Consider the following 57,671-nt stretch of genomic DNA (forward strand, 5'->3'; position numbering starts at 1 on the left):
GCTGACCGACCTCGTCGAACCGGAGTGGCCGGTGTGGAACGACGCCGAGTGGGGCGGCTGGTCGCCGCTGCGCGGCGGGCTGATCCCGGGCACGGCGGTCTTCGTCTGCGACCGGGACTGATCCCGGGCCCCCGCGGCGCCCCTGGGAGACTGGGCGGGTGATGCGTGAAGCCGCCGCCCTGGAACTGCCCGTCCGTTCCGTCCTGCCACAGCTGGACGAGGCGCTGGACGCCCGGGGCGCGGCCGTCCTGTGCGCGCCGCCCGGCACCGGCAAGACCACCCTCGTTCCACTCGCCCTCGCCGGACTGACCGGCCCCGCGGGTGGCCGGGACCGGGGCAAGGTGGTCGTCGCCGAACCGCGCCGCATCGCCGCCCGGGCCGCCGCCCGCCGCATGGCCTGGCTGCTCGGCGAGGCCGTCGGCGGGACGGTCGGGTACCGGGTCCGCGGCGACCGCGCGGTCTCCTCCCGCACCCGCGTCGAGGTCGTGACGACCGGTGTCCTGCTGCAGCGCCTCCAGCGGGACCCGGAACTCGCGGGCGTGGACACGGTCGTCCTCGACGAGTGCCACGAGCGTCATCTGGACGCCGACACCGCCGCCGCGTTCCTGCTGGACGTGCGCGCGACCCTCCGCCCCGACCTGCGGCTGGTCGCCGCCTCCGCCACCACCGACGCCGAGGGCTGGGCGAGGCTCCTGGGCGGCGCCCCCGTGGTCGAGGCGCGAGGGACGGCCCATCCGGTCGAGACCGTGTGGGCTCCCCCGCCGCGCCCGGTGCGTCCGCCGCACGGCACGCGCGTCGATCCGGCACTGCTGTCCCACGTGGCCTCGGTGGTCCGCCGCGCCCTGGCGGAGAGGGACGGCGACGTCCTCTGCTTCCTGCCCGGGGTCGGCGAGATCGCCCGGGTCGCCGGGGCCCTCGACGGCCTCGCGGCGAGCGGGGTGGACGTGCTCCAGGTGCACGGCCGCGCCCCCGCCGCCGTGCAGGACGCGGTGCTCTCCCCCGGCGGACGCCGCCGGGTCGTGCTGGCCACCTCGGTGGCCGAGTCCTCGCTCACCGTCCCCGGCGTCCGGGTGGTGGTGGACTCCGGGCTGGCCCGCGAACCGCGCGTCGACCATGCCCGGGGGCTGGGTGCGCTGACCACCGTGCGCGCCTCCCGGGCCGCCGGCCGCCAGCGGGCGGGCCGGGCCGGGCGGGAGGCGCCGGGCGCCGTCTACCGCTGCTGGAGCGAGGCGGAGGACCTCCGGCTGCCCGCGTTCCCGGCACCGGAGATCGAGGTCGCCGATCTGACCGCCTTCGCCCTCCAGGCCGCCTGCTGGGGCGACCCGGACGCCTCCGGTCTCGCCCTGCTCGACCCTCCGCCCGCCGGTGCGATGGCCGCCGCCCGCTCGGTGCTGGCCGCCGTGGGCGCGGTCGGCGCGGACGGCCGGGCCACCGGGCGCGGTGTCCGCCTGGCCCGCCTGGGCCTGCACCCGCGGCTGGGCCGGGCGCTGCTGGACGCGGCGCCGCTGGCCGGCGCCGAGGCGGCCGCGGAGGTGGTCGCGCTGCTGAGCGAGGAGGTGCCGCGTTCCTACGGTGACGACCTCGCCGCCGCCTGGCGGAGCGCGCGCCGCGGCGGCGACGGCTACTCGGCCCGCTGGCGCGCGGAGGCACGCCGGCTGCGTTCCCTGGCCGGCGACGCCGCCGGGCGGGAGGCGGGGGCGGGAGCCGGGGACGGGGCCGGGGTGGGAGCCGGGACCGGGGCCGGGGACGGGGCCGGGGCGGGGTCCGCCCGGCCGCGCACCGACGACCAGGTGGCCGGCGCGGTGGCGGCGCTGGCCTTCCCGGAGCGGGTGGGCCGGGTGGAGGGCGGTTCCTGCCTGATGGTGGGCGGCACCCGTGCGGAGGTGCCCGAGGGCTCACCGCTGCGGGCCGGCGCGTGGCTGGCGGTGGCGGTGGCCGACCGGCCGGTGGGGCAGGGGCACGCCCGCATCCGGCTGGCCGCGGTGGTCGACGAGGAGGCCGCCCGCCGCGCGGCGGCGCCGCTGCACGCCGAGGGCGAGGAGGTCCGCTGGGCGGACGGCGACGTGGTGGCCCGCCGGGTGGAGCGCCTCGGCGCGGTGGAGCTGGCGGTCCGGCCGCTGCGGGACGCGGCCCCCGGCCGGATCCGCGCCGCGCTGCTGGACGGTCTGCGCCGGGAAGGGCTGGGGCTCCTGCGCTGGTCGCGGGAGGCCGGAACCCTCCGGCAGCGGCTGGCGTTCCTGCGCGCGCGGCTGGGCGATCCCTGGCCGGACGTGTCCGACGAGGCGTTGCTGGTGCGGGCGGAGGAGTGGCTGGAGCCGGAGCTGGGGCGGGCCCGGCGCCGGGCGGACCTGGGCCGGATCGACGCCGGGCAGGGGCTGACGCGGCTGCTGCCGTGGGCGTCCGGCGAGGCGGCGCGGCTCGAGGAGCTGGCGCCGGAGCGTCTGGAGGTGCCGTCCGGCTCGCGGATCAGGGTCGACTACGCCGACCCCGAGCGGCCGGTGCTGGCGGTGAAGCTCCAGGAGATGTTCGGGTCCGCCGGGTCGCCCTCGGTGGCGGGCGTGCCGGTGCTGGTGCACATGCTGTCACCGGCCGGACGGCCCGTCGCGGTCACCGCCGACCTGGCCTCGTTCTGGCGGGACGGCTACCGGGGCGTGCGGGCGGAGCTGCGGGGGCGGTATCCGCGGCATCCGTGGCCCGAGGATCCGGCGACGGCCGTGCCCACCCGGCACACCAACGCCCGGCTGCGGCGGGAGGGCCGCTGACGGGGCGGTCGCACGCGACCGGGGCCGGGTCCCCCGCGGGAGGCCCGGCCCCGGTGCGGCGGGCAGGCGCGGTCAGAGCGCGCCGACGACCTCGCCGATGATGCCGGCTCCGGTGGCCTCCACCGTCAGCTCCACGGTGAGAGTGCCCGCTCCCGGCGTGTCCACGAGCAGCAGGTAGGTGCCGGCCGTGTCGCCCGCGAACAGGGTGGGCAGGGTCAGCACGCCGTCGGCGTCGGCGGTGAGCCCGATGGTGCGCAGCGGCGCGCCGTCGGGGTTCTCGGGGTCCTCGAAGTACGGCCCCTTGTCGTTCTGGGCGGTGTCCTCGGCCGACCTGATCAGCGTGACGGTGGCGCCGACCTTCGCCGCGGGCGCGCCGTCGCGGGTGGCCTCGACGGTGATCTTCCCGGCGAACTCCCCGCCGACGGGGCACACCAGGGGCTCGCCCTCGGCGAGGGTCAGCTTGTCCGCGGTGCGGACGGTGACGACACCGTCCCACTCGGCCGCCGTGACATCACGGCCGACGACGGTGGCGCGGACCACGAAGGCGCCGGTCTTCTCCCCGGCCACCAGCGCGGGCGCCGTGGCGACACCGCTGCCGTCGGTCTGCACGGTGGCGACGGTCTCGCCGCCCTCGAAGGCCGTGCCGGTGCCGCCGACGACGGTGAACCGGATCCGCACCTTGGCGACGCCGGCCCCGCCGGAGGTCTCCGCGCGGACCGCGATCTCCTCGGCGAAGGACGTCCCGGCCGTCGCGCTGAGCGAGCCGCCCGCCGTGCGCTCCAGGCTCTGCACCGAGTCGGTGGGCGTCTGGCCCGCCGGAGGGTCGGTGGCGGGCGGCGGCGTCGTGCCGCCACCACCGGGCGTGTCGGACCCGCCGCCACCGCTGCCACTGCCGTTGCCGCTGCCCGCGCCCGGACCCGTGGAGGGCGGCGCCGAGGGCGAGGTGGGCGTGACGAGGTGGCCGTCGTTGCGGTGGACCGGCAGGGTGCCGGTGCCGTCGGGGATCTCCTGGACGCCGTTGCGGAAGGTCTCCATCCACCGCAGCACCGTGTTGAGGTAGTCGCGGGAGTTGTTGTAGCTGAGGATCGCCCGCTCGAGGTCCGCGCTTTCGGCGAGGTTCCAGTTGTAGCGGCACAGGTAGTGCCCGGCGGCCAGCGCGGCGTCGTAGACGTTGTTGGGGTCCCTGGCCCCGTCCCCGTTGCCGTCCTTGCCCGCCCACTCCCAGGTCGACGGGATGAACTGCATCGGACCCACGGCGCGGTCGTAGGTCGCGTCGCCGTCGAAGGCGCCGTTGTCGGTGTCGCGGATGTGCGCGAACCCCTCGCCGTTGAGGGCCGGGCCGACGATGGGCGAGGTGGTGTTGCCGGAGGCGTCGACGCGGCCGCCGCGGGCCTGACCGGACTCCACCTGCCCGATGGCGGCGAGGAGTTGCCACGGCAGGTTGCAGCCGGGCTTGGCCTGGTTCAGGGTCGCCTCGGCCTTCTTGTAGGCGTCGAGGACGGTCGCCGGTATGCCGGATTCGCCGCTGCCGTCACTGCCGCTGCCGCCGGCCGGCGAGTTCAGCGGCGGGAGGTCCGTGTAGTACGAGTCGTCACCCGGGCTCTCGGCGAGGTCGGGAATCGGCTGGGAATCGCCGGTCTCCGATCTGGGCCTCTCGGCCACTCCCGGCGCCTGCGAAGCGGTCAGCGCCGCGACTGCGATCGCGGCCACCGCCGTGGTCGCCGCTCCCCTGCGCAGATGCCTGCCGATATGCGCCGCCATCGAGCGTTCCCTCCCTGGACGACCGACTTCTGGTCCCTCGGTCCGCCTGGCGGACAGAGATTCGATACCGCAATCAGGTGACCCTACGACAACTTGCGTCGCACGCACACCTGTTGCTGTCCGATATCGGGCGATTGGCGGCGACTTCGGCGCGGACCCGCGTGCGGAATTCGGACGCGGTCCCCGGCGGGGAACCGGCGGGGAACCGGCGAGGCGGTCATCGGCGTCCCTTCCCACCGCGGGCGTGGTCCTGGCCGCGCCGTCGTGCGCGCCCGGGCGCCGTGCTCCGCCGCGGCACCGCGCTGCGCCGCACCGCGCTGCGCTGCGCTGCGCTGCGCCGTACTGCCGCCCGCACCGCCTTGCCGCCGTACCGTCGCACCGCCCTCGCACCGAACGCCGCGCCGTCGCCGTACCTCCGGCGCGGGCCGTTCCCTCCGGGACCAGGAGCCGTCCTTGCCGTTCACCCTCAGCCACGCCGTCGCCGTCCTGCCCGCGGTCCGCGCCGACGGCACCGGACGGGCCGCCCTGCTGGTGCCGTCGGTGCTGTTCGCCGGGTCGTTCGCCCCCGACATGACGTACTACGCGGCGAGCGCGCTGCCCGACGCCATGGCCTTCGGCGACGTCACCCATTCGTTCGCCGGCGTGCTGACGGTGGACGTGGCCATCGCCTGGCTGCTGGTGGGCGCCTGGCTGCTGCTGCGGGAGCCGCTGGTCGCGTTGCTGCCGCTGCGGATCCGCGGGCGGGCCGCGGCGCTGACCCGTTGCGGGACGCCCAGGGCCCGGGTCCGGCCCGGCCTGGTCGCCGCCTGGTACCTCTCGGCGGTGCTGGGGGCGCTCACCCATGTGGTGTGGGACGCCTTCACCCACCTGGACCGGTGGGGGATGCGGATCCTCCCGGTGCTGGGTGAGGAGATCGCGGGCTCGCCGCTGTACTGGTACCTCCAGTACGGGGGGTCGGCGGTCGCCGCGGTGGTCATCGTGTGGTTCCTGGCCCGTGCGCTGCGGCAGGCCCCCGACCGCGCGGGGCTCGGGCTGCCGGCGCTGTCACCTCGTGACCGCTGGGCTGCCTGGGCGCTGCTGGCGCTCTGCGCGGGGATCGCGGCGACGGTGCGGGTGATGCGCTGGTGGGCCTACTGGGGGCATGTCGCCCGGCCCTGGGAGATCGTCCCGACGCTCTGCTTCGGAGCCGGCGCGGGCCTCGCCGTCGGCCTGCTGCTCCACGGTGTCGCGGTCAGGGTGTGGCGGCGTCCGTCCCGGGATCCGCGTGCGGCGGCCGGTGAGCCGGGGACGCGGGAAGGGGCGGGAAACCGGGCAGCGGCATCACGGTGACCGCGATCCGCCGGGAGGCGCCCGGGCGGGTCAGCCGGAGCACCAGTGCCCAGGTGCGGCGGGCGGCCGCCTGCGTGGGGCCCACCGCCAGGGAGAGGAACACCAGGGGCCGGCGGCCGGCCACCGCCTCCCACAGTCGGCGCGCCCGCCGTCGCGCTCCGGCCGTCCAGCGGAGGTGACAACGGGCCGTGCTTGCGGTCGGAGCGACGGGGCGCACCGGCGGGCGCAGCGCGGATATGACCGCTTCCGCTCCCGCCGGAGACCGGCCGAGCATGCGTATATCCATGCCCCGCATCCTCACCCCGCCCTCGGCCCGCGTCGCCTCCATGGGGTCCGCCCGAGTGACGCGAGGCGCCCGCCGAAGAAGTCCCCGGGTGCCGCCGCCGTGCTGCCGCCGTGCCGCCGTCCGTCGGGGGTTCCGCGGTGGGCGTGCCGTGGCGGCGCGGCGGCGGTCGGGCGTGGGTGGGCCCGGGGGCAGAAGTGGCGCGGGCGCACGCGTCGGCCCGCGCGACGGGGCGCGCCGGTGGACCCGCACGACGAGGTGCGCCGGTCGGCACGGGCAACGGCACGAGCGGTACGGCCCCGCCCTGCACTCGCGCCGCGCCCCGCGGGCAACCGCGAGGCACCGGGGCAGCGCGGCGATACAGCCCGGCACCCGGCACCCGGCACCCGGCACCCGGCACCCGGCACCCGGCACCCGGCACCCGGCACCCGGCACCCGGCACCCGGCACCCGGCACCCGGCACCCGGCACCCGGCACCCGGCACCCGGCACCCGGCACCCGGCACCCGGCAGGCAACTCCGCGCCGTCCCGCAGGGCACGGCCTGGGCCGCGTCTCCCGCCGAGGGAGCGGCCACGCGCGGCACAGGCGCGGCGGCGCGCCGACGCACGGCGCGGGGCTGACCCCCCGGCCGGGGGCCAGACGGACGCCGCCGGCCCCGGCGCTCAGTGCGCCGCGGACTCCCAGTCCCGGCCCACGCCGACCGAGACGTCCAGCGGTGCCCGCAGCGTCACCGCACCGGCCATCTCCCGCCGGACCAGCTCCTCCACCGCGGCCCGCTCGCCGGGCGCGACCTCCAGCACGATTTCGTCGTGGACCTGCAGCAGTATCCGCGACCCCAGCTCCGCCTCCCGCAGCGCGGCGTCGACCTTCAGCATCGCGATCTTCACGATGTCCGCGGCGGTGCCCTGGATCGGCGCGTTGAGCGCCATCCGCTCGGCCGCCTCCCGCCGCTGACGGTTGTCGCTGTTCAGGTCCGGAAGGTAGCGGCGGCGGCCGAGGATGGTCTCGGTGTACCCGGTGGCCCGGGCCTCGTCGACGACCCGGCGCAGGTAGTCCCGCACCCCGCCGAACCGCTCGAAGTAGGTGTCCATCAGGGCCCGCGCCTCGCCGGCGTCGATGTTCAGCTGCTGCGACAGGCCGAACGCCGACAGCCCGTAGGCCAGGCCGTACGACATCGCCTTGATCTTCCGCCGCATCTCGGGGTCGACCTGGGACCGTTCCACCGAGAACACCTGGGAGGCGACCGTGGTGTGCAGGTCCTCGCCGGAGGTGAACGCCTCGATCAGGCCCTGGTCCTCCGACAGGTGGGCCATCACCCGCAGTTCGATCTGGCTGTAGTCGGCCGTCATCAGCGACTCGAAGCCCTCGCCGACCACGAAACCACGCCGGATCGCCCGGCCCTCGTCCGTGCGCACCGGGATGTTCTGGAGGTTCGGGTCCGTCGACGACAGCCGGCCCGTGGCCGCCACCGTCTGGTTGAAGGTGGTGTGGATCCGGCCGTCCGCGGAGACCGTCTTGATCAGGCCCTCCACGGTCGTCCGCAGCTTGGCCTGCTCGCGGTGCCGGAGCATGATCACCGGGAGCTCGTTCTCGGTCTGCTGGGCCAGCCAGGCCAGCGCGTCCGCGTCCGTGGTGTAGCCGGTCTTGGTCTTCTTGGTCTTCGGCAGACCCAGCTCGCCGAAGAGGACCTCCTGGAGCTGCTTCGGGGAGCCCAGGTTGAACTCGTGGCCCGCCGCCGCGTGCGCCTCCCGCACGGCCTGCTGGACCGCGCCCGCGAACATCTGCTCCATCTTCCCGAGGTGATCCCGGTCGGCGGCGATGCCGTGCCGCTCCATCCGCGCCAGCAGCGCCGACGTCGGCAGCTCCATGTCGCGCAGCAGCTCGGCGGCGCCCACCTCCGCCAGCCGGCCCTCGAACGCCGCCGCCAGGTCCAGCACGGCCAGCGCCTGCACCATCAGGGCCTCGGCCTCGGCGTCCTCGTCCGCGCCGAAGGCGAGCTGCCCGCCGGCGGCCGCGGCCGGGGCTAGCTCACGGCCCAGGTACTCCAGGGACAGGGCGTCCAGGTCGAAGGACCGGCGGCCCGGCTTGACCAGGTAGGCGGCCAGCGCGGTGTCCATCGTCACGCCGGCGACCGTCCAGCCGTGTTCGCCGAACAGCCGCATCGCGGCCTTCACGTTGTGGAAGACCTTCGGCCTGGCCCGATCGGCCAGCCATGCCGCCCAGGCCGTCCCGTCCGCCTCGTCGAGCTGCGCCGGGTCGAACCAGGCCGCCTGCCCGCCCTCCGCGGCGAGCGCGACCTCGGCCACCGAGCCCGCGCCCAGCGCCCAGGCGCCGACCGCCGCCACGCCCAGCGGGCCGTCCTGCGCGTGCTCCGCCAGCCAGGGCGCCAGCTCGCCGGTGGACAGCACCGAGCCGTCCAGCTCGACGCCGCTCTGCGCGGCGGGCGAGGGACCCGCCTCCTCCTCGGCGGCCGGGTCCACGGCGAACAGCCGCTCCCGCAGCGACGGGTTACGGATCTCCAGCGTGTCCAGGATCATCGCGACCGACTTGCGGTCGTAGGCCGCCCGCTCCAGCGCGGAGACCCCCACCGGCAGCTCGACGTCCCGGACCATCTCGGTCAGCCGGCGGTTCAGCTTCACCGACTCCAGGTGGTCGCGGAAGTTCTGCCCCGCCTTGCCCTTGACCTCCTCCGCCCGCTCGACCAGCTCGGCGAACGACCCGAACTGGTTGATCCACTTCGCGGCCGTCTTCTCGCCCACGCCCGGGATGCCCGGCAGGTTGTCCGACGGGTCGCCGCGCAGCGCCGCGAAGTCGGGGTACTGCGCCGGGGTCAGGCCGTACTTCTCGAAGACCTTCTCCGGCGTGAACCGGGTCAGCTCCGAGACGCCCTTGGTCGGGTACAGCACCGTGGTGTGCTCGGACACCAGCTGGAAGGAGTCGCGGTCGCCGGTGACGATGAGGACGTCGAAGCCCTCCGTCTCCGCCTGCGTCGCCAGGGTCGCGATGACGTCATCGGCCTCGAAGCCGTCCACCGCGAACCGGCGCACGGCCATCGCGTCCAGCAGCTCGCCGATCAGCTCCACCTGGCCACGGAACTCGTCCGGCGTCTTCGCCCGGTTCGCCTTGTACTCGGTGAACTCCTCGGCCCGCCACGTCTTGCGGGACACGTCGAAGGCCACCGCGAAGTGCGTGGGGGCCTCGTCGCGCAGCGTGTTGGCCAGCATCGAGGCGAAGCCGTAGATCGCGTTCGTCGGCTGGCCCTGCGCCGTCGTGAAGTTCTCCGCGGGCAGCGCGAAGAACGCGCGGTACGCGAGCGAGTGCCCGTCCATGAGCATCAGCCGCGGACGCTCACCGCCGGGGGTCGTGTCGGTCTTCTTCGATGCTGTATCCACCACGCCCTCGATCCTGCCACGCCCCACGGACAGCCCGCGCCCACCCACCGGCCGCCCCGGCTCCCCGCTCCGGCCCGGTCACCCGTGGCGGTGATCCGCCGGGCCGCTCCGCGAGGGTTCTCCACAGGTCTCGCGGAGCCTCCTCCACAGCTCTCCCGCAGGCCCGCACCCCCGTGCAAGGATCTTGGACGACAGCCGACCCGACAGCCGCACCACCGGTGCAGAAGAGGTGAGCGCCATGGCGAGCAAGCCCCCCGCCGCCGATCCCGTGCAGGACGCCCCCCGCGTCACCGAGCCCCGGCACGCAGCGGCCGGCCTGCCCGCCCTCGGTCACACCCTGCGCATCGCCCACCAGCAGATGGGTGTCCGCCGCACGGCCCTCACCCTCCTGCGGGTCAACCAGAAGGACGGCTTCGACTGTCCCGGCTGCGCCTGGCCCGAGGGCGACAAGCGGCACGCCGCGGAGTTCTGCGAGAACGGCGCCAAGGCCGTCGCCGAGGAGGCCACCCTCCGCCGGGTCACGCCGGACTTCTTCGCCGCCCACCCCGTCGCCGACCTCGCCGGCCGCAGCGGCTACTGGCTGGGCCAGCAGGGGCGCCTGACCCGTCCCATGTACCTGGCCGAGGGCGCCACCCACTACGAGCCCATCGGCTGGGACGAGGCCTTCGACGTGATCGCCGAGGAGATCGGCGCCCTCGACTCCCCCGACCAGGCGGTGTTCTACACCTCGGGCCGGACCAGCAACGAGGCCGCCTTCCTCTACCAGCTCTTCGCCCGCGAGCTGGGCACCAACAACCTGCCCGACTGCTCCAACATGTGCCACGAGTCCTCCGGCTCCGCCCTCACCGAGACCATCGGCATCGGCAAGGGCAGCGTCAGCCTCGAGGACCTCCACCAGGCCGACCTGATCATCGTCGCCGGGCAGAACCCGGGCACCAACCACCCGAGGATGCTCACCGCCCTGGAGAAGGCCAAGGCGGCCGGGGCCCGCGTCATCAGCGTCAACCCGCTGCCGGAGGCAGGGCTCGAACGGTTCAAGAACCCGCAGACCCCCAAGGGCCTCACCACCGGCACCGCCCTCACCGACCTGTTCCTCCAGATCCGCATCGGCGGCGACCAGGCCCTCTTCCGCCTCCTCAACAAGCTCGTCCTGGAGACCGAGGGCGCCGTGGACGAGGCGTTCGTCCGCGAGCACACCCACGGCTACGAGGAGTTCGCCGAGGCCGCCCGCGCCGCCGACTGGGCGGAGACCCTGGCCGCCACCGGCCTCACCCGCGAGGAGATCCACCAGGCCCTCGACATGGTGCTCGCCTCGAAGCGCACCATCGTCTGCTGGGCCATGGGTCTCACCCAGCACAAGCACTCGGTCCCCACCATCCGCGAGGTCGTCAACTTCCTGCTGCTGCGCGGCGACATCGGCCGTCCCGGAGCCGGCGTCTGTCCGGTGCGAGGGCACTCCAACGTCCAGGGCGACCGCACCATGGGCATCTTCGAACGCCCCGCGCCCGCCTTCCTCGACGCCCTGGAACGCGAATTCGCCTTCGCCCCGCCCCGGCACCACGGCCTCGACGTCGTCAACGCCATCCGCGCCCTGCGCGACGGCGCCGCCAAGGTCTTCTTCGCCATGGGCGGCAACTTCGTCGCCGCCACCCCGGACACCGACGTCACCGAGGACGCCATGAGGCGCGCCCGCCTCACCGTCCACGTCTCCACCAAGCTCAACCGCTCGCACGCCGTCACCGGCGCCCGCGCCCTGATCCTCCCCACCCTCGGCCGCACCGAGCGCGACCTCCAGGCCGGCGGCGAGCAGTTCGTCACGGTCGAGGACTCCATGGGCATGGTGCACGCCTCCCGCGGCCGCCTCGAGCCGGCGAGCCCGCACCTGCTGTCCGAACCGGCCATCGTGTGCCGCCTCGCGCGCCGCGTCCTCGGTCCAGGGAGCGCCACGCCGTGGGAGGAGTTCGAGAAGGACTACGCCACGGTCCGCGACCGCATCTCGCGGGTCGTCCCCGGCTTCGAGGACTTCAACGCCCGCATCGCCCACCCCGGCGGCTTCACCCTCCCGCACGCGCCGCGCGACGAGCGCCGCTTCCCCACCGCCACCGGCAAGGCGAACTTCACCGCCGCCCCCGTCGAGTACCCGGTGATCCCCGAGGGCCGCCTGCTGCTGCAGACCCTCCGCTCGCACGACCAGTACAACACCACGATCTACGGCCTCGACGACCGTTACCGGGGGATCCACGGCGGCCGCCGCGTCGTCCTCGTCCACCCGGAGGACGCCGCCGGACTCGGCGTCGCCGACGGCTCGTACGTCGACCTTGTCTCCGAGTGGAGCGACGGGACCGAGCGCCGGGCCCCCGGCTTCCGCGTGGTCCATTACCCCACGGCCCGGCGGTGCGCTGCCGCCTACTACCCGGAGACCAACGTCCTGGTGCCGCTCGACTCCACCGCGGACGTCAGCAACACCCCGGCCAGCAAGTCCGTGGTGATCCGTCTGGAACAATCCGCAGCGGACTGAGCGTTTGCTCAGCCGACGGCGCCGCAGCATCGCCGGCGGCACCACCGCCGGCATCACCACAGGCACCACCGCACCAGGTCTCCCCCGAAAGAATTGGAGCCGGCCCCATGGGCGAGCAGCACACCGTGAAGTTCCCGCAGGAAGTCCTCGACGAGTACGCGAGCCTCGGCCTCGACCTGCCCGCCCTCTTCTCCGCCGGCCACCTCGGCACCCGTATGGGCATCGAGGTCAAGGAGGCCTCGGCCGAGCGGGTCGTGGGCACCATGCCGGTCGAGGGCAACACCCAGCCCTACGGCCTGCTCCACGGCGGCGCCTCGGCCGTTCTCGCCGAGACGCTCGGTTCGGTCGGCTCCATGCTGCACGGCGGCCCTTCCAAGATCGCCGTCGGCGTCGACCTCAACTGCACCCACCACCGCGGCCTGAGCTCCGGCGTGGTCACCGGGGTCGCCACCCCGGTCCACCGCGGCCGCTCCACGGCCACCTACGAGATCGTCATCAGCGACGAGCAGGACCGCCGCGTCTGCAGCGCCCGCCTCACCTGTCTCCTGCGTGACGCCTGACGGCCCACCGCGCTCCCTCACGGGGCGCCCCGAGCGGCACCGCCGCCCGGGGCGCCCCTTTTTTCTTGAATTCTTCTTCCGCGAGTAACGCTGCGTAACACGATCGAAATACATGCATGATGCATTCATCGAACGAGTGACAACGCTGTCAGGTAATGAGTGAAAACCCGAGTGCTCCTGAACGCCGAAACGCTGCGTCCTGCACTTTCTCAACATGTGGACCGGCCGAATCCGCCGGAATTAACCTCTTCCACCCACTCCTTACCGCTCTGCATTACCTCGTGTCATAACAAGAGCGTCACATCATTGGTCAGGCACTCCTCCCTATAACCGCCTCGCGCCTAGAGTCACCGCCAGTCACCGCGCCGTGGGAACAGCAAATCCGCCCAGCGCCTCGACTCGGCCGCATTCCAGACCGGAACGGCCGTGCCAGGGAAAGGACACAACGTGCGTCAACGTCTCCTCGCACTGACCGCCGCGCTGGCGGCGGGAGCGCTCACCCTCACCGCCTGCGGCTCTCGCGACGAGGGCAACAAGGGCGGCGGCGGCTCCGGCGACGTCAAGGTCGTCATCGGCCTCGACGCCCCGCTCACCGGCGACCTGTCCGCACTGGGCCTCGGCATGAAGAACGCTGCCGACCTCGCGGCCAAGACGGCCAACAAGAAGAAGTTCGTCGACGGCGTCACCTTCGAGATCGACGCCCGCGACGACCAGGCCCAGCCCTCCGTGGGCGCGCAGAACGCGCAGGCCTTCATCAGCAACAAGGACGTCCTCGGCGTCGTCGGCCCGCTGAACTCCAGCGTCTCGCAGCAGATGCAGAAGCCGTTCAACGACGCCGGCCTCACCCAGGTCTCCCCGGCCAACACCGGCACCGAGCTCACCCAGGGCGACGGCTGGAAGGACGGCAACTCCGTCCGCCAGTTCGACACCTTCTTCCGCACCGCCACCACCGACGAGGTGCAGGGCGCGTTCGCCGCCGAGTACCTCTTCAACGAGGCGGGCCTCAAGAAGGTCTACCTGATCGACGACCAGAAGACCTACGGCGCCGGCCTCGCCGCCTCCTTCAAGGCCAACTTCACCAAGCTCGGCGGCAAGATCGTCGGCGACGACCACATCAACCCGGACGACCGCGACTTCAACGCCGTCGTCACCAAGATCAAGAAGACCGGCGCCGAAGCCCTCTACTACGGCGGCGAGTACCCGGCCGCCGCGCCCCTGAGCCAGGCCCTCAAGGACAGCGGCCAGGCCATCCCCCTCATGGGCGGCGACGGCATCTACTCCGGCGAGTTCCCCAAGCTCAACAAGAAGGCCGAGGGCGACCTCGCCACCTCCGTCGGTGAGCCGGTCGAGAAGCTCGACTCCGCCAAGGACTTCATCGCCAACTACCAGGCCGAGGGCTACGAGGACGCCTACGAGGCCTACGGCGGCCTCACCTACGACGCCACCTGGGCCGTGATCGAGGCCGTCAAGCTGGCGGTCGACGGCAACGACGGCAAGCTCCCGAGCGACGGCCGCAAGGCGGTCCTCGAGGCCATGAGCAAGATCAAGTTCCAGGGCGTCACCGGCGAGATCTCGTTCGACGAGTTCGGCGACACCACCAACAAGACCATGACCGCCTACAAGGTCAAGGACAACGCCTGGGCCCCCGAGTACAGCGGCTCCCCCAAGCTCGACTGATCACCCCGGTCGAGCGACCGGCACCACACATTGATTCAGGCCGCGCGGGCGCGCCCACCAGCGCTCCCGCGCGGCGCCATATCCGAACCACCCCAACGGAGGCCCTGCGGTGAACGAACTGCCGCAACAGCTGGCCAATGGACTCATCCTCGGCGCGATGTACGGACTCATCGCGATCGGCTACACGATGGTCTATGGAATCGTCCAGCTCATCAACTTCGCCCACGGCGAGATATTCATGGTCGGAGGCTTCGGGGCGCTCACCGTCTACACGGCCCTTCCCAGCAGCCTCGGCCTCCTGACAGCCATCCCCCTCATGATCCTGGGCGGCATCGTCGTCTCCGTCCTCGTCGCCACCGCGGCGGAACGCTTCGCCTACCGGCCCCTGCGCACCGCACCACGCCTGGCCCCGCTCATCACCGCCATCGGCCTCTCCCTCGCGCTCCAGCAGGCCGTCTGGATGTGGTACCCCGACGCCAAGAAGGACGTGCCCTTCCCCCGCTTCGAAGGCGACGCCGTCAACATCCTCGGCGCCCACATCCAGCGCGGCGACCTCTTCGTCCTCATCGCGGCGCCCCTGTGCATGATCGCCCTCGGGTTCTTCGTCAACAAGACCCGCACCGGACGCGGCATGCAGGCCACCGCGCAGGACCCCGACACCGCCAAGCTCATGGGCGTCAACACCGACCGCATCATCGTCATGGCCTTCGCCATCGGCGCCGCGTTCGCCGCCGTCGCCGCCGTCGCCTACGGGCTCAAGAACGGCCAGATCGGCTTCCGCATGGGCTTCCTGATGGGCCTCAAGGCCTTCACCGCCGCGGTTCTCGGCGGCATCGGCAACATCTACGGCGCGATGCTCGGCGGCATCGTCCTCGGCGTCGCCGAGTCCCTCGCCACCGGCTACATCAGCGACATCCCCGGCATGGAGCTCTTCGGAGGCGGCGGCTGGAAGGACGTCTGGGCCTTCGCCCTCCTCATCATCGTCCTCCTGGTCAGGCCCCAGGGCCTGCTCGGCGAACGCGTCGCGGACAGGGCGTGATACCGATGACCACCAAGCCCACCAAGCCCTCCAAGATCGCCAGGACCACCACCGCGATCATCCCCCTCCCGGCCACCGCCGCCCGTGCCGTCACCATCGCGGGCGCCGCCCTCACCCTCGCCGGCACCTTCCTCGCCTGGACCTGGACCAGCGACTTCCCCGGCGACCTCACCGTCACCGGCTACCCCGGCGGCCTCCAGGTCCTCACCCTCGTCGGCGCCGTCCTCACCCTGCTGTTCGCCCTCTCCGGCTACAACGTCCGAGGCCTCGGCTGGCTCACCCCCGGCGGCACCAACAGCCCCGTGCGCCTCAGCGCCCTCGGCGTCTTCGGCACCACCGGCTACACCATCGGCGCCATCAGCTACGAACTCGGCGGCCTCGTCAACCTCGAGCCCGGCGCCTGGCTCTCCGGCGGCGGCGCGCTCCTCGCCGTCATCGGCGCCCTCGGCCTGCCCGCCGACCAGCCCCACGACGAGGACGCAGGCCTCTGGGGCAAACTCCGCAACGCGCTCACCGCCCCTGAGCCCGGTCGCGCCAAGGATCTCTCCTCCTGGGCCGAGATCCTGATCATCACCGCGGCCTTCGGCATCGGACTCTGGGTCTTCTCCTACGGCATCGCCACCGAGTACTCCGAACTCTTCATCGGCTTCGTCGTCCTCGCCGCGTTCGCCTTCAGCGCGGTGCTGCGTGCCGGACTGATCAAGCGGCTCTCGGCGCTCACCGCCAAGCACCGCAACGTCACCCTGTCCGCCGCCTTCGCCGCGGCGATCTGCTTCCCGTTCACCCAGAGCAACGACCAGTTCGCGCTCATCGGCGCCAACATCCTGATCTTCGCCACCGTCGCCCTGGGCCTCAACGTCGTCGTCGGCCTCGCCGGCCTCCTCGACCTCGGATACGTCGCCTTCCTCGGTGTCGGCGCCTACGCCGCCGCCCTGGTCTCGGGCTCCCCCCAGTCGACCATCGGCGTGCACTTCCCCTTCTGGGCCGCCGTCCTCACCGGCGTCGCGGCGTCCCTGGTGTTCGGCGTCCTCATCGGTGCCCCCACCCTGCGGCTGCGCGGCGACTACCTCGCCATCGTCACCCTGGGCTTCGGTGAGATCTTCCGCATCACCATGAACAGCCTCAACGGCACCAGCGGACCCGACGTCACCAACGGTTCCAACGGCATCCCGAACATCCCCGACCTGGAACTCTTCGGCTTCAACTTCGGCGTGCCGCACGACGTCCTGGGCTTCCAGCTCACCCGCCCCGGCAACTACTACCTGCTGATGCTGCTCTTCACGGCGATCGTCGTGATGGTCTTCCGCCGCTCCGCGGAATCCCGCATCGGCCGCGCCTGGGTCGCCATCCGCGAGGACGAGACCGCCGCCACCGCCATGGGCATCAACGGCTTCCGCCTCAAGCTCCTCGCCTTCGCGCTCGGCGCCGCGCTCGCCGGCCTCGCGGGCTCCGTCCAGGCCCACGTCTCCTACAGTGTCACCCCCGAGCAGTACCAGTTCGCCGGCTCCGTGCCGCCCAACTCGGCCTTCCTGCTCGCCGCCGTCATCCTCGGCGGCATGGGCACCATCAGCGGCCCCCTCATCGGCGCCGCGCTGCTCTACCTCATCCCGGCGAAGCTCCAGTTCATGGCGGACTACCAGCTCCTCCTCTTCGGCATCGCGCTCATGCTCCTCATGCGCTTCCGCCCCGAGGGCCTGGTCGCCGACCGCAGGAAGCAGCTCGAGTTCCACGAGACCGGACAGACCGACGTACCGGACGCCGCGACGCTTCCCGAGGGCGCCACCGGCGTCGCCAAGGCAGGGGCGTGACCGCCATGACCACCACCACCAACGCGACCACCACCAAGGTCCTCGACGTCAGCGGCGTCACCATGAAGTTCGGCGGGCTCACCGCCGTCCGCGAGGTCGACCTCACCGTGAACAGCGGCGAGATCGTCGGACTCATCGGACCCAACGGTGCCGGCAAGACCACCTTCTTCAACTGCCTGACCGGCCTCTACGTCCCCACCAGCGGCACGGTCAAGTACAAGGACACCGTCCTGCCGCCCAAGCCGCACCTGGTCACCAAGGCCGGCATCGCCCGCACCTTCCAGAACATCCGGCTCTTCGCCAACATGACCGTTCTGGAGAACGTCCTCGTCGGCCGCCACACCAGGACCAAGGAAGGCCTCTGGTCGGCCCTCCTGCGCCTGCCCGGCTTCAAGAGGGCGGAGGAGGAGTCCCGCGCGAAGGCCATGGAACTCCTGGAGTTCACCGGCCTCGCCCACAAGGCCGACCACCTGGCCCGCAACCTGCCCTACGGCGAGCAGCGCAAGCTGGAGATCGCCCGCGCCCTCGCCAGCGAGCCCGGCCTCCTCCTCCTCGACGAGCCCACGGCCGGCATGAACCCCGCCGAGACCCGGGCGACCGAGGAACTCGTCTTCGCCATCCGCGACATGGGCATCGCCATCGTCGTCATCGAGCACGACATCCGGTTCATCATGAACCTCTGCGACCGCGTCGCCGTGCTCGTCCAGGGCGAGAAGATCGTCGAAGGCCCCGCCGAAGTCGTCCAGCGCGACGAACGCGTCATCGCGGCCTACCTCGGCGAACCCTACGAAGACACCACCGCCGCCGGTAGCGCCGCTCCCTCCCCCGAGGCCCCCCGGGCCGACGGCGAGGACCAGGACGGCGCCGGACCCGGCAAGGAGAACGACCGATGACCGCACTTCTCGAGGTCGAGGACCTCCGCGTCGCCTACGGCAAGATCGAGGCCGTCAAGGGCATCAGCTTCACGGTCGATGCCGGCCAGGTCGTCACCCTCATCGGCACCAACGGCGCCGGCAAGACCACCACCCTGCGCACCCTCTCCGGGCTCCTCAAGCCCTCGGGCGGCACCATCCGCTTCGAGGGCAAGGACCTCAACAAGGTGCCCGCGCACAAGGTGGTCAGCCTCGGCCTCGCCCATTCCCCGGAAGGGCGCCACATCTTCCCCCGCATGTCCATCGAGGACAACCTGCGGCTCGGCGCCTACCTCCGCGACGACCGGGACGGCATCGCCAAGGACATCCAGCGCGCCTACGACCTCTTCCCCATCCTCGGGGAGCGCAGGAGGCAGGCCGCCGGAACCCTGTCCGGCGGTGAGCAGCAGATGCTCGCCATGGGCCGTGCGCTGATGTCCCAGCCGAAGCTGCTGATGCTCGACGAGCCCTCCATGGGGCTCTCGCCGATCATGATGCAGAAGATCATGGCCACCATCAGCGAGCTCAAGGCGCAGGGCACCACCATCCTGCTCGTCGAGCAGAACGCCCAGGCGGCGCTCTCGCTCGCCGACCACGGCTACGTGATGGAGGTCGGCAAGATCACCCTCACCGGCACGGGCCAGGAACTCCTGCACGACGAGTCGGTCCGCAAGGCCTACCTCGGCGAGGACTGACCCCCCCTCCCGGCTCCGCCCGGCACACGCGACGAGGCCCGTACCCCTGGACGACAGGGGTACGGGCCTCGCCCGCGTCCGCTTCGGTCCCGGTCCGGTGCCGTTCCGGTCCGGTGCCGTTCCGGTCCCGGTCCGGCGTCCGGCGTCCGGCGTCCGGCGTCCGGCGTCAGCCTCGTCCGGCCTTCTTCTCCTCGGAGTCGGCGATGACCGCCTCCGCGACCTGCTGCATCGACATCCGGCGGTCCATCGACGTCTTCTGGATCCACCGGAACGCCGCCGGCTCGCTCAGCCCGTACTCGGTCTGCAGGATCGACTTCGCGCGGTCCACCAGCTTGCGGGTCTCCAGCCGCTGGGAGAGATCGGCGATCTCCTTCTCCAGCTCCTTCATCTCCGTGAACCGCGACACCGCCATCTCGATCGCGGGCACCACGTCGCTCTTGGAGAACGGCTTCACCAGGTACGCCATCGCACCGGCGTCCCGGGCCCGCTCCACCAGCTCGCGCTGCGAGAACGCGGTCAGCATCAGCACCGGGGCGATGGACTCCTCCGCGATCTTCTCCGCCGCGGAGATGCCGTCCAGCTTGGGCATCTTGACGTCCAGGATCACCAGGTCCGGCCGGTGCTCCCGGGCCAGCTCCACGGCCCGCTCCCCGTCCCCGGCCTCGCCGACGACCGTGTACCCCTCCTCCTCCAGCATCTCCTTGAGATCCAGCCGGATCAGGGCCTCGTCCTCGGCGATGACCACGCGGGTGGTCATCGGGGGGACGTGAGACTTGTCGTCGTCTTCCACGGGCTGCGGGGACTCGGGGGCGGTCACGCTGGCTCCTCGGGCATCAGGGCAGAGTACTGCTGCCCGGTAGCCTACCTAGCTGCAGCACAGCGCAGTGAACCGGTACACTCGGACCAGCTTCTGCCTGCCCGGTTGGTGGAATTGGTCAGACACGCGGCCCTCAAAAGGCCGTGCCCTTTGGGCGTGTGGGTTCGAGTCCCACACCGGGTACCACAACAAGGCGGACGTTTACTTTCGAGTGAACGTCCGCTTTTTGCTGCGTCATGTCACCCGCCGTCACTCATGGTGAACACATGGCTCACCATGGCACTGAAGTGCGACACAAGGCCCTGACCCTGCTCCGCGACGGCAGATTCAACGCAGACGTCGCCCGCATGCTGGAAGTTCCTGTGGGCACCGTCGGCTACTGGAAGCACATGGATCGCGCCAAGCGCGGCGAGTGCCCTGGCCGCAAGGTCTCTTCCTGCCCGCGTTGCGACGGCCGCGACCTTGACCGTCCCGCCTACAGCTATCTCTTGGCGCTCTACCTCGGCGACGGCCACATCAGCCACTACTCAACGCACCGCGTGCCCAACCTGATGATCGCCTGCACCGAGTCGTGGCCGGGGCTCATGGAGGAGTGCGAGGTCGCGATGAAGGCCGTCTTCCCTGAGAACAGCGTCTGCCGAGTCAGGAGAACCGGCTGTAGCAACGTGAAGGTGTACTCGAGACACCTGCGCTGCTTGTTCCCCCAGCACGGGCGGGGGAAGAAGCACGATCGCCTGATCGCACTGGAGCCCTGGCAGGTAGACATCATGCGCGCACACCCATGGGAGTTCATCCGCGGGCTGATTCACTCCGACGGGTGCCGCGTCACCAACTGGACCACGCGCATGGTGGGCGGCGAACCCAAGCGCTACGAGTATCCGCGGTACTTCTTCACCAACAAGTCCGACGACATCCGGCAGCTGTGCTGCGATGCGCTCGACCTCGTCGGGGTCGAATGGAAGATCACCGTCCGCGCCGGGAAGCCCTTCAACGTCTCCGTCGCCCGAAAGGCGTCCGTCGCCCTCATGGACGCCCACGTGGGCCCCAAGTACTGACTCAGTCCTCCCCGATGTGGTGCACCCGGACCAGGTTGGTCGTTCCCGAGACACCCGGTGGGGAGCCCGCCGTGATGACCACGACGTCGCCCTTGCGGCAGCGGCCGTACTTCAGCAGCAGTTCGTCGACCTGGTCGACCATCGCGTCCGTGGAGTCGACGTGCGGCCCGAGGAACGTCTCCACGCCCCAGGTGAGGCTGAGCTGTGAGCGGGTCGCCGGCTCGGGGGTGAAGGCGAGGACCGGGATCGGGGACCGGTAACGCGACAGACGCCGCACGGTGTCGCCGGACTGGGTGAAGGCGACGAGGAACTTGGCGCCCAGGAAGTCGCCCATCTCCGCCGCCGCGCGGGCCACCGCGCCGCCCTGGGTGCGGGGCTTGTTCCGCTCGGTGAGCGGCGGGAGCCCCTTGGCCAGGATGTCCTCCTCCGCGGCCTCGACGATGCGCGCCATGGTGAGCACGGTCTCCACCGGGTACTTGCCGACGCTGGTCTCACCGCTGAGCATCACCGCGTCGGTGCCGTCGATGACCGCGTTGGCGACGTCGGAGGCCTCGGCGCGGGTGGGCCGGGAGTTGTCGACCATCGAGTCGAGCATCTGGGTGGCGACGATGACCGGCTTGGCGTTGCGCTTGGCGAGCTTGACCGCCCGCTTCTGCACGATCGGCACCTGCTCCAGCGGCAGTTCGACGCCCAGGTCGCCCCGGGCGACCATGATGCCGTCGAAGGCGGCGACGATCTCCTCGATGTTCTCGACGGCCTGCGGCTTCTCGATCTTGGCGATGACGGGGAGCCGCCGGCCCTCCTCGTCCATGATCCGGTGGACGTCCTTGATGTCGAGCGCGCTGCGCACGAAGGAGAGGGCGATGACGTCGAAGCCGGTGCGCAGCGCCCAGCGCAGGTCGGCCTCGTCCTTGTCGGAGAGGGCGGGCACGGAGACGGCGACGCCGGGCAGGTTGAGGCCCTTGTGGTCGGAGACCATGCCACCTTCGACGACGATGGTGTGGATCAGCGGGCCCTCGACGGAGCGGACCTCCAGCGTGACCTTGCCGTCGTCGACGAGGATGCGCTCCCCGACGGCGACATCGTTGGCGAGACCGTGGTAGGTGGTGCCGCACAGGTGGCGGTCGCCGTCGGCGCCGGGTTCGACGCTGATGGTGAAGGCGTCGCCGCGCTCGAGGAGGACGGGGCCTTCGTGGAAGCTGCCGAGACGGATCTTGGGGCCCTGGAGGTCGGCGAGCGTGCCGACGCTGCGGCCGGTGTCGTCCGCGGCCCGGCGCACCCGGTGGTAGCGCTCCTCGTGCTCGGCGTAGTCGCCGTGGCTGAGGTTGAAGCGGGCGACGTCCATGCCGGCGTCGACGAGCTCCCTGACGCGGTCGTAGGCGTGGGTGGCGGGCCCGAGGGTGCAGACGATTTTTGCTCGGCGCATGGTTCGACCATAGGGCTTACCGGCGGGTAGGCCGTTCGTGTTGGCGCTCTGTTCAACAACCTTCACGGCAACTGCTGTTGGGGTGAATGGGGGTTCGATATACGGACCCCCACCGGACCCCCACCGGACCCTCGCCGCCGGGGTCAGAGCGTCGGCGGCGCCATGGTGAAGCGGGCGTTCACCTGGGCGCGGACGTGCTGGCGCCGGGGTTCGAGTTCGAGCGCGGGAGGCTCGGGCGCGGCTCCGGGGTTGGCGGGGAGGCCGGCGAATCCCGCGGGCCGGGGCATGCCCCGGGCGGCGGGAGCGGCGTCGGCGCCGATGTCGGCGATGTCGACGACGCCGGTGAGGGTGGTGCCGAGCGCCTCGGCGTACTCGCGGGCGCGGACGACGGCTTGCCGGACGGCCTCCTGGCGGGCGCGCCGGTGGGCCGGCGAGTTCGTGCGCAGGGACCAGTAGGGGCCGCTGACGCGGGTGTGGTCGAGGTCGGCGAGGCGGGTGGTGAGTTCGCCGAGGACGGTGAAGTCGGTGATCTCCGCGCTGAGGGTGACCCGTCCGTCGTAGGCGCGGATGCGTTCGCCGCGGCCGCGCTGGCTGAGTTCGGGGGTGATGGAGAGGGAGCCGGTCTCGACGTGGGCGACGGCGTCGCCGTAGCTCCTGACGAGTTCGAGGGCCGTGTTGTTGCGCCGGGTGAGGTTGGCGATGGCGTCGCGGCGGTCGGTGCCGCGGGCGGTGACGGTGAGGGTGATGCGGGCGACCTCGGGGTCGACCTCGAGGTGGGACTCGCCGCGCACGGCGACGCGCGGGTGCTCGGAGGGCGGCTGCTCGGAGGGCGGCTGCTCGGCGACGGATTCGGCTTCCATGCGGTCACCCTGCCAGCACCAGCCGGTTCTTGGCACGTCGCTTACCGGATCGCAACCTGGCGGCCCTGTCGGGGGCGGATCCGGTGGTGAAGAATCTACGCGCGTTGGCATTGTCGTCGGGAGGTGCGGGAGCATGGCGTTGGATCGCCGGAAGTTTCTGAAGAGGTCTGCGGTGACGGGTGCGGGTGTGGCGCTTGCGGGAGGTGCGGTGGGGGCTCCGGCCGCCCAGGCGGCTCCGGCGGCGACCGGGACCGGGGGCCGTCCGGGCAAGCGGGGCAAGCGGTTCGCCCTGACCGTGATGGGGTCGACGGACCTGCACGGCAACGTCTTCAACTGGGACTACTACAAGGACGCGCGATACCAGGACGCGGCGGGCAACGCGCTGGGCCTGGCGCGGATCTCCTCCCTGGTGAAGGAGGTGCGGGCGGAGAAGGGCGCCGGCCGGACGATGCTGATCGACGCGGGTGACACCATCCAGGGCACCCCGCTGACCTACTACTACGCCAAGGTGGACCCGATCACCGCCGAGGGCGGGCCGGTCCACCCGATGGCCCGGGCGATGAACAGGATCGGCTACGACGCGGTCGCGCTGGGCAACCACGAGTTCAACTACGGCATCGAGCTGCTGCGCCGTTTCGAGTCGCAGTGCGACTTCCCGCTGCTGGGCGCCAACGCGGTGGACGCGACGACGCTGAGGCCGGCGTTCCCGCCGTACTTCTTCAAGACGTTCCACGTGCCGGGCGGTGGCCGCCCGGTGAAGGTGGCGGTGCTGGGGCTGACCAACCCGGGCATCGCGATCTGGGACAAGGCGTACGTGCAGGGCAGGCTGAAGTTCCCGGGCCTGGAGGAGCAGGCCGCGCTGTGGGTGCCGAAGCTGCGCTCGATGGGCGCGGACGTGGTGATCGTCTCCGCGCACTCGGGCACCTCGGGCACGTCCTCGTGGAGCGACCAGCTTCCCTACGTGGAGAACTCGGCGGCGAACGTGGCGCGCCTGGTTCCGGGGATCGACGCGATCCTGGTGGGTCACGCCCACAAGGAGATCGCCGAGCTGCGCGTGGTCAACGAGGAGTCGGGCAAGGAGGTGGTCCTGTCCGAGCCGCTGATGTGGGGCGAGCGGCTGTCGCTGTTCGACATCGAGCTGGTCTTCGAGAAGGGCCGCTGGTCGGTGGAGTCGGTGTCGGCCTCGCTGCGGAACTCCAAGGACGCGGAGGAGGACCCGGAGATCGTGGCGCTGCTCCAGGAGCAGCACGACGCGGTCGTGGAGTACGTGAACCAGGTGGTCGGCACCGCCACGGTGACGCTGACGACGGTGGAGGCGCGTTACAAGGACGAGCCGATCATCGACCTGATCGCGAAGGTGCAGGAGGACGTGGTGAAGGCCGCGCTGGCCGGCACCGAGTACGCGTCGCTGCCGGTGGTGGCGCAGGCGTCGCCGTTCTCGCGGACGTCCCAGATCCCGGCGGGCGAGGTGACGATCCGGGACCTGTCGAGCCTGTACGTGTACGACAACACGCTGGTGGCGAAGGTGCTGACGGGCGCGCAGCTGAAGGACTACCTGGAGTTCTCGGCGGAGTACTACGCGCAGGTCGCGGCGGGTGCGCCGGTGGACGTGAACACGCTGACGAACGCGGGGAACCGTCCGGACTACGCGTACGACTACGTGTCGGGCGTGACGTACGACATCGACATCGCGCAGCCGGCGGGGTCGCGGATCAGGAACCTCGCCTTCGAGGGCGCGCCGGTGGCGGCGGACCGGAAGTTCGTGCTGGCGGTGAACAACTACCGGGCGAACGGCGGCAGCGCGTACCCGCACGTGGCGTCGGCGCCGGAGGTGTGGGCGGAGTCGACGGAGATCCGGACGCGGATCGCGGAGTGGGTCACGGCGAAGGGTGTGCTGGATCCGAAGGACTTCGCGTCGGTGGACTGGCGTCTGACGCGGGACGGGGTTCCGGTCTTCTAGTCCTCGGGGCCGGATCGGCGGCGTCGGCGGGTTCTCCGTCGGCGCCGTCGGCGTGTGCGGGCACGGGCGCCGTCGGGTCAGCGCAGACCGAAGGTGGTGAAGGCGGTGCGGTCCGGGAGCCGGTGGATCTCCTTGCCGGTGAGGGTGTTGAGGATGGTGGCGCTGCGCCAGGCGACGAGGCCGAGGTCGGGCGCGCCGACGCCGTGGGTGTGGAGTTCGGCGTTCTGGACGTAGACGTCGCCGGTGATGGCGGCGTCGAGGCGGAGCCGGTAGTGGTCGTCGACCTGGGGGCGGCCGGCGTGGTCGCGCCGGATGTGGGGGGCGAGGCCGGTGAGCAGGTGGTCGAGGGGGCGCTGGCGGTAGCCGGTGGCGAGGACGACGGCGTCGGTCTCGAGGGTGGTGCGGGTGCCCTGCTCGACGTGCTCCAGGCCGAGGCGGATCCTCCCCCGCGGCGGCCCGTCCGGTGCGTGGTGGGCGGTGTGGACGTGGACGCCGGGTGTGAGGACGGCCGCGGGCCAGCCGCCGTCGAGGGTGCGGCGGTACAGCTCGTCGTGGATGGCGGTGATGGTGTCGGCGTCGATGCCCTTGTGGAGCTGCCACTGTCCGGCGACGAGCCGGTCGCGGACGGGTTCGGCGAGCCCGTGGAAGTAGCGGGTGTAGTCGGGCGTGAAGTGTTCGAGCCCGAGCTTGGAGTACTCCATGGGGGCGAACGCGGGGGTGCGGCCGAGCCAGTGGATGTCCTCCCGGCCCGGGGGGCGGTGGCGCAACAGGTCGAGGAAGACCTCGGCCCCGGACTGCCCGGTGCCGATGAGGGTGAGGTGCCGGGCCTTCAGCAGGCGCTCGCGGTGGTGGAGGTAGTCGGCGGAGTGGATGACGGGGGCGTGGGGGTCGCCGGCGAGCGGTTCGAGCGGTGCGGGGACGTGGGGTTCGGTGCCGATGCCGAGGGCGATGTGCCGGGCGGGGGTGCGGTGCCGGCTCCGGGGGGTGCCGTCGGGGGCGAGGCGAGTGTGCTCGACCTCGAAGAGGGCGCGGCGGGCGTTCCAGCGGATGGTGTCGACCTGGTGGCGGAAGTGGAGGCCGGGGAGGTTCTCGCTGACCCAGCGGCAGTAGGCGTCGTACTCGGCGCGGTGGATGTGGAACCGCTCGGCGAGGTAGAAGGGGAAGAGCCGGTCGCGGGCCCTGAGGTAGTTGAGGAAGGTCCAGCGGCTGGCGGGGTCGACGAGGGTCACCAGGTCCGCCAGGAAGGGCACTTGGAGGGTGGTGCCGTCGATGAGCAGCCCGGGGTGCCAGTCGAAGGCGGGGCGGCGTTCGTAGAAGGCGGTGTCGAGCTGGCTCAGCGGCTGGGCCAGGGCTGCGAGGGAGAGGTTGGCGGGGCCGACGCCGATGCCGACGAGGTCGCGCGGTGGGGATCCCCCCTGCTCGAGCGGGGTCGAGAGCTCGGGGGCGGTGTCGTCCGGTGCCGGGTGTGTCATGTGGGGTCGTCCTCCGTGGGGGGTTCGGAGTCTTAACGACCATGGGGGTGCGGGGACGCGGGGCGGTGGAGCCCCGCGTCCCCGGCTTCGGGCCGGCGCGGTTCGGCCGGCGCCGCGGGTCGAGGTGGTGCCGCGGTTCAGCCGGCGCTGCGGACCCGGAGGGCGCGTGCGAGGTCGTCGAGCTGGTCGGCGAGCTTGCGGCGCAGTGCGGGGGTGACGTCGTCGCCGTCGAGGCATGCGCGGCCCCGCCGCAGGGTCTCCTCCTCGACGGCGTGGACGGGGAACGCCCATTGTCCGGCGGCCTCGGCGATGGCGGGGCCCCGGCGGCGTGCGACGGCGGGGGCGTCGGTGAACCAGCGGGTGACGTACTCGGCGGTGAGGGCGGCCTGTTCGGGCTGCCAGAAGCCCTGGGCGGTGGCGGTGAACAGGTAGTTGGACAGGTCGTCGCCGCGGAACATGGCGTCCCAGGCGCGCTTCTTGGCGTCCGCGTCGGGGAGGGCGGCGCGGCAGCGGGCGGCGCCTTCCTGACCGGTGGCGCTGGGGTCGCGTTCGAGTTCCTGTGCGACGGCGGTGTCGTCGACGGCGCCGAGGACGGCGAGGCGGGCGAGGATGCGCCAGCGCAGTTCGGGGTCGAGTTCGGGGCCGCCGGGGACGGTGTCCTCGGCGAGCCAGGCGAGGAGGGTGTCGGCGCGCTGCGCGCTGCCGATGCGGTGGCGGACGGCGGTCAGGCGCAGGCCGGGCTGGGAGCCGTCCTCGGTGCGGCGCGTCAGGTCGCGGCAGAGTTCCCCGATGAGGGTGAGGGCCTCGGCGCGTCGTCCGGGTGCGAGGTAGCGGTCGGTGATCTGGCCGCGGGCGAAGGTGAGGACGCCCTGCACGATGGCGAGGTCGCTCTCCTCGGGCAGGTGGGCGCTCGCGGTGGCGAGGTAGTCGAACGGGGCGAGTTCGCCGTCGCGGACCATGTCGCGCAGGGTGTTCCACAGGACGGCGCGGGTGAGGCCGTCGGGGACCTGGGAGAGGCCGCGGAGGGCGGTTTCCAGGGAGTGTTCGTCGAGGCGGATCTTGGCGTAGGTCTGGTCCTGGTCGTTGGGGACGACCAGGGCCGGGCGGACGCCGGTGTGGGACTCGGGCTCGCCGGGGACGTCGGACTCGTGGCGTTCGCGCAGGACGAGGCTGCGGTCGGAGCCGAGGACGCGGTCGTAGACGCCGACGGTGATGCGGTGGGGGCGGGCGCCCTGGTGGTCGAGGGCGAGGGTCCAGCGGCCGGGTCCGGTGCCGGTGGCGGCGGTGAGGGTGTCGACGCCGGTGGTGCGCAGCCAGGCGTCGGCCCAGGCGTGGACGTCGCGGTCGGTGTGGGCGGCGAGGGAGTCGAGGAAGTCGGCGAGGGTCGCGTTGGCGAACCTGTGGCGGGCGAAGTGGGTGTTGATGCCGGCCAGGAAGTCCTTCTCGCCGAGCCAGGTGACGAGCTGGCGCAGGGCGCTGGCGCCCTTGGCGTAGGAGATGCCGTCGAAGTTGAGGAGTGCGGCGGCGGTGTCGGGGACGTGTTCGGGGGCGACGGGGTGGGTGGAGGGGCGCTGGTCGGCGTCGTATCCCCAGCTCTTGCGGGTGACGGCGAACTCGGTCCACGTCTCGGTGAACCGGGTGGCCTCGGTGAGGGTCTGGTAGCCCATGTACTCGGCGAACGACTCGTTCAGCCAGATGTCGTCCCACCAGCGGAGGGTGACGAGGTCGCCGAACCACATGTGGGCCATCTCGTGGGCGATGACCATGGCGCGGGTCTGGCGTTCGGTGTCGGTGACGGCGGAGCGGTAGACGAACTCGTCGCGGAAGGTGACGAGTCCGGGGTTCTCCATGGCGCCGGCGTTGAACTCGGGGACGAACGCCTGGTCGTAGGAGTCGAAGGGGTAGGGCTCCTCGAACTTGGCGTGGTAGCGATCGAAGCACCGGGTGGTGACGTCGAGGATCTCGTCGGCGTCGTTGTCGAGGTGGGGGGCGAGGCTGGCGCGGCAGTGGATGGCGAAGGGGAGTCCGCGGTGCTGGGTGCGGACGGAGTGCCAGGGGCCCGCGGCGACGGCCATCAGGTAGGTGGAGATGGGGGGTGTGGTGGCGGCGGTCCAGGTGCCGTGGCCGTCGTGGGTGGTGCGGCCGTTGGCGAGGACGGTCCAGCGCTCGGGGGCCTTGACGGTGACGTCGAAGGCGGCCTTGAGGTCGGGCTGGTCGAAGGCGGCGTAGACGCGCTGGACGTCGTCGAGGAAGAGCTGGGTGTAGACGTAGGTCTCGCCGTCGGTGGGGTCGGTGAAGCGGTGCATGCCTTCGCCGGTGCGGGAGTAGCGCATGGCCGCGTCGACGGTGAGTTCGTGGTCGCCGGCGGTGAGTCCGCGCAGGGGGAGCCGGTTGTCCACGAGGGTGGCGGGGTCGAGGGGCTGTCCGTCGAGCGTGGCGGTGCGCAGTTCGGCGGGCTTGAGTTCGACGAAGGTGTCCGCGTCGGCGCGGGCGGTGAACCGGATGGTGGTCCGGGAGTCGAAGGTGTCCTCGCCGGTGGTGAGGTCGAGTGCCACGGTGTAGTGCAGGACCGTGAGGAGGTCTGCTCGGGTCTGCGCTTCGTCGCGCGTCAGTACGGACATGGGCACATGCTGCCTGATGCGGGGGCCTTGGCGCAGGGGCGTCGGGACTCGGTGGCGCGGGCGCCCGGGTCGCGGCGGGTCGTACCGGCGCGCGCGGGGGTCAGCGCCGGTCGCCGGTGGTGTCGTCCGTGTGTTCCGCGATGCGTTCGTGGTGCCGGATGACCTCGGCGATGATGAAGTTGAGCAGCTTCTCCGCGAAGGCGGGGTCGAGCTTGGCGTTCTCGGCGAGCCGCCGCAGCCGCGCGATCTGCTCGGCCTCGCGGGAGGGGTCCGCGGGCGGCAGCTGGTGCCGGGCCTTGAGCAGGCCGACCTGCTGGGTGCACTTGAACCGTTCGGCAAGCATGTGGACGACGGCGGCGTCGATGTTGTCGATGCTGTCGCGCAGCCGGCTCAGCTCTTCGCGGACGGCGGGGTCGACGGGGGCGTTGTTGCTGGTCGTCATGGTCGCTCACTGTATGCGGCGGCGCGGGCGGGCGGCGGCGGGGTCCCACAGTGTGGGCGGGGTGTCGGGGCGGAGGAGTGGCCCCGCCGTCGTCCGCCCCGCTCCGGGCGCCGGGCCCGCCGTGCCGCGCGCCCCCGGGGCAGGACGCCCCGCCGTGTGACAGCCCCGGGCGGAGGCCTCCTGCCCCGGGGCGTCCTGCCCCGGGACGTCCTGCCCCGGGGACGTCCTGGCCCGGGACGTCCTGGCCCGGGGCGTCCGGTCACCGGGGCAGCCGGTCACCGGAAGCAGCCAGTCACCGGAAGCAGCCAGTCACCGGAAGCAGCCAGTCACGGAAGCGGCCCGTCACGGAAGCGGCCCGTCACCGGAAACGGCCCGTCACCGGAAGCAGCCGGTCACCGGAAGCGGCCGGTCACGGGGTGTGCGTCCGCGTCCCGTTCCTCCCCCGTCGCGCGGCCAGGCCTTCCCAGGCCCGGGTGAACAGCGTCGGCAGCGGGACGGTGGGCACGGCGGCCAGGTGGGACGTCGAACGGTGCTCCCGGGCGAGCGGCAGGAGACCGGGTTTCGACGCCTCGACAGGCAGCCGCGGCGGCTTGCGGTCCAGCCAGGGGCCCGGCAGGAAGAGGGAGCGGCCCGCCCGTGGGCGGGTGGCCCGCAGTACCCGGCCCGAGGCGGCCAGTTCGGCCTCCGCCTCCTTGAATCGGGCGGGCTTCCATCCGGTCCACGCCTTGACGTTGCGGTCCGTCGGGTCGGGCAGGGCCAGCAGCATCAGGTGGAGCGCGGCGGCGTCCTCGCCGAGCCCGTAGGCCCTGGCGCACTCCTCGACCAGGTGCGGCACGGACCGCCCGGGGTGCTGCTCCCAGCCCGCGGGCCGGTCGGCGTCGGCGCTCAGGTGCTCCCCGAGCGCGGCGAAGTCGTCGCTCAGCAGCAGCCGCAGGTCCGCGAGGGCGGGGAGCCCCGAGGGGCTGGGCAGCCACTGGGAGGGCAGCACGGAGTCGAGGTAGGCGTCCAGGGCGTCCAGCAGCGGATCGTCGGGGCCCTTGAGCGCGGCGGGGTCGACGCGCAGGTGCCGCAGGTCGTACACCGGGTCGTCGGCCTCCGTGACCGCCGGGTGGGCGGTGAGCGCGTCCGTGGCGGGCGGCGGTCCCATCAGGTAATTGCTCTGCAGGGAGAAGAGCGTGAGCGGGCCGGGGACGGCCGCCGACGCCTCACACATCCGGGATATCGCCGCGCCGGCCGCGGGACGCAGCGGGTCGCCGGCCGGGGTGCGGTAGGCGATCCAGGCGGCGGTCCGCGCCAGGGCCGACGGCTGCGGCGCGCCCTCCGGGCCGTCGGCCGGGTGGGGGGCCAGGCAGCCGGCGCCGGCGGCGACGCGGGCGAGGAGGGCGGGCAGCCTCAGGTGGGGCCGGTACGCCGGGATGCCCTGGCGCAACTGCCGGGGGAGGGCCGCCTCCCCCTTGGGCGGCAGGATCTCCTTGGCGGCCAGGGGCAGCAGCGCGGTGGGCACGGGCAGGGGGCGGCCGAGCTCCTCGATCCACCACGCGGCGGCCCGGTCCACGTCCGGGCCGGTGGTCCACAGCTGCTCCGGGTCGTCGGGCAGGAGCTTGTCGTAGAGGGTGGCGGCTCGGTCGGGCCCGAGCATGTCGGTGAGCACGGCGACGGCCTGTTCCGCGTCCTTCCCCTGGATCTTCCAGGCCTTCAGGTCGGCGGAGCGGAATCGGGGGCGGTGGCCGAGCCGCTGGCCCGACCGGCCGGGCGTGCAGGGGACGTGCGCGGTCAGCAGCACGGTGGCCTCGGCCTCGGTCAGGCCCAGCCGCTCGGCGAAGGCCGTCGCGAGCTCCGGGCGGGCGGGTGCGGAGCCGTGCTCGCGGTACAGCTGCGCGAAGCGCGTGAACCAGTCGCCGGGACGCACCGGCTCCAGCAGGTGGGCCTCGGTGAGTTTCGCGCCCCCCGCCGCCAGCGGGCCGTCCTCGGGGAAGACGCCGTCGGGCGCGTACTCCCACAGGAGCCGCCAGCTGTCCCGGCCGCCGGATCCCAGGACGTGGGCGACGGAGGTGGCGGTGCGGAAGACCTCTCCGTCGAACGCGACGGCGCGGCCGCCGCGGTACTCGGGTACCTCGCACCGCACGTAGCGCCAGCGGCCCGGGGCGTCGGTGACGAAGGGGTGGGCCGCGTAGGCGGTCAGCGCCCCGGCCGGTGACAGCCGGCCGGTCTGCCGGGTGGACACGGCGCACAGGACGAGCGGGGCCGCACAGACGTGGGTGTGGCGGAACCCGTCGTCCCGGCGGAGGCGGTCGAAGGTGGTCGTGGGCGTGGTGAGGTCACCGTCCCAGACGACGGCGGTGTCGTCCGTCGCGAGCCGCACCATCCGGCGGCCGACGCGCGCGTCCGCGTCCTCCACCGACCTGACGGGGGCCGGTTCCTCCTCGGCTTCCACCGGTGTGAAGCGGTGGGCGAGCCGCTCCAGCCCGGCGCGGCAGTTGACGGCCATGACGAGCGAGGAGGCGGCCTCGCTCTGCGACGGGTCGCCCAGGTGCGGCAGCGCCTCGAGGATCGGCCCGCGGTTGGGGCCGCGGACGCCTTCCCGCGCGACCCAGGCGGGCTGGAGGCGGTCCAGCAGCTCCACCACCCGCGGGCGGGCGACGGTGCCGGGCAGCTCCGCCATCAGCAGCGGCACGACGTCCACCGCCGCGAACTCCGCCGCCAGGGCGGCCTCCTTCGGCACGAGGTCGAGTGCGGCGCCCGCGTGGACCAGCCGGCCGAGCAGCAGGGCCAGGTCGTGGAGGCCGGTCACGGCGGGGAGCTTCGCCCGCTCGCGGTCGAACCAGGCGCGGATCTCCTCGTGGCCGGTCCGGTTGTCGAGGAGCTGGGGGATCCGGTCCCAGCCCTTGGTCTCGTGCGGCTGGTACCAGCTGTTGGTCCCCAGGTCCTTGAGGGTCATCTCCAGGTCGGCGCGCGCCCGGGCGCGCAGTTCCCGGGCGAAGCGCGGGTCGGCCTGGAGGTGCTCCAGTTCCGGCCGGCGGCCGAGCTGGACCTGGTACGGCTGGGACGGGCCGAGGAGCTCCGGCGGGTCGGCGACCGGGACCGCGTGCTCCAGCATCAGGTCGATCAGGTCGAGGGGCGTCCGGTAGTGGCTGTCCCGGTCGCCGGTCCGCCGGTAGCGGACGACCACGGGCACGCCGTCGGCCGCCAGCTTCGGGGCGATCCGTTCGGCGATCTCGTACATGACGGGCCAGGTGCCGTTGCCGTCCCTGTTCGTCGTGAGGTTCCTGGTCAGCCAGGCGGCGGCCTCGCCCGTCTCCAGCCCCGGTTCCTCACCGGTGAGGAGCGCGAGCGCGCCGGTGCGCTCCAGCAGGCGCAGCCACAGGCCGCTGCCGGCGAGGGCGCGCCCGGGGCGCAGGCCCAGTGTCCGGCGGGCGGTCCCGGGGGCGTCGGCGGTCAGCAGGTCCACGGCCGGGCCCTTGAGGCAGTCGGCCCAGAACTTCTCGTCGTCGAGCGGTACCTGGCCGGCCGTGAACATCTCGCCGAGCAGCGTGGCGAGTTCCCTCTCGGGTTCCTGGCCGGCGGCCTTGGCGAGCCTGCGCAGGTCGAGGGCGAGCTGCGGGTACACCTCGGACGACGCCCGGATCCGGCCTATCGCCACCTCACGGAAGCGCGCGAGGTCCGCCGCGGTCGCCACGCCCTTGACGGCCGACTCGCGCGCCCAGGCCCGCAGGGTGGTGGCGGAGAGGGCGTCGGACGCCGCGTAGGTGAGGTAGCGGTCCAGCAGCCATTCCTTGTCGGCCTGACGGGCCTGCGTCCGCTCGGCGGTGCGGGCCCGCCCGAACCAGGCGGCGGCCGCCGGGCGGTCGCCGTGCCGCAGGGCCAGGTCGGCCATCTCGTCGAGGAGTGTGGTCAGCAGCGCGGGAGCGGTCTCCTCCAGCCCTTGGAGGACGGCGTCGATGTCCTTCTTGAAGACGTAGGCCCAGCCGTGCGTGCACGCCCGCAGCCGGAGGATCTTCTCCGCCGCCAGTTCCTCGCGGCCGGGGTGGGCGGCGAGTACCCGCTCGGGGAAGGGGAGCGCGCCGTCGGAGGGGTCCGGGATGCCGGTGGAGAAGCAGCCGTCCGGCTCCCATTCCTGCCCGCGCATCAGCCGGTCGCGGAAGGGGATGAGCTGTTCGGGGACGAGCTGGGTCAGTGTGCGGCCGCCGAATCCGGCGTAGGTGCGGGCCCACAGGCCGTCCTCGCCCAGTTCGTCGGTGAGCTGCACCGACTCGGCTTCCAGCGCCTCCCGCCACAGCGGGTCCTGGTCCGCCAGGGCGCGCGGCACGGCGGTCCCCTCCTCGGCCCACTCCCCCGCCTGCGCGTGGCACGCCTCGCGGTGGGCGCGCAGGTGCGTGCGCGTCTCGTGCAGGGCGCGGATCCCGGGGGCACCCGCCAGCTGGGCGGGGAACTGCTTGAGCTTCCGCCCCCGGGGGTTGCGGTGGACGACCTCCAGGTCGTCCGTCAGTTCCGCGCTGTACCCGTCCTTCTCCACCCGCGTGCCCATGTGCCGGCCGCCCCCGTCGCGTCGTCCTGGTCGTTGATCACACGCTACGCCGCGTCACCGACATCGCCCTCGTCCGGGCGATGCGGTGGTGCGGGTACGGAGGTGGTGCTGGGGTGGTCCCGCGGGCGGCGCCGCGGCGGTCGCGTGCACCGGACCGGACCCGCAGGAGTCAGAGGCCCGGCAGCGGCTCCTGCTCGACGTCGTGGGACCGGTGCCCGTACCTCCGGTCCGGATCGCACTCCGGCCCGAAGCCCCTGCGGCGCGACTCCGCGTCCCGGAGCTCGGATCCGCACAGGCGGCACCACACCCGCCGCGGCAGGCCCGGCGGCGGGTCGGTGAGTGCTTCCTGCCGGTGCGTCATGGGACCAGTGTGACCGGACCGGCCGCGTCAGACGACCGAGGGCCTGAAGGGGTCCGTGGGCAGGATCTCCGCAGCGTCGAAGAGCCGCTCCAGCGCCTCGTGCCCGTGCCGCCTGCGGTACTCGGTCTCGGCGCGGGTCACCGGCAGGGCCCACAGGATCCGGGCGTGGCCGCCGCCGGGGAGCGGGCAGTGTTCGAGGTCCGGACCGTGCAGGTAGGGCAGGCTGATCAGCAGGTGGTCGCAGGCCGAGCCGGGCACCCACGGCTCACCGATCGGCATGCTGTGCTCCAGGTCGAGCCGGTGCCCTCCCCGGTGGTAATAGGCCAGCATCGCCATGAGGTCGAGGAACCGCTGGTCGCGGACGTGTGCGGTCATGACGAACTCGAGCCCTCGGCCGTCCTTCTCCGCCGCGGACCAGCAGCCCGCCGTGACGTAGGCCCAGCTGTCGTCGCGGGGGCCGGGCCCCACGACGAGGACGCGCAGGTCCGGCAGCACCTCGCTGCGCTCCGGTCCGAGGTCGTACGCCACGGTCTCCACCACATGGCCCGCGAAGAACGCCCGCACGTGTGCCTCGACCGCCTCCGCCGCCCGGTCGGCCGGCTGCTTCCGCTCGCTCACCGGACGATCATGTCAGAGCGTCCTGTCGGAGCAGCCGGCCGCCGGCCTCCCTCAGCGGCGGGTCAGTGCTCGCAGAGCGAGAACTCCCGCTCGTAGACCTGATGGTTGTGCTCGTCGACGAAGAACTTGCGCTCCGTCATCAGCTCCTCGCGGTAGGCCTTGGCCTGCTCGAGCGTCATGGTCGACGTGTCCGCCCACGGCTGCTGCGGCGGCACGTCGGCGGTCGAGACGATGCGCTGCGAGGGGTCGACGAGGAAGAACGCGAGGATCTTGCGGTGCCCCGGCCTGGCGGGGTCCTCGAGCCGGAACGGGGCGACGCGGTGCTGGAGGACGTTGGGGAACGCCAGGCACCGGCCGGCCGGGGTGGGCGCGGAGCCGAGCACCTGGTTCAGCGGGCTCTCGTTCTCCAGGCCGTAGACCTCGTTCATGCCGTCGTCGTCGCTCTGCTGGTACTCCTCCGGCTCCTCGAGCGCCGTCCGGAAGCTCAGCCGGCTCTCGGTGATGTTCTCGCTGTCCCAGTAGTACAGGCAGGTCGAGACGATCCGCTCGTTCTCCATCCCCTCGACGTGCCAGGAGCCTCCCGCGTACTCGGGCTTCTCCGGGGTGAGGTGGATGGTGGCGAGCTTGACGATGACCTGCAGGTTCCGGCCGCGCAGGTCGACCCGCTCGGTCTCGTCGGGCTGCGCGGGCGGGACGTACTCCGGCGCGTCCGGGACGTCCGGGCGACGGTTGTCGTACCACACGTCCATCGCCTCCCGATACGCGGCGAAGGCCTCCTGGTCCCCGGGATCGGGCCGGGCCGGCTCCGACGAGTCGTACCAGCCGTAGGGATCGGCCTCGATCCGCAGGGTCTGCGGACGGCGCAGGTCGGTGAGCACGTTTTCGAACAACGGGCGTACCCGCGCGAACAGTTCGGGCAGGACGCCGGCGAGTTCGCGGTGCTCGACCGGGTGGACGTTGTTGACGTACGAGCGGAAGGCGACCTCGCCGTCGTCGCCGACCTCGACATCCGTGGGCAGCCACTGGAAGCGCTCGGAGAACTCGTACTTCTGGCCCCACCTGTTGTCCCTCTGCCACGCCCGCTCGGGCCCGCCGCTCACCTCGCGCACGAGGCAGAAGAGCGACGGGTGCACCAGGTCGAGCACCTGGCCGTCGGAGCCCGGGTGCCAGTCCTTCTCCGCCTCGGGGACCTCTTCCAGGACCCGCACGGCCTCACGCAGCCTGGCCCTGAGCGCGTCCTCGACGAGGGTGTCCGAGTGCCACACCCCGTCCACGGCGGACACCTGGATGCCGGTCGGTGCGTCCCGCAGCTCGGCGTAACGGGCGAGCTCGGCGAGGACGTACCGTATCTGCGCCTCGGTCAGGCCCTGTTCGACCGCCTCCCGCGTCCATCTGGCGACCACGTCGGCGTCGTTCATCTTGACGAACCACTCGGACTTCTCCCGGATGTGGGCGCTGCACTCCATCATCTGGAGCTCCCGCAGGGTGCGGGGGTCCCCGTAGTGGTGATGGGCGGAGAAGGGCAGGGGGAAAGCAGACAGCTCGGTCAATTTCGCTCGGTCCTCACAGTTGATGCGACGGCCCGAACACTACTGGGGGGCGCCGACAGACTGTGCGGGCCGAACTGGGCCTGCCCGAACCGCTGTTGACGCTACGCCGGAGATCCGGCCGGCGCACGTCCGGTGCTGCCCGTCGCGGGCCCGACGGGAGCAGGGGCCTCCCGCCGGATGTCGCATCCGGCGGGAGGCCCCTGCCTGTTGGCCGACGAGCGCGCCGGGGCGCGCCGGCCGTGCTACTTGAGGGCGTACGCCCGGGTGATGGTCTGGACGGTGCGGCTGCCCGCGGTGTCCCGGACCTCGGCCCTGAGCGTCACGTACCCGTTGGTGTCGGCGACATCGGGGTGGCGCAGCGAGGCCTGGAAGGTGTTGCCGTCCTTGCGCGACGTCGTGACGGACTTCCAGGTGGCTCCGTCGTCGTACGACACCGACACCTTGGCGCCGGCCATCGCCGTGGACCCGGTCCAGCCCTTGGCCCTGGTGCCGTCGACGGTGAAGGTGAACGGCCGTCCGGCCCGTGCCTGGTTGAGCTCGTCCAGCGGCAGGTCGTAGTCGAGCAGGACCACGGGCATGGGCTCGCAGACCTTGGGCGTGGGAATGTACGCCGTGTCGCAGCCCTCGACGGCGACGGTGGTCGGTGCGGCCTGGCTGAAGTTCCACTCGGTGCGGACCTGCTTGCCCAGCTCGACCCCCGGGACGTCGGTGGCGAGCTTCTGGTCGAGCACGTACCGGTAGTCCGCCTTCTCCGGCACCAGCTGGTCGAAGCCGGTGATCGGCTGCCCGTCGCGGTAGAAGCTCCAGGTTCCGGTCATGCCCGACAGGCGGTGGGTGGGCTCGTCGTCACCGCCGATGCCGGCAGCGGGAAGCTTCTGCCAGACGTCGGTGCGGCAGAAGGTGCACGGCGCGTACTCGTACGGGGACGGGCGCACCGGACCGGCGAACCAACTGCGGGTGTAGGTCTTGCCCGGTGTCTCGTACGTGGTGCGCACATCGGACATCGACCAGGTGAATCCGGTGAAGCTGGCTCCCACGCTCGGTGCGTAGGAGACCCCGTTGCCCGCCATGACGTAGTCGTCGCGGGTGGTGCCCTGGTAGAGGGGCTGGCCGTCGCTGAGCGCGGTCCACTGCTCGGGACCCCAGACCAGCTGCTGCTCGGCGCCGAGGCGCCGGGCGCCGTCGGAACGGTAGGTGTTCCTGATCTTCGCGAAGGCCTCCACGCCGACGCTCTTGGCGAGGTCGGCGGGGACCCGCTTCTCGTCGGTGAAGTGAGGGGCGTACTGGTAACGCGACTCCAGGACGCCCTTCAGGGCGATCCGGACCTTGCCGTTGGCCAGCAGCGACTTGAGTGTGGCGGCGTCGTCGTAGGTGGCGTGGACGACCGGAACGGTCCGGCCCGCGGGGACGCCGCTGCCACTGGGGCCGGGGTCCGCGGGTGCCACGATCAGCGCGACGGCTCCCCCGGCCGCGGCCCTGTCGGCCTGGTCGCCGGCCTCCCTGACGTCGGCCACGGACACCAGGACGGTCCTGCCCTTGACGTCGGCACCGGCGAAGTCCTGCTCGGTGCCCGCACCGAGGTCGACCAGCCCGGTGCGCTCGGTGCCCTCGAAGCGCTTGGCGTTGACCGAGGTCTTCAACGGGATGTGGCGGCGCTCGGGGCCGGTGACCTCGAGCTGTGCCAGCGGCTCGCGCCGCGTCAGGAAGGTCTCCAGGCGCAGGGCGCCCGTGGTGGCCTCCTCGCTGGGGATGGCGCCGAACCTGGTGTCGGCCCTGTTGGCGGACCCGGTGACGTTGACCATGTTGGAGTGACTGTTGATCGTCCCGTCGTCGCGGACGATCTGCAGTGCCACCTGGCCGGTCTCCAGCGGCCGCTTCTCACCCGTGATCTTCACCCGGGCGTCGGTGGCCCTGGAGCCGTCGACGGTGAAGGTCTGGTCGCGGTCGGCGACGTCGACGTTCGGCAGGGCGAACAGGTCCGACGCGTAGGAGACCGCGCCACCGGTGGGAGCCGCCGTGTGGACCGAGCCCTCGATCGAGTAGTGGCCGAGCGGCACCGACAGGGTCACCGTGCCGGTGCCGCTGAGCGTCCGGGTCTCCCAGACGGTGTTGTCCAGTCCGTGCAGGGTGAACCTGGCCGCCTTCGGGGCGTTGCCGAAGCGGTCGGTGAGGTTCACCGTGACGTCGTGCTGCTCGACGGCTCGGACGAGGCCGAGCGTGGCGTGCACCGACTCACCGCTCGCGGCGGTCGCGGTGACGGAGCCGCTGTAGCCCCCGGTCTTCAGACCGTTGGGGTCGAGGGTGACGGTGACCTCGGCGGTGCCGCCGGCCGGGACGGTGACCCGGCCCTCGGACACCCCGCTCCCCGACAGTGCCAGGGTGCCCGCGGGAACCTCGGCGCCGCCGGCGTCCTTCGCCGAGGCGGCGAGGGTCACGACGGTGTCGGTCGTGGCGTTGTTGCGCAGGGTCAGGGTGCGGAGCCGCTTGTCGTAGGTGCCCTTCTGCCAGGGGACCACGCGGAAGTCGGCGGTACCGGAGAGCTCCAGCGACGGGTCGAGCGCGGCCGGGATGTCGACCCGCCCGTGGCCCTGCTCGTAGACGGTCGACGCGGCGGAGGACTTGGCGTGGGCCGTCAGAACCTCCTTGATGCGCTGCCCCGTCCAGTCCGGGTGGCGCTGCTTGAGGATGGCTGCGGCGCCGGCCACGTGAGGGGTGGCCATCGAGGTGCCGTTGGCCGCCGTGTAGTGGTCGTCCACCGGCTTGCCCATGGAGGTGCCGGCGGCGCGGGCGGCGACGATGCCCACACCCGGTGCGGTGATCTCCGGCTTGACCGCCATGTCACCCAGACGCGGGCCGCGGCTGGAGAACGGGGCGATCACGTCGGACTTGTCGACGGCGCCCACGGTGAGCGCCGAGTCGGCGGCGCCGGGGGTGCCCAGGGTGCTCTCGCCGGGGCCGTCGTTGCCGGCGGCGATGACGAAGAGGGTGTCCGAGGAGGCGCTGAGTGAGTCGACCGCCATGGTCAGCGGGTCCTCACCGGGGGCGTCGGCGCCACCGAGGCTCATGCTGACGATGTCGGCGCCCTGGGCGACGGCCCACTCCATGCCGGCGATGATGCTGGAGGCCGGGCCCTGCCCGCTGTCGGCGAGGACCTTGCCGACCAGCAGCTCCGCGCCGGGAGCGACGCCCTTGTGCGTACCGCCCGAGTTGGCGCCGCTGCCCGCGACGGTGGCGGCGACGTGGGTGCCGTGGCCGTGGCCGTCCTGCACCGACTGGCCGGTGATGAAGCTCTGGCTCGCGGTGATCTCGGACGCGATGTCGGCGTTGCCGAGGTCCGCGCCGGAGTCCAGGACGGCGACCTTGACCCCCTCGCCGTCGTAGCCCGCCGCCCACGCCTGCGGGGCGCCGATCTGCGGGACGCTCTCGTCCAGGGAGACCTTCGCGATGCCGTCGTACCAGAGCTTGGTCACCCCCGCGCTGCCCGGCACCACGGCGTCGTCCCCGCCGCGTCCCCGGCTCGCCGCCGGCTTGACGGCGCGCCAGAAGCCCTCGGCCTCGTCCTTGTCGACGTGGACGGAGGAGAGCCCCAGCCTGGGCATGACCCGCTTGCTCCGGCTGCCCGGCAGCTCCTCGGCCCGCTGCTTCAGCGCGGTGGCCGACGGGGTGCCCTGGAAGTCGACGATGGCGGGTATCTCGCCGGTCCTGGCGTCGCCGTACCCGTCGCGCACCATCCGGCTGACGTTGAACAGCTCGCTGTCCACCGTGCCCGAGGCGATGGCGGCCGTGGTGTCGTCCGGGTAGACGTACAGGTCGCCGTTGCGTCCGCTGACGGTCTCGAACGTCTTGGACGTCCCCGCCCCGGAGACGACGGCGACCGCCTGCCGGCCGTCCTGCCCGGTGGTCAGCGAGACCGTGTCGCCGGTTACCAGGGTCACCACGGCCGTCGTCGCCGCCTGCTTCTGTGCCGACGGTCCGCTGTCCAGGTTCTGGGCCGACGGCGGAGCGGCAGCCGCCGCGGTGGGGAGCTGGCTCGTGAGTGACAGAGCGGCCGCCACCGCGATTCCGGAGGCGAGGGTTCTTCGCCGCCGTCCGGGTCGGGGTATCTGCATCAGGCGTCCTTTCGCGGGCTCGGGAACAAGGCGCGCGTCAGGCCGGTGATGCCGAGAGGGTCCCTACCGAACGTCCGGCCGACGCCTCGCCGACCGGAACGTAGCCGGTCGGGCAGGGTGCCATCCAGAGTCCCGGTGGCGTATGCACGCCAACTGGCGCATCGTCGCCGTACAGAGGGCTCGGCGGCCGCCGACGGCGGCGGAAGGACTCCCCGGACGACTCCGTGAACGGATCGGTGAACGGATCGGTGAACGGGTCGGTGAACGGGTCGGTGAACGGCTCCGTGAACGGCCCGGGGTGGGCGGCGGCGAGGCTCCGCCTACCCGGGGCCGCCCGCCTGCAGCGTGTGCACGTCGGCGGTGGTGACCCAGCCGCGTTCGGAGGCCTGCCAGCCCAGTTGCATGCGGCTGGAGGCACCGGCCAGGTCCATGAGGTCTCGGATGCGCCGGTTGACGGTCCGCTTGCCGATGTTCAGCTGCCGGGCGATCGCGTCGTCCGTCAGCCCGGACAGCAGCAGGAGCAGCAACTGGATCTCGGTGGGCGAGAGTTCGCCCTTGCCGTGCATGGCGGGGGTGCCGTTGCCCAGGGGGAGTGCCGACGCCCAGACGAGTTCGAAGAGCGCGGTCAGCGCGTCGAGCAGGGCTCCTTCATGGATCTGGACCACGGCCCCCGGTGGTCCCGCGCCGTCCGTCCGCAGCGCCACGAGGGCGATCGAGCGGTCGACGATGAGCAGTTTGACGGGGAGCCTGCCGAGGACACGGGCCTGCTCACCGGCCTCCGCGTACTGGCGCATCTCCCCCTGCGCGCCCGCGCTCTCCATCGCGGCGCGGTCGTACACGGCACGGTAGTGAACGCCTGAGGTCAGCTGTGCGAGCTCCGCCGTGTTGAGGTCCTCGTCCACGAGATATGGCGCGGTGTCGAAACGCAGCACCTCCTGGCACGCGCGACGCTGCATCTGCTCGTACCGCTGTGCGAGCGTCCCCTCCGGCACGACCTCGGCGATGTCCTCCAGGGACTCGGCACCGGACGCCTTGCGGTAGGCCTTCGTGAGCTGCCGCAGGACGGCCTTGGCCGACTGCAGTTCCTGCATCCGCGACAACAGCAGTGTCTCGCCCGCGATGTCCGGCGGGGCGGGTATCAGCTGCGGGGGCAGGTCGTCGGTGACGGTGACCAGGCCCTTGTCCGCGAGCCCCGTCAGGATCTCGTCGAGCGCTCCCCCGGTCATCCCGAGCGACTGCCCCACCCGGTCGATCCGGCTCCGGCCGGACCCCACCAGCAGGTGGTACAGACGCGACTCGTCCGCGCTCAGGCCCAGAGCCTGCAGCATGCAGTGTCCTTTCCTCGCCGGCCGTGCGAGCTGCTCCCAGGGCGGCTGCCACGGAATGCCGTCGGCGTCCCGGCCGCCTTCGCACGGCGGGACAGCGATGTTATGCAAGGAACCTTCGAAAACAGAGGGGGGTCCACCCTGTGACACCGGGGCACCCGGTACGCCAGGTTCGCCCGGTACGCCTGGTGCGCCTGGTACGCCCGGTGCGCCCGGTGCGCGTCTCAGCGGACGATGTCCTGGGCCCGGGCGGCGCGGAGCCAGGCGGGGAACTCGCCGACGAGGCGCTCGTAGAGCTCGTCGTCGGAGATGCTCATCGGGTCCTGCCCGGCGTGGAAGAAGCCGGTGTTGTCGACGACGCGCTTGCCCGGCACGGCGAGTTCGTCGAGCTTGCGCAAGAAGTCGAACTGCTTGCTGTGCGGGTCGCCGAAGCCGACGAACTGCCAGAAGAGGGGAAGCTTGGCCGCCTTGCAGACGTAGCGCTCCGCGGCGGGCCGGCTGATCGGGCCGCCGTCGGTCTGGAAGACCACCAGGGCGGGGGCGGTCGCGCCGCTGTCGAGGTGGTGGTCGATGACGGCGTCCATGGCGAGGTGGTAGCTGGTCTTGCCCATGTGGCCGAGTCCGGCGACGATCCGGTCGACGGCGCCCTCGTGGCGGGCCAGGTCGATCCCGGTGACGGCGTCCACCTCGGTGGAGAAGAAGACGGTGGGCACGACGCCGTCGTCGTCGAAGTGGGCGGCCAGCGACAGCACCCGGTCGGCGAGGGCCTGGACGCTGCCGTCCTTGTAGTACGGCTTCATCGAGCCGCTGTAATCGACCACCAGGTACACGGCGGCGCGCTCGTCCCCCAGCCCGTGGCGGGCGACCGTGCGCCCCGCGGCCTTGTAGAGGTTCACCAGCGCGGGCGCGCTCTGCTCGACCTTGGTCAGGCTGATGGCCGGCATGCCGCCGCTCCCTTCCCCTGGCGCCCCGCATCGTGCCCAGGGACGCTCCTGCCGCGAAGGCTACGGGACGGCCGCGTCCTCCCACACGGGGGACGGCTCCGCCCCGCTCCCCAGGCACGGGGAACGGGGCGGAAGGCCACCCGGCGGCGTCGGCCCGGGCCGGCGGGCCGGGCCGACGCGACCGGGCCGGCGCCGCCCGGCCGGACGGCGTCCGGTCGGGCGGTCCGGGCCGGACGGTGCCCGGTCAGGCGACCAGGGCGCGGTCGTCCGGGAGAATCGGCGCCGGCAGGGTGCTGGTGCCGGTCAGGTGCCGGTCGACGCCGCGGGCGGCGCTGCGGCCCTCGGCGATGGCCCACACGATGAGCGACTGGCCGCGGCCCGCGTCACCGGCGACGAAGACGCCGGGGACGTTGGTCTGGAAGTTCTTGTCGCGGGCGATGTTGCCCCGCGCGTCGAGCTCCAGGCCGAGCTGGTCGACCAGGCCGTTCTCACGGTCGGTCCCGGTGAAGCCCATGGCCAGGGTGACCAGCTGGGCGGGGATCTTCCGCTCGGTGCCCGGCTTCGGGGTGAGCTTGCCGTCGACGAAGGCGACCTCGGTGAGGTGCAGCCACTGGACGTTGCCGTCCTCGTCGCCCTCGAAGTGGGTGGTGGAGACGGAGTAGACCCGCTCGCCGCCCTCCTCGTGCGCGGAGGTCACCTTGTAGAGCATCGGGAAGGTCGGCCAGGGCTGGCTGACCGCGTCCCGGTCGTCGTTCGGCCGGGGCATGATCTCCAGCTGGGTGACGGAGGCCGCGCCCTGGCGGTGGGCCGTGCCGACGCAGTCGGCGCCGGTGTCGCCGCCGCCGATGACGACGACGTGCTTGCCCTCGGCGGAGACGGGCGTGGTGACGTAGTCGCCCTCCTGCACCTTGTTGGCCAGCGGCAGGTACTCCATCGCCTGGTAGATGCCCTTGAGCTCGCGCCCGGGCACCGGCAGGTCGCGCGCCGTGGTGGCGCCGACGGCGAGCACGACGGCGTCGTACCGCTTGCGCAGCGACTCGGCCTCGACGTCGCGGCCGATCTCCACACCGGTGCGGAACTTGGTGCCCTCCGCGCGCATCTGCTCGATGCGGCGGTTGATGTGCCGCTTCTCCATCTTGAACTCGGGGATGCCGTAGCGGAGGAGGCCTCCGATGCGGTCCGCGCGCTCGTAGACGGCGACGGTGTGGCCGGCGCGGGTGAGCTGCTGGGCCGCGGCCAGGCCGGCCGGGCCGGAGCCGATCACGGCGACGGTCTTGCCGGACAGGCGCTCCGGCGCCTGGGGGCGGACGTCGCCGCTGTCCCAGGCCTTGTCGATGATCGAGACCTCGACGTTCTTGATGGTGACCGCCGGCTGGCTGATGCCGAGCACGCACGCCGACTCGCAGGGCGCCGGGCACAGCCGCCCGGTGAACTCCGGGAAGTTGTTGGTGGCGTGCAGCCGCTCGGAGGCGTTCTGCCAGTCCTCGCGGTAGGCGTAGTCGTTCCACTCGGGGATCAGGTTCCCGAGCGGGCAGCCGTTGTGGCAGAACGGGATGCCGCAGTCCATGCAGCGGCTGGCCTGCTTGCTGACGATCGGCAGCAGGGAGCCGGGAACGTAGACCTCGTTCCAGTCCTGCAGCCGCTCCTCGACCGGCCGGGACCGGGCGACCTCACGGCCGTGGTTGAGAAAGCCCTTGGGATCAGCCATTGGTCGCCGCCTCCATCATCTTCTCGGTGATCGCGGACTCGTCGAGTCCGGCGAGCTCGGCGGCGTCCTTGGCGGCGAGCACTGCCTTGTACGTGCTGGGGATGATCTTGCTGAACCGCCGGCCGGCGTCGTCCCAGTCGGCCAGGAGCTTCTCGGCGACGGTCGAGCCGGTCTCCTCCTGATGGCGGCGCACCACGTCGTGCAGCCAGGCGCGGTCGGTGTCGTCGAGGGTCTCGACGGCGTCGTGGTTGCCGGCGTTGACGTACCCGGGGTTCAGGTCCAGGACGTAGGCGGTGCCGCCGGACATGCCGGCCGCGAAGTTGCGTCCGGTCGGGCCGAGGACGACGGCCTGGCCGCCGGTCATGTACTCGCAGCCGTGGTCGCCCACGCCCTCGGAGACGACCAGGGCGCCGGAGTTGCGGACGCAGAACCGCTCGCCGGTGGCGCCGCGCAGGAACAGCTCGCCGCCGGTGGCGCCGTAGGCGACGGTGTTGCCGGCGATGACGGAGTTCTCGGCGAGGTGGCTGGCGCCGCGGTCCGGGCGGACGACCAGACGGCCGCCGGAGAGGCCCTTGCCGACGTAGTCGTTGGCGTCGCCCTCCAGCCGCAGCGTGATGCCGCGCGGGACGAAGGCGCCGAAGGACTGGCCGGCCGAGCCGGTGAAGGTGATGTCGATGGTGTCGTCGGGCAGGCCCGCGCCACCGAACTTCTTGGTCACCTCGTGGCCGAGCATGGTGCCGACGGTCCGGTTGATGTTGCGGACCGGGACCTGGGCGCGCACCGGCCGGACGTCGCCGGCGTCGTTGACGGCCAGGGCGTCGGCGGCGAGCTTGATCAGCTCGTTGTCGAGCGCCTTCTCCAGGCCGTGGTCCTGGGCGATCACCTGGTGGCGCGCGGCGCCCTCGGGCAGCTCGGGCACGTGGAAGAGGGGCGCGAGGTCGAGGCCCTGGGCCTTCCAGTGGTCGACGGCGCGGGCGACGTCGAGGACCTCGGCGTGGCCGACGGCCTCGGCGATGGAGCGGAAGCCCAGCTCGGCGAGGAGTTCGCGGACCTCTTCGGCGATGAAGGTGAAGAAGTTGACGATGTGCTCGGCCTTGCCGGTGAACCGCTCGCGCAGGACCGGGTTCTGGGTGGCGATGCCGACCGGACAGGTGTCGAGGTGGCAGACGCGCATCATGACGCAGCCGGAGACGACCAGCGGCGCGGTGGCGAAGCCGAACTCCTCGGCGCCGAGCAGCGCGGCGATGATCACGTCGCGGCCGGTCTTCAGCTGGCCGTCGGTCTGCACGACGATGCGGTCGCGCAGGCCGTTGAGCAGCAGGGTCTGCTGGGTCTCGGCGAGGCCGAGCTCCCAGGGGCCGCCCGCGTGCTTGAGCGAGGTCAGCGGCGAGGCGCCGGTGCCGCCGTCGTGGCCGGAGATCAGCACGACGTCCGCGTGGGCCTTGGAGACGCCCGCCGCGACCGTGCCGACGCCGACCTCGGAGACCAGCTTCACGTGGATGCGGGCCTTGGGGTTGGCGTTCTTCAGGTCGTGGATGAGCTGGGCGAGGTCCTCGATGGAGTAGATGTCGTGGTGCGGCGGCGGGGAGATGAGCCCCACGCCCGGCGTCGAGTGCCGAGTCTTCGCGACCCACGGGTAGACCTTGTGGCCGGGCAGCTGGCCGCCCTCGCCGGGCTTGGCGCCCTGGGCCATCTTGATCTGGATGTCGTCGGCGTTGACCAGGTACTCGCTGGTGACGCCGAAGCGGCCGGAGGCGACCTGCTTGATCGCCGAGCGGCGCGCCGGGTCGTACAGGCGGTCCGGGTCCTCGCCACCCTCACCGGTGTTGGACTTGGCGCCCAGCTGGTTCATGGCGATGGCGAGGGTCTCGTGCGCCTCCTTGGAGATGGAGCCGTACGACATGGCGCCGGTGGAGAAGCGCTTGACGATCTCGGAGACCGGCTCGACCTCCTCGACGGGGATCGAGGGGCGGTCGGAGGTGAAGCCGAACAGGCCGCGGAGCGTCATCAGGCGCTCGGACTGCTCGTTCACCCGGTCGGTGTACTTCTTGAAGACGTCGTAGCGGCCGGTCTTCGTGGAGTGCTGGAGACGGAAGACGGTCTCCGGGTCGAACAGGTGGGGCTCGCCCTCGCGCCGCCACTGGTACTCGCCGCCGATCTCGAGCGCGCGGTGTGCGGGCGCGATGCCGGTGACCGGGTAGGCCTTGGCGTGGCGGGCGGCGACCTCCTGGGCGACGACGTCGATGCCGACGCCGCCGATCTTGGTGGCGGTGCCGTCGAAGAAGCGGCGGACGAACTCGTCGTCGAGGCCGACCGCTTCGAAGACCTGGGCGCCCCGGTAGGAGGCGACGGTGGAGATGCCCATCTTCGACATGACCTTCAGGACGCCCTTGCCGAGGGCGTAGATCAGGTTGCGGATGGCCTGCTCGGCCTCGATGCCGGGCAGGAACGTGCCCGCGCGGACCAGGTCCTCGACGGACTCCATCGCCAGGTACGGGTTGACCGCGGCGGCGCCGTAGCCGATGAGCAGGGCGACGTGGTGGACCTCGCGGACGTCGCCGGCCTCGACCAGCAGGCCCACCTGGGTGCGCTGCTTGGTGCGGATGAGGTGGTGGTGGACGGCCGCGGTGAGCAGCAGCGACGGGATCGGCGCGTGCTCGGCGTCGGAGTGCCGGTCGGAGAGGACGATCAGGCGGGCGCCGCCGGCGATGGCGGCGTCGGCCTCGGCGCAGATCTCGTCGAGGCGGGCGGTGAGCGCCTCGCCGCCGCCGGAGACCCGGTAGAGGCCGGAGAGGGTGGCCGCCTTCATGCCGGGCATGTCGCCGTCGGCGTTGATGTGGATGAGCTTGGCCAGCTCGTCGTTGTCGATGACCGGGAAGGGCAGGACGACGCTGCGGCAGGACTCCGCGGTGGGCTCCAGCAGGTTGCCCTGTGGGCCGAGCGGGGAGCGCAGCGAGGTGACGAGTTCCTCGCGGATGGCGTCCAGCGGCGGGTTGGTGACCTGCGCGAACAGCTGGGTGAAGTAGTCGAACAGCAGGCGCGGCCGCTGCGAGAGGGCGGCGATGGGCGTGTCGGTGCCCATGGAGCCGATGGGCTCGGCGCCGGCCTTCGCCATGGGGGCGAGGATGACGCGCAGCTCCTCCTCGGTGTAGCCGAAGGTCTGCTGGCGGCGGGTGACCGAGGCGTGGGTGTGCACGATGTGCTCGCGCTCGGGGAGGTCCTCGAGCTCGATCTCGGCATCCTCGAGCCACTGCTGGTAAGGGTGCTCGGTGGCGAGGGCGTGCTTGATCTCGTCGTCCTCGATGATGCGGCCCTCGGCCGTGTCGACGAGGAACATGCGGCCCGGCTGGAGGCGGCCCTTGCGGACGACCTTCTCGGGGGCGATGTCGAGGACGCCGACCTCGGAGCCGAGGACGACGAGGCCGTCGTCGGTGATCCAGTAGCGGCCGGGGCGCAGGCCGTTGCGGTCGAGGACCGCGCCGACCTGGGTGCCGTCGGTGAAGGTGACGCAGGCCGGGCCGTCCCAGGGCTCCATCATGGCCGCGTGGTACTGGTAGAACGCGCGGCGGGCCGGGTCCATGGTGGGGTGGTTCTCCCACGCCTCCGGGATCATCATCAGCACGCTGTGCGGCAGCGAGCGGCCGCCGAGGTGCAGGAGTTCCAGGACCTCGTCGAAGGAGGCGGAGTCGGAGGCGTCCGGGGTGCAGACCGGGAAGATCCGCTCCAGCTTCTCCTCGCCGAACAGCTCGGAGACGAGCTGGGACTCGCGGGCCTTCATCCAGTTCCGGTTGCCCTTGACGGTGTTGATCTCGCCGTTGTGGGCGATGAACCGGTAGGGGTGCGCGAGCGGCCAGCTCGGGAACGTGTTGGTGGAGAACCGGGAGTGGACCAGGGCGATCGCCGAGGCGAAGCGGCGGTCGGAGAGGTCCGGGAAGAAGGGCTCGAGCTGACCGGTGGTCAGCATGCCCTTGTAGACGATGGTGCGGGCCGACAGCGACGGGAAGTAGACGCCCAGCTCGCGTTCGGCGCGCTTGCGCAGCACGAACGCCTTGCGGTCCAGCTCGATGCCGGAGGCGCTTGCGTCGGTCACGAAGATCTGGCGGAACGCCGGCATGGTGGAGCGGGCGGTCGCGCCGAGCAGGTCGGGGGCGACCGGGACCTCGCGCCAGCCGAGGACCGTGAGGTTCTCCTCGGCCGCGACGGCGTCGATCCGGGCGGCGGCCTCGTCCGTGCCGTCCTGCGGGAGGAAGGCGATGCCGACGGCGTAGTGGCCGGCCTCGGGGAGCGTGAAGCCGGCGACCTCGCGGAGGAAGGCGTCGGGGACCTGGGAGAGGATGCCGGCGCCGTCGCCGGAGTCGGGCTCGGAGCCGGTGGCGCCGCGGTGCTCGAGGTTGCGGAGCACGGTCAGGGCCTGGTCGACCAGCGTGTGGGTCGCCTCGCCGGTGAGGGTGGCTACGAATCCGACGCCGCAGGCGTCGTGCTCGTCGCGCGGGTCGTAGAGGCCCTGGGCAGCAGGGCGAGCATCCATGTACGACCAGTTACGGCCGTTCGTGGAGTGCTGGGACGGCTGGCGCGGCGTACGCATCGGCTCTCCCGTCGTCGTCATGTGGCGGAAATGTCCTCCCAGGCTCTGGGGCTCTGGGGGCACGGTTGCCGAGGGACGACGTTGGCCCTCTGCTGAGGTGGGGCGAAGATACTCGTGCGTTACATAGTGAGACGGAGACCAGGAATCGGATACTCCGTTCCACCATGTGGACGCGGGGGCCGTGGCCGGTCGTCCGCCGGGGTGCCGGCGGGCATGCGGAGGAGATGCCAGGGAATGTCCTGACGTTTTCCTGGGTACAGGCTTCGTCGCCCGTGTTCGACAGAGGTGCGCCGCGGGCGTCCTTGCCCGGCGCGTTCCGGCTCATGCCCCGTGGCCTCGTATGCGAAACCAGGGACGGCCACGTGATGTGCGGCCCCTCACACAAGTGAGCGGCCTTCATGATACGGCCGCGGTCCGGATGCGTCGCGGGGACGAAGGTCACATCGCCGTAACTCCGCTGACCTGCGCGGGACTCCTGCGCGACATGTGGGGCGCACACGCGACGGCCGCCACCGGGTCCGCGGCGGCGGTCGTCGCGCGCAGGCCTCGGCGGGGGTCAGCCGACGGCGGTGCCGATCAGGCTGCCCAGCAGGTAGGTGACCCCGGCCGCGGCGCCGCCGAGGGCGAGCTGGCGCAGGCCGCTGTACCACCAGCTGCGGGCGGTCACCCTGGCGACCACCGCGCCGCACAGGAAGAGGCCGGCCAGGGCGAGCAGCACCGCGGGCCACAGGGCGGTGGCGCCGAGCAGGTAGGGCAGCACGGGCAGCAGCGCGCCGAGCGCGAAGGAGGCGAAGGAGGAGACCGCGGCAACCTTCGGGGAGGGCAGGTCGCCGGGGTCGACGCCGAGTTCCTCGCGGGCGTGGATCTCCAGCGCCTGCTCGGGGTCCTTGGAGAGCTGGCGGGCGACCTCGCGGGCGGTGGCGGCGTCCACGCCGCGCGCCTGGTAGAGGGCGGCGAGCTCGGCCTCCTCGGCCTGCGGGTGACGGGCCAGCTGGCGGCGCTCGACGTCCAGTTCGGCCTCGACGAGTTCGCGCTGCGAGGCGACGGAGGTGTATTCGCCGGCCGCCATCGAGCAGGCCCCGGCCGCCAGGCCGGCGAGTCCGGCGATCACCACCGCGCTGCTGGAGGCGGCGCCGCCCGCCACGCCCGTCATCAGCGCCAGGTTCGACACCAGGCCGTCCATCGCGCCGAAGACCGCGGGGCGCAGCCAGCCGCCGTTGACGTCGCGGTGGGTGTGGTTGTCACGGTGCGCCTCGTGCAGCGGCGCCTGTATCTCGAGAACGGCCATGTCTCCCACTCGGGGTCGTACCGGGTGCGCGGACATCGTCGACCACGCCAGTTTGGACTGGGTCTACTTTTTGATGTTCCCCAAGTTACGCCTCTCACGCGTACCCCGCCAGCAAGGGAAGGCTGCCCTCACCTGCAGGTTTCGCCAGATTCGCTCATTCGAAGAAGGATGCGCACACATGTCGTCCGGGTGACGTCGGCGTGTCCGAGGGTCGGCCGGGGCGGCGGCGTGGCACAGATCCTCACAAGGGCACAAGGGACATCCCTCCCGTCTAGGAGGCGCGCATGGCGGCCGTCGGCACACCGGACCTGCGCGCCCGGGCGCGCGGAGCGCTCCTGGGCCTGGCGGTCGGGGACGCGCTGGGCGCGCCCGCGGAGAACATGCGGCCGTCGGAGATCCGTGCCCGCTGGGGCCGCATCACCGGGTACGTCCAGGACGAGCCGGCCGGCACCGACGACACGGAGTACGCCGTCTTCTGCGGCCTGCTGCTGGCGCGGCACGGTTTCGCCCTCACGGCGGCGGACGTGGAGGCGGCCTGGCACGAGTGGATCGCCGACCGCGACGAGGGGCCTTTCAAGGGCGCCGGGTTCAGTGAGCGCGGGACCCTGGAGAACCTGCGCCGGGGCCTGGCCGCGCCGATCTCCGCCCAGCACCGGCACGCCTGGAGCGACGGGCTGGCGATGCGGGCGGCCCCGTTCGGGGTGTTCGCGGCGGGCCGCCCGGCGGAGGCGGCCCGGCTGGTGGCGGTGGACGGCTCGGTCAGCCACGACGGGGAGGGCATCTACGGCGGCCAGGCGGTGGCGGCGGGGGTGGCCGCGGCGATGACCGGGGCGCACCCGGTCGCGGTGGTCGCCTCGGCGCTCGCGGTGGTCCCGGACGATTCCTGGACCGCCCGTTCGCTGCGCCGGGCCGTCGCGGTCGCCCACCGCGGGGAGCGGGCCGTGCGGTCCGCGGTGGTGGTGGCCGGCTACCCGTGGACCGACCTGGCGCCCGAGGCCGTGGCCCTCGCCTTCGGCGCGTACGCGGCGGCCGAGGGCGACTTCCGGGAAGCCGTCCTCACCGCCGTCAACATGGGCCGCGACGCCGACACCACCGCCGCCGTGGCGGGCGCGCTGGCCGGCGCGACGTCCGGGATCGCCGCGATCCCCGACGAGTGGGCGGCCCCCATCGGCCCGGTCCGCGGCAGCTGCCTGCCGGCCATGGCGGGCCGCCACGTCCTCGACATCGCCGACCTCCTCACCCTCACCAGGGAGGGCGCATGACCCCACCGGACACCCCCCGGCCGCCCGGCACGGCACCCGCGGCCGGCCCCGGCTCACCCGCCCCCGCGGCCCTCGCCGCCGGCGGTGCACCCGTCTCCTCCCCCGGCCCGGTCCCCGTGTCCGCGGCGCCCGCCCACGCCGCCGGACCGGGCCGGGCGACCACGTGGAGGTCGGGGCGGCGGGAGCCCGCGGGCGGGCCGCGCCGCGTGACGGCGATGCTGCTCGGGCTCGCGGCGGGGGACGCCGCCGGGTGGCCCGCCGCACGGCACCGGGCGGCGCGGATGCCGGAGTGGACCCGGCGGCTCACCCGTGAGCTGGACACCTTCGCCGAGCAGAACGCCACCACGACCCTGCCCGTGCCCATCGCCCTGAACCAGCCGCCCGACCCGCTGCGCCTGGGCCCCTCCGACGACGCCGAGTGGGCGGCCTGGACCGCGCAGGCGCTGCTGCGGGCGGGGGACGACGCCCTCCTGTCCGACCTGGACCGCGACCGGCGGATCCGCGCCGCCGTCGACCTGGCGTGGAGCGCGGTCGCCGACGAGGTCGCCGAGGCTGAGCGGGCGGCGCCCGAGGCGGAGTCCGCCGCCGTGCCGCTGCGCGCCCGGATCTCGGTGCGCGCGGGCCTCGGCAACCTGGCCACCGGCCTGCGTCCGCCCGCCACCGGCCACGACAACCCGCACTACTTCGACGACGCGGCATGTGTACGCGCGTGTGTGCTGGCCGTCGCCCACCCGGGTGATCCTCGCGGCGCGGCGGAACTCGCCGAGTTCGACGCCCGCTACTCCCAGGACGGCGACGGGGTGCACGGCGCCCGCGCCATGGCCGCCGCGGTCTCCCTGGCCCTGGCCGGCGCCGGCGTGGACGCCTGCGTGGACGCGGCGCTGGCCGAGCTGCCCGGCACCTCCGAGGCCGGCCGCAACGCCCGGCACGCCCTGCACCTGGCCCGCGAGACCGCCGCCGAGGGCGCGTTCGCGCTGGTGCCGCTGCTGGAGCACCAGATCGTGGACCACGTGTACAGCTACGGCATCGCCGCCGCCGAGACGGTCCCGGTGGCGCTCGCGCTGACGCTGGCCTCCGGCGGCCGGATCGGCGAGGCGGTGCCGGCCGCCGCCTGCCTCTCCCGGGTCGCCGACTCCGCGCCCGCCCTCACCGGCGCGCTCACCGGCGCCCTCGGCGGCCTCGCGGCCGTCCCGGGGCCATGGCGCCAGGCCTGCCGCACCCTCTCCGGGTGCGCCCTGCCCCGCCTGGCCGGGACCGACCTGGTGGAACTCGCCGAACGCCTCGAAGCCGCGCGGCCCCCGTCCGGCGGAGGATGATTCCGCCCATGACGCGCATCACGCCCGAAAGGCCGCCACAAGGACAGGACCGTCACCCGGAGAACGACCGGGACCCGAGCCGGCGTCCGGCGGGGAGCCCCGCCGCCACGGTGACGGCCACCGCCACGGCGACGGCCGCATCCCGGGAAGAGCTTCCACCCCCGGTCCCCTCCCTGGACGCGCGGATCGCCGCCGCGCTGACGGGCGCGGCCGTCGGCGACGCCCTCGGCGGTCCGGTCGAGGGGTACTCCCCCGAGCAGATCCTGGAACGCCACGGGGGCCGCGTCCGGGGCGTCGTCGGCCCCTGGAACGGCGACGGGTGGCGCACCGCCCGCCCCATCGCGCCGTACCACAAAGGCGACGGGCACGTCACCGACGACACCTTGATGACGCACGCCCTGATCCGCGTCTACGAGCGGGTCCGCGACCACCTGGACGCCTACGCGATCGCCGAGCACCTGGTGCCGGACCTGATGGGCGCTCCCCGCTGGATCCCCGAACTGGAGGCGGAGGCACTGCCGCTGCAGCGGATCTTCCTCGCCGAGAAGTGGCTGGTGGCACGGATCCACTACGGGCACGTCGACCCGCGCGAGGCCGGCTGCGGGAACATCGTCAACTGCGGCGCCGCGATGTACATGGCGCCGGTCGGCCTGGTCAACGCGGCGCATCCGGCGGGCGCCTACGCGGAGGCGCTGGACGTGGCCGGCGCGCACCAGTCCTCGTACGGGCGGGAGGCCGCGGGCGTCTTCGCGGCGGCGGTGGCCGCGGCCTGCGCGCCCGGGGCGACGCCGGAGTCGGTGGTGGCGGCCTGCCTGGCGCTCGCCGAGGACGGCACCCGCGCCGCGATCGAGGCGGTCTGCGGCGCCGCCGCCCGCCACACGGAGTTCGAGGCGGCGCTCGGCCCGCTGCGCGAGGCGGTCGCCCCGTTCGACACCGTCGGCCCCGACTACCGCGCGCCCTCGCTGGGCGCCCGCCGCCCGTCCCGGCTGCACGCGATCGAGGAACTGCCCGTCGCCCTGGGGATGCTGCTGGTGGCCGGCGGGGACTACGAGCAGGCGGTGCTCGGCTCGGTCAACTACGGCCGGGACTGCGACTCCATCGCCACCATGGCCGGCGCCCTGGCCGGCGCGCTCGGCTCCCCGGCGCCCGCGGAGTGGGCCGGCCGGGTCGCCGAGGCCAGCCGCCTCGACCTGGACGGACCCGCCCGCTCCCTCACCGCCGTGACGCGGGAGGTCTTCGCCCGGGACGTCGCCCGCCGACGCGCCCACGAGACGGCGTTCACCGCGATCGGAGGCGCCCCGTGCTCCGGATGACCTGGGTGCAGCCCGAGGACCTGCTCGGCCACGAGCTGCGGCAGGCCGCGCAGGACGGCCGCTCTCCGGCCACCGTCGCCGCGATCGCCGCCCGCTGGCGCGCGGCCGGCGGCCCCGAGGCCCCGGACCGCTCGGGCGCCTCCCCCGCCCCGGTCTCCCGCTACCTGCGCACCCTCGCCGAGGACCTCCTCGACGAACTCGCCGAGCTGCCCTCCCCGCTGGCCGACGACGAACCCACCGGACTGGACCGGATCAAGGCCCTCTGCCCCGACTGGCCCGGCCCCGCCACCGCCACCGCCACCGCCACCGTGCCGTCGGCGGCCCGGCTGGAGGCCGCCTGGCTGGGCCGTGCGGCCGGCTGCCTGCTCGGCAAGCCGGTGGAGAAGTTGCCCCTGGACGGCATCCGCGCCCTGGCCCGCGCCACCGGCAACTGGCCGCTCACCACCTGGTTCACCGCCCGCGGCCTGCCCGCCGAGCTGGCCGCCGCGCATCCGTGGAACCGCCGCTCGGCCCCCACCTCGCTGGCCGAGAACATCGACGGCATGCCGGAGGACGACGACCTCAACTTCCCGCTGCTCGGCCTGCTCCTGCTGCGCCGCCACGGCCGGTCGTTCACCACCGACGACGTGGCCCGCCTCTGGCTCGACGAGCTGCCCGCGGGCCGCCTGTTCACCGCCGAACGCGTCGCCTACCGCAACCTGCTGTCCGGGGTGGAGCCGCCGCGCACCGCACGCCACCGCAACCCGTTCCGCGAGTGGATCGGCGCGCTCATCCGGGCCGACGTGCACGGCTGGACCAACCCCGGCGACCCGGGGGCCGCGGCGGAGCAGGCACACCGCGACGCCGTGCTCAGCCACACCGGCGGTGGCGTCCACGCCGCCATGTTCGCCGCCGCGGTGATCGCGGCCGCGGCGGGCGGCGGGAGCGACGTGCACGGCTGCCTGCGGGCCGGGCTGGCCGTCGTTCCGCCCGCCTCGCGGCTGGCCCGTGCGGTCCGGCACGCCGTCCGGCTGGCCCGTGAACACGCCGGTGACGCCGCCGCGTTCGAGCCCGTCGTGGACGCGCTGCACCGTGAGCACGCCCGCTACCACTGGGTCCACGCCGTGCCCAACACGGCGCTGATCGCCGCCGCCCTCACCCACGCCGACGGCGACTTCACCGGCTCGGTCTGCCGGGCCGTCTCCGGCGGCTGGGACACCGACTCCAACGGCGCGACCGCCGGCGGCGTGGCCGGGCTGCTCGCCGGCTCCCGCGAGGCACTGCCCGAGCGGTGGACCGCGCCGCTGAGGAACCGGCTCGCCACCACCGTGGCCGGGTTCGACGGCGTCGGCTTCGACGCCCTCGGCCGCACCACCGCCCACCTCGGCGCACCGGGCCCGCGGCAGGACCGGGCCCGGCCGGCCCGGACCGTCCTGGAGACCGCCACCTCATGAGCACCGTCAGCGGCATCGCCGTACTCGGCAGCGCCAACATGGACCTCGTCGCCTACGTCGCCAAGGCCCCGCAGCGCGGGGAGACCGTCACCGGCCGCGAGTTCCGCACCGCGCCCGGCGGCAAGGGCGCCAACCAGGCGGTGGCCGCGGCCCGCGCGGGCGCCACCGTCTCCCTGATCGGCGCGGTCGGCAACGACACGTCCGGCCTCCGGCTGCGTTCCGCCCTGGAGGCGTCCGGGGTGGTCACCGACCGTCTGCGCACCGCCGAGGGCCCCTCCGGCACCGCGCACGTCGTGGTGGACGACGAGGGCGGCAACTCCATCGTCGTCGTCCCCGGCGCCAACGCGGGCGTCACCTCGCTCACCCCGCGCGACGAGGAGACGATCCGGGGCGCCGGCCTGCTGCTGCTGCAGCTGGAGATCCCGGTGGAGGCCGTCGTCGCGGGGGCCCGGGTGGCCCGGGCGCACGGCGTGCGCACCGTGCTGACCCCCGCCCCGGTACGGCAGCTGCCGCCCGAGCTGCTGGACCGCGTCGACCTGTTGCTGCCCAACGAGCACGAGGCGGCCGCGCTGGCCGGCGTCGCCGACCCGCGCGGCGCGGCGCTGGCCCTGCTGGAACGGGTGCCGGAGGTGGTGGTCACGCTCGGCGAGGCCGGCTGTCTCTGGGCGGCGCGCGGGACCGAACCGGTGGCCGTCCCCGCCCCCCGGGTGCGGGCCGTGGACACCACCGGGGCGGGTGACACCTTCGCCGGCGCCCTGGCCGTCGCCCTCACCGAGGGACGCCCGATGCCCGACGCCCTGCGCTGGGCGGCGGCGGCCGCCTCCCTGTCGGTGCAGCGGCCGGGGGCGTCGGCGTCGATGCCCTACCGCTCCGAGATCGAAGCACGGTACGCATCATGAACCTGCCCACGACCGGCTCCCCCGCCCCCGCGCCGCTGTCCGGACTGCGGGTGCTGGACCTCGCCACCCTGTTCGCCGGGCCGCTCGCCGCCACCCTGCTGGGCGACTTCGGCGCCGACGTGATCAAGGTGGAGCACCCGTCGAAGCCTGACCCCTCACGCGGGCACGGGCCCGCCAAGGACGGGATCGGGCTGTGGTGGAAACTGCTCGGCCGCAACAAGCGCACCATCACCCTCGACCTGTCCGCGCCGGGCGGCCGCGACACCCTGCTGCGGCTCGCCCGGGACGCCGACGTGGTGGTGGAGAACTTCCGCCCCGGCACCCTGGAACGGTGGGGCCTGGGCTGGGAGGCGCTGTCCGCCGTCAACCCACGCCTGGTGCTGACCCGGGTCACCGGTTTCGGACAGGTCGGGCCCTACGCCCGCCGCCCCGGCTTCGGGACCCTCGCCGAGGCGATGAGCGGCTTCGCCGCCGTCACCGGGGAACCGGACGCGCCGCCCACGCTGCCCCCGTTCGGGCTCGCCGACTCCATCGCCGCGCTGGCCACCGCCTACGCCGTGATGACCGCGCTGGCCGCCCGGGACCGCACCGGCGAGGGGCAGGTCGTCGACATGGCGATCATCGAGCCGATCCTCACGGTGCTGGGGCCGCAGCCGCTCTGGTACGACCAGCTCGGCCACGTCCAGCCGCGCACCGGCAACCGCTCGCAGAACAACGCCCCGCGCAACACCTACCGGACCGCCGACGGCACCTGGGTCGCCGTCTCCACCTCCGCGCAGTCCGTCGCGGAGCGGGTGATGCGGCTGGTGGGGCGGCCCGAGCTGATCACGGAACCGTGGTTCGCCACCGGGGCGGGGCGCGCGGCCCACGCCGACGTGCTGGACGAGGCGGTCGGGGTGTGGATCGCCCGGCGCGGGCGGTCGGAGGTGCTCGACGCCTTCGAGAAGGCGGAGGCGGCGGTGGCGCCGGTCCAGGACGTGCGGGACGTGATGGAGGACCCCCAGTACCGGGCACTGGGCACCATCACCACCGTCGACGACCCCGAA

Annotated in this window: 36 protein-coding genes and 1 tRNA gene (2 of these 37 cut by a window edge); 19 read left to right on the top strand and 18 right to left on the bottom strand. The window is 72.9% G+C overall.

Annotation, left to right across the window (positions count from 1 at the left end; translation table 11 throughout):
- Both GBN72_RS17275 and hrpB read left to right on the top strand, forming a co-directional pair.
- A protein-coding gene (locus GBN72_RS17275; protein WP_246212611.1) for a class I SAM-dependent methyltransferase crosses the window boundary here: on the top strand, positions 1-121 show its final stretch. It extends 731 nt beyond the left edge of the window; 121 of the gene's 852 nt are visible here — the last part of the coding sequence; the start codon falls outside the window, past its left edge; its stop codon occupies positions 119-121.
- A 40-nt stretch (positions 122-161) separates the two neighbouring features.
- On the top strand, positions 162-2,762 hold the full coding sequence (hrpB, locus tag GBN72_RS17280) for an ATP-dependent helicase HrpB (RefSeq protein WP_151773283.1): 2,601 nt from the start codon (positions 162-164) through the stop codon (positions 2,760-2,762).
- A 72-nt stretch (positions 2,763-2,834) separates the two neighbouring features.
- Here hrpB and GBN72_RS17285 read toward each other — a convergent pair whose 3' ends face one another.
- Positions 2,835-4,523, bottom strand: coding sequence for a lytic transglycosylase domain-containing protein (locus GBN72_RS17285; RefSeq protein WP_151772747.1), 1,689 nt, complete (start codon positions 4,521-4,523; stop codon positions 2,835-2,837).
- A gap of 453 nt (positions 4,524-4,976) precedes the next feature.
- Between GBN72_RS17285 and GBN72_RS17290 the strand changes: the two genes are divergently transcribed.
- Complete coding sequence (locus GBN72_RS17290) at positions 4,977-5,852, top strand: DUF4184 family protein (RefSeq protein WP_151772748.1); 876 nt, start codon at positions 4,977-4,979, stop codon at positions 5,850-5,852.
- 946 nt (positions 5,853-6,798) lie between these two features.
- Here the strand turns inward: GBN72_RS17290 and polA are convergent.
- Positions 6,799-9,531 (bottom strand): DNA polymerase I, encoded by a 2,733-nt coding sequence (gene polA, locus GBN72_RS17300; protein WP_151772750.1) that lies wholly within the window; start codon positions 9,529-9,531, stop codon positions 6,799-6,801.
- 235 nt (positions 9,532-9,766) lie between these two features.
- On the opposite strand from polA, the gene GBN72_RS17305 reads away from it, so the two are divergent.
- The 7 genes from GBN72_RS17305 (at position 9,767) to GBN72_RS17335 (ending at position 18,736) form a co-directional block, all read left to right on the top strand.
- Positions 9,767-12,046, top strand: a complete 2,280-nt coding sequence (locus tag GBN72_RS17305; protein WP_151772751.1) for an FdhF/YdeP family oxidoreductase — start codon at positions 9,767-9,769, stop codon at positions 12,044-12,046.
- Positions 12,047-12,153: 107 nt separating this feature from the next.
- On the top strand, positions 12,154-12,606 hold the full coding sequence (locus GBN72_RS17310) for a hotdog fold thioesterase (protein WP_151772752.1): 453 nt from the start codon (positions 12,154-12,156) through the stop codon (positions 12,604-12,606).
- Positions 12,607-13,053: 447 nt separating this feature from the next.
- Entirely contained in the window at positions 13,054-14,283 is a 1,230-nt protein-coding gene (locus GBN72_RS17315; protein WP_151772753.1) for a branched-chain amino acid ABC transporter substrate-binding protein, read from the top strand.
- A gap of 109 nt (positions 14,284-14,392) precedes the next feature.
- Positions 14,393-15,322 (top strand): branched-chain amino acid ABC transporter permease, encoded by a 930-nt coding sequence (locus GBN72_RS17320; protein WP_151772754.1) that lies wholly within the window; start codon positions 14,393-14,395, stop codon positions 15,320-15,322.
- 5 nt (positions 15,323-15,327) lie between these two features.
- Entirely contained in the window at positions 15,328-17,130 is a 1,803-nt protein-coding gene (locus GBN72_RS17325; RefSeq protein WP_151772755.1) for a branched-chain amino acid ABC transporter permease, read from the top strand.
- Between the two features lie 5 nt (positions 17,131-17,135).
- Positions 17,136-18,023 carry an ABC transporter ATP-binding protein gene (locus GBN72_RS17330; protein WP_246212664.1) on the top strand — a complete coding sequence of 296 codons (888 nt, stop codon included), beginning with the start codon at positions 17,136-17,138 and terminating at the stop codon, positions 18,021-18,023.
- A complete protein-coding gene (locus GBN72_RS17335; RefSeq protein WP_151772756.1) occupies positions 18,020-18,736 on the top strand; it encodes an ABC transporter ATP-binding protein in 717 nt (238 codons plus the stop codon). Before GBN72_RS17330 ends, GBN72_RS17335 begins: the two co-directional genes overlap by 4 nt.
- Before the next feature lie 166 nt (positions 18,737-18,902).
- Here the strand turns inward: GBN72_RS17335 and GBN72_RS17340 are convergent, their stop codons facing one another.
- Positions 18,903-19,553: an ANTAR domain-containing response regulator gene (locus tag GBN72_RS17340; protein WP_151772757.1), complete on the bottom strand. Its 651-nt coding sequence runs from the start codon at positions 19,551-19,553 to the stop codon at positions 18,903-18,905.
- A 99-nt stretch (positions 19,554-19,652) separates the two neighbouring features.
- On the opposite strand from GBN72_RS17340, the gene GBN72_RS17345 reads away from it, so the two are divergent.
- A tRNA-Leu gene (locus GBN72_RS17345) sits at positions 19,653-19,739 on the top strand.
- Positions 19,740-19,819: 80 nt separating this feature from the next.
- Positions 19,820-20,608, top strand: a complete 789-nt coding sequence (locus GBN72_RS17350; RefSeq protein WP_151772758.1) for a helix-turn-helix domain-containing protein — start codon at positions 19,820-19,822, stop codon at positions 20,606-20,608.
- A 1-nt stretch (position 20,609) separates the two neighbouring features.
- Here the strand turns inward: GBN72_RS17350 and pyk are convergent, their stop codons facing one another.
- Together pyk and GBN72_RS17360 are read right to left on the bottom strand one after the other, a co-directional pair.
- Positions 20,610-22,034: a pyruvate kinase gene (pyk, locus tag GBN72_RS17355; protein ID WP_151772759.1), complete on the bottom strand. Its 1,425-nt coding sequence runs from the start codon at positions 22,032-22,034 to the stop codon at positions 20,610-20,612.
- Positions 22,035-22,177: 143 nt separating this feature from the next.
- Positions 22,178-22,894 carry an SIMPL domain-containing protein gene (locus tag GBN72_RS17360; RefSeq protein ID WP_151772760.1) on the bottom strand — a complete coding sequence of 239 codons (717 nt, stop codon included), beginning with the start codon at positions 22,892-22,894 and terminating at the stop codon, positions 22,178-22,180.
- 133 nt (positions 22,895-23,027) lie between these two features.
- Here GBN72_RS17360 and GBN72_RS17365 point away from each other — a divergent pair, with 133 nt between their 5' ends.
- Positions 23,028-24,854: a bifunctional metallophosphatase/5'-nucleotidase gene (locus tag GBN72_RS17365; protein ID WP_151772761.1), complete on the top strand. Its 1,827-nt coding sequence runs from the start codon at positions 23,028-23,030 to the stop codon at positions 24,852-24,854.
- A 77-nt stretch (positions 24,855-24,931) separates the two neighbouring features.
- Here GBN72_RS17365 and GBN72_RS17370 read toward each other — a convergent pair whose 3' ends face one another.
- From GBN72_RS17370 to GBN72_RS17430, 13 genes are all read right to left on the bottom strand, one after another.
- Positions 24,932-26,326 (bottom strand): lysine N(6)-hydroxylase/L-ornithine N(5)-oxygenase family protein, encoded by a 1,395-nt coding sequence (locus GBN72_RS17370; protein ID WP_151772762.1) that lies wholly within the window; start codon positions 26,324-26,326, stop codon positions 24,932-24,934.
- A gap of 137 nt (positions 26,327-26,463) precedes the next feature.
- A complete protein-coding gene (pepN, locus tag GBN72_RS17375; protein ID WP_151772763.1) occupies positions 26,464-28,947 on the bottom strand; it encodes an aminopeptidase N in 2,484 nt (827 codons plus the stop codon).
- A 100-nt stretch (positions 28,948-29,047) separates the two neighbouring features.
- Complete coding sequence (locus GBN72_RS17380) at positions 29,048-29,389, bottom strand: chorismate mutase (protein WP_151772764.1); 342 nt, start codon at positions 29,387-29,389, stop codon at positions 29,048-29,050.
- A gap of 409 nt (positions 29,390-29,798) precedes the next feature.
- A complete protein-coding gene (locus GBN72_RS17385) occupies positions 29,799-33,914 on the bottom strand; it encodes a hypothetical protein (protein WP_151772765.1) in 4,116 nt (1,371 codons plus the stop codon).
- A gap of 169 nt (positions 33,915-34,083) precedes the next feature.
- Positions 34,084-34,275: a DUF6011 domain-containing protein gene (locus tag GBN72_RS17390; RefSeq protein ID WP_151772766.1), complete on the bottom strand. Its 192-nt coding sequence runs from the start codon at positions 34,273-34,275 to the stop codon at positions 34,084-34,086.
- A gap of 27 nt (positions 34,276-34,302) precedes the next feature.
- The gene (locus tag GBN72_RS17395; RefSeq protein WP_246212613.1) at positions 34,303-34,893 is read right to left on the bottom strand and encodes a suppressor of fused domain protein; all 591 of its coding nucleotides are present in this window, start codon (positions 34,891-34,893) and stop codon (positions 34,303-34,305) included.
- Positions 34,894-34,955: 62 nt separating this feature from the next.
- A complete protein-coding gene (locus GBN72_RS17400) occupies positions 34,956-36,443 on the bottom strand; it encodes a DUF4246 domain-containing protein (protein WP_151772767.1) in 1,488 nt (495 codons plus the stop codon).
- A gap of 242 nt (positions 36,444-36,685) precedes the next feature.
- The gene (locus GBN72_RS17405; protein WP_151772768.1) at positions 36,686-40,552 is read right to left on the bottom strand and encodes a S8 family serine peptidase; all 3,867 of its coding nucleotides are present in this window, start codon (positions 40,550-40,552) and stop codon (positions 36,686-36,688) included.
- Between the two features lie 320 nt (positions 40,553-40,872).
- Positions 40,873-41,880, bottom strand: coding sequence for a helix-turn-helix domain-containing protein (locus GBN72_RS17410; protein ID WP_151772769.1), 1,008 nt, complete (start codon positions 41,878-41,880; stop codon positions 40,873-40,875).
- Positions 41,881-42,101: 221 nt separating this feature from the next.
- Positions 42,102-42,821, bottom strand: coding sequence for a VWA domain-containing protein (locus GBN72_RS17415; protein ID WP_151772770.1), 720 nt, complete (start codon positions 42,819-42,821; stop codon positions 42,102-42,104).
- A 244-nt stretch (positions 42,822-43,065) separates the two neighbouring features.
- Complete coding sequence (locus GBN72_RS17420; protein ID WP_151772771.1) at positions 43,066-44,529, bottom strand: glutamate synthase subunit beta; 1,464 nt, start codon at positions 44,527-44,529, stop codon at positions 43,066-43,068.
- Positions 44,522-49,114: a glutamate synthase large subunit gene (gene gltB, locus GBN72_RS17425; protein WP_174887164.1), complete on the bottom strand. Its 4,593-nt coding sequence runs from the start codon at positions 49,112-49,114 to the stop codon at positions 44,522-44,524. Before gltB ends, GBN72_RS17420 begins: the two co-directional genes overlap by 8 nt.
- Positions 49,115-49,670: 556 nt before the next feature.
- Positions 49,671-50,402 (bottom strand): VIT1/CCC1 transporter family protein, encoded by a 732-nt coding sequence (locus GBN72_RS17430; RefSeq protein ID WP_151772772.1) that lies wholly within the window; start codon positions 50,400-50,402, stop codon positions 49,671-49,673.
- A gap of 284 nt (positions 50,403-50,686) precedes the next feature.
- On the opposite strand from GBN72_RS17430, the gene GBN72_RS17435 reads away from it, so the two are divergent.
- The 6 genes from GBN72_RS17435 to GBN72_RS17460 all read left to right on the top strand — a co-directional run.
- Complete coding sequence (locus GBN72_RS17435) at positions 50,687-51,664, top strand: ADP-ribosylglycohydrolase family protein (protein WP_151772773.1); 978 nt, start codon at positions 50,687-50,689, stop codon at positions 51,662-51,664.
- 215 nt (positions 51,665-51,879) lie between these two features.
- Complete coding sequence (locus GBN72_RS17440) at positions 51,880-52,980, top strand: ADP-ribosylglycohydrolase family protein (RefSeq protein ID WP_439959784.1); 1,101 nt, start codon at positions 51,880-51,882, stop codon at positions 52,978-52,980.
- Positions 52,981-52,988: 8 nt separating this feature from the next.
- Positions 52,989-54,293, top strand: a complete 1,305-nt coding sequence (locus GBN72_RS17445; protein ID WP_151772775.1) for an ADP-ribosylglycohydrolase family protein — start codon at positions 52,989-52,991, stop codon at positions 54,291-54,293.
- A complete protein-coding gene (locus GBN72_RS17450; protein ID WP_174887153.1) occupies positions 54,281-55,726 on the top strand; it encodes an ADP-ribosylglycohydrolase family protein in 1,446 nt (481 codons plus the stop codon). Before GBN72_RS17445 ends, GBN72_RS17450 begins: the two co-directional genes overlap by 13 nt.
- Positions 55,723-56,625, top strand: a complete 903-nt coding sequence (gene rbsK / locus GBN72_RS17455) for a ribokinase (protein ID WP_151772777.1) — start codon at positions 55,723-55,725, stop codon at positions 56,623-56,625. The genes GBN72_RS17450 and rbsK overlap by 4 nt, the downstream gene beginning before the upstream one ends.
- Positions 56,622-57,671 carry the 5' portion of a CaiB/BaiF CoA transferase family protein gene (locus GBN72_RS17460; RefSeq protein ID WP_151772778.1) on the top strand. The gene runs 165 nt beyond the window's last position, so the window shows 1,050 of its 1,215 coding nt (coding positions 1-1,050); it begins with the start codon at positions 56,622-56,624; the stop codon falls past the right edge of the window. Before rbsK ends, GBN72_RS17460 begins: the two co-directional genes overlap by 4 nt.

Origin of the sequence: Streptomyces abyssomicinicus (assembly GCF_008974245.1) — a bacterium.
Lineage (GTDB): Bacteria > Actinomycetota > Actinomycetes > Streptomycetales > Streptomycetaceae > Streptomyces > Streptomyces abyssomicinicus.

Excerpts from the sequence above, each read along its gene's own strand:
- GBN72_RS17370 (WP_151772762.1), bottom strand. The coding sequence starts at position 26,326 with ATGACACACCCGGCACCGGACGACACCGCCCCCGAGCTCTCGACCCCG.
- GBN72_RS17350 (WP_151772758.1), top strand. The coding sequence starts at position 19,820 with ATGGCTCACCATGGCACTGAAGTGCGACACAAGGCCCTGACCCTGCTC.
- hrpB (WP_151773283.1), top strand. The coding sequence starts at position 162 with ATGCGTGAAGCCGCCGCCCTGGAACTGCCCGTCCGTTCCGTCCTGCCA.
- GBN72_RS17445 (WP_151772775.1), top strand. The coding sequence starts at position 52,989 with ATGACGCGCATCACGCCCGAAAGGCCGCCACAAGGACAGGACCGTCAC.
- GBN72_RS17360 (WP_151772760.1), bottom strand. The coding sequence starts at position 22,894 with ATGGAAGCCGAATCCGTCGCCGAGCAGCCGCCCTCCGAGCAGCCGCCC.
- GBN72_RS17405 (WP_151772768.1), bottom strand. The coding sequence starts at position 40,552 with ATGCAGATACCCCGACCCGGACGGCGGCGAAGAACCCTCGCCTCCGGA.
- GBN72_RS17390 (WP_151772766.1), bottom strand. The coding sequence starts at position 34,275 with ATGACGCACCGGCAGGAAGCACTCACCGACCCGCCGCCGGGCCTGCCG.
- GBN72_RS17435 (WP_151772773.1), top strand. The coding sequence starts at position 50,687 with ATGGCGGCCGTCGGCACACCGGACCTGCGCGCCCGGGCGCGCGGAGCG.
- GBN72_RS17325 (WP_151772755.1), top strand. The coding sequence starts at position 15,328 with ATGACCACCAAGCCCACCAAGCCCTCCAAGATCGCCAGGACCACCACC.
- GBN72_RS17330 (WP_246212664.1), top strand. The coding sequence starts at position 17,136 with ATGACCACCACCACCAACGCGACCACCACCAAGGTCCTCGACGTCAGC.
- GBN72_RS17310 (WP_151772752.1), top strand. The coding sequence starts at position 12,154 with ATGGGCGAGCAGCACACCGTGAAGTTCCCGCAGGAAGTCCTCGACGAG.
- GBN72_RS17335 (WP_151772756.1), top strand. The coding sequence starts at position 18,020 with ATGACCGCACTTCTCGAGGTCGAGGACCTCCGCGTCGCCTACGGCAAG.
- GBN72_RS17415 (WP_151772770.1), bottom strand. The coding sequence starts at position 42,821 with ATGCCGGCCATCAGCCTGACCAAGGTCGAGCAGAGCGCGCCCGCGCTG.
- pyk (WP_151772759.1), bottom strand. The coding sequence starts at position 22,034 with ATGCGCCGAGCAAAAATCGTCTGCACCCTCGGGCCCGCCACCCACGCC.
- GBN72_RS17420 (WP_151772771.1), bottom strand. The coding sequence starts at position 44,529 with ATGGCTGATCCCAAGGGCTTTCTCAACCACGGCCGTGAGGTCGCCCGG.
- GBN72_RS17385 (WP_151772765.1), bottom strand. The coding sequence starts at position 33,914 with ATGGGCACGCGGGTGGAGAAGGACGGGTACAGCGCGGAACTGACGGAC.
- GBN72_RS17305 (WP_151772751.1), top strand. The coding sequence starts at position 9,767 with ATGGCGAGCAAGCCCCCCGCCGCCGATCCCGTGCAGGACGCCCCCCGC.
- GBN72_RS17285 (WP_151772747.1), bottom strand. The coding sequence starts at position 4,523 with ATGGCGGCGCATATCGGCAGGCATCTGCGCAGGGGAGCGGCGACCACG.
- GBN72_RS17365 (WP_151772761.1), top strand. The coding sequence starts at position 23,028 with ATGGCGTTGGATCGCCGGAAGTTTCTGAAGAGGTCTGCGGTGACGGGT.
- GBN72_RS17410 (WP_151772769.1), bottom strand. The coding sequence starts at position 41,880 with ATGCTGCAGGCTCTGGGCCTGAGCGCGGACGAGTCGCGTCTGTACCAC.
- GBN72_RS17440 (WP_439959784.1), top strand. The coding sequence starts at position 51,880 with ATGCTGCTCGGGCTCGCGGCGGGGGACGCCGCCGGGTGGCCCGCCGCA.
- rbsK (WP_151772777.1), top strand. The coding sequence starts at position 55,723 with ATGAGCACCGTCAGCGGCATCGCCGTACTCGGCAGCGCCAACATGGAC.
- gltB (WP_174887164.1), bottom strand. The coding sequence starts at position 49,114 with ATGCGTACGCCGCGCCAGCCGTCCCAGCACTCCACGAACGGCCGTAAC.
- pepN (WP_151772763.1), bottom strand. The coding sequence starts at position 28,947 with ATGTCCGTACTGACGCGCGACGAAGCGCAGACCCGAGCAGACCTCCTC.
- GBN72_RS17380 (WP_151772764.1), bottom strand. The coding sequence starts at position 29,389 with ATGACGACCAGCAACAACGCCCCCGTCGACCCCGCCGTCCGCGAAGAG.
- GBN72_RS17430 (WP_151772772.1), bottom strand. The coding sequence starts at position 50,402 with ATGGCCGTTCTCGAGATACAGGCGCCGCTGCACGAGGCGCACCGTGAC.